Raw genomic sequence first — 57671 nt, 5'->3', positions numbered from 1 at the left:
ACCGGGCCGCAGAAGACCTGCGCGGACAGCGGGACGGCCAGGCCGGCCGCCGCCCATCGCGGCACGGAGGCCGGCAGCCACTCCATGATGCGACGCCCGGCCACGACGATCCCCAGCGTGGCCAGCACGGAGAGGAGGAATCCGAAGCTCAGAGACAGGGCCGGATCCACGAGCACCAGTCCGATCACCGCAAGGCAGAGGAAGCTCAGGCCGCGCCCTGCCCGGCCGAAGGCCAGGGCTGATACGCCGATCGCGCCCATGACGGCGGCCCGCAGCACGCTGGCGTCCGGACCGACCATGAGCACGAACATCCCCAGCCCGGCCAGGGAAACCGCCGCGGCCGCCGGCCGCGGAAACCGCAGGCTGCGGGCGGCCAGCAGCAGCGTCCCGAGGATGAGGCTGCAGTTGGCTCCGCTCACGGCTGTCAGGTGGGTCATCCCGACGGTCTTCATGGCGGCCTCCAGCCCGGCGTCCAGCGCGCCCGTGTCCCCGGTGACCATCCCGGGCAGCAGGCCGCGGGCGTCGCCGCCGAGCCCGGCCGCGGCGGCAGTGAAACTCCTGCGGAGCATGCCCGGGCCCTGCTGCCAGCCGTCGGGGGCGCGGAGCGTTTCCGGCGCGGACGAAGCGGACAGGATCCCGGCGCCGCCCTGCCCCGGCTCGGGAGGCTTCAGCTTCCCCGTCGTGCGCAGCCGTTGGCCGGGGACAAGGTGTTCCCAGTCCGCGCCTCCCATGACCAGCAGGCCGGCCTCGGCCTGGACCCGGCGGCCCTCCGCATACATGACCAGCAGTGTGGCGGGAACGGCCCAGCGGTCAGCGAGACCGGACCTCCCGGGCACCCTGAGCTGCCGCGGGGCGCCCGCGATCTCCAGTTCCATGACGACGGCGGCGTGCGCGGTGACGGCCTCCGCCAGGGCACCCTCATGGCGGAGGGACGCGGCGACGGCGGCGTGCGCGCCCGCCGCCGTGGAGAGCAGCATCGCCATGGCCAGGGTCGTCAGGAAACTCCGCCTCGGCGGCGGCCGGCCGCCACTGGACCGGGCGGTCCCCGGCCGGTAGTTCCCCTGCCTGGCCTTCCTCCCGCCGCGGCGTCGTACTCGTCGGCGGAGGCCCGATCCGTGCAGCAGGAGCCCCGCGGACGCCCCAAGGATCACGCACAGGGCCACCAGTGCAGCCGGGGCGAGCCAGCTGCCGGCCACGGCCGTACCCCAGACCAGCAGCGCCGGGGGCACCAGACGCAGATCCGTCCGGCGCCGGTCCCCGGACCCGGCCGGAACCGCGGGATCCGGACCCGGCTGTGCCCGGAGCCGGTCCCGGAGCTGGTCCCGCAGCTGGCCACGGAGCCGCCAGCGGATTTCCGGCCCAGGGCCAGGTGGACCCGCCTGTCCCGGCGCAGGCTGCCGGGATCCCGGCGCGGGTTGCCGGGACACTGGTTGCCGGGGCACGGCGCCGCGGCCGGCGGCCTCCGGGGAACCGGCCCGGGATCCGCCTCCGGTCGGGGGTTCGTTGACGGCGGCGTCCACGTAGCGCTGCCAGCGGCTGGGTTCTGCCATGTCAGGCCCGGGGCCCGCTCAGACCCGGACCAGGGGACGCAACGCTTCGAGCAGCTTCGGGCCAACACCGTCCACGGCGTCCAGCTCCTCCACCGTCTTGAACCGGCCATGCTGCTTGCGCCAGTCCACGATGCGCTGGGCCAGGACCGGCCCGACCCGCGGGAGTGTGCCCAGCTCCTCGACGCCCGCAGTGTTCAGGTCGATCTTTCCGCCCGCGGCGGAGCCGCTTCCACCCGAGCCGCTTCCACTCGCGCCGCTTCCACCCGAGCCGCCTCCGGTTGACCCGCCCGGTTCCCCTGATGCCGGCTCCGCCGGGCCCGGGTCACCGCGTTCCGGAACGAGGACCTTCTGGCCGTCCTCCAGCACGGAGGCCAGGTTGAGCCGGTCCGGGTCTGCCGCGGCCGTGCCGCCGCCTGCCGCGGCGATGGCTTCATGCAGCCGGCTCCCCTGGGGCAGCCGCACCACGCCCGGCAGGGCCACGGCACCGGCAACATGCACGATGATCGTCCCGGTGCCCGCCGCCGGGTCTCCTCCCGATACAGTGGCGTCCCCGGCCGCCGCCGTCGGCTTGTCCACGACCGCGGGGGACACTTCACTGAGCGGGACCACCTCTGGCGCGCCGGTAGCGACGTGCCACCAGAACCAGCAGCCCAGCACGGCGGCCAGGACCCCGATCAGGATCGCGGGCCGCAGCCCGGTACGGCCCCTGAGCCTGCTGGACAAGGGCGGCATCGGCTCCCTCCGGTGCCCGGGGAGGCCGCCGGCCGGGAACCCGGAACCATCCGTGCGTCCGGGCCCGCCGGCCTCGCGGGGATCCCCGGGCGGGCAAGCACGCGGCGGCTCCGGCAAATCCAGCAGCCCCGCGGCGCGGCCGTCCCGGCGCCCTGGATTCCCCGCCCCGGGCAAGGTCGCCGACAAGCGGTCCCGGGCAGCCCTGACGCCCATGGCGGATTCGGCTCCCGGGTTCCGGCGTGACATAGGACCCAGCGTAGGAAGGGCGGGAGCACGCGTACATCCCCGGTCCGGGCTATGTGGAAACAAGTAGTAGGCACGCCCCCATGCGTAATCCCTACGCTTTCGTCCACTGCCGCCCGGTGGTAGCGTCGGGATCCTAGATCGAGGAAAGACCTTGCCGGCTGGGGGCAAACCTATTCGCCTGGAAGTCCCTGCCAGGCGTCGAGAGCCGGTGCGCCATGAAAAAGATACTTCTGCCAGCCGCATCGATTGCGCTCGCCAGCGCCGCGGTGCTGGCCCCGCCCGCGGCCGCATCCTCGACTCAAACCCTTCGCGTCTCCGTCGACGGCCGCTACTGCCCTGAATTCGGCGTGTACGGAATATCGCACATAAATGTCAACGGTACCGGCGATCTGAGGGCCGACCAGAACTTTATCTGGAACACCCAGACCGCTGAAACCCCGATCGGCTCGGTCCCTCCGGAAGGTGCCCTGGCCAACATTACCGTCACCTACCACTGCAACGTCCAGGTGCTGTGGTGGCACGAAGCGGGCAGCGCCCAGCAGGCGACCGGCACCCGCTGGGTTAACGGCTCGGGCTGGCAGCCCAGCTACACGCTGGTTCCAGCCGCTGCCGCCGGTAACGGGGCTACTGCTGGTAGGTGATGTAGGCCTCGTATTGCACCCGCCATTTGTCCGGGGTCTGGGGATCAGGCACGGTAGTGGTGAGGAACTGGACGCTGGTCACCTGGCCCTTGAGGTATTTCAGCCATTTGGTCACCTCTTCCGCAACGTCCCTGTCGAGCTGGACGACGTGGTGGACTTGCATTGCCATGGGATCCTCCTAAGGCCGGTGGGGAGACCTTACTACCACCGCCCCGTTACAGCCAGCACCCCGGCGGACTACTCCCCCGCGCCGGAACTCTCGCCAGCCCCACCGGGACTCCCGGCAGCGCCGCCGGCGGTACCGGCGGCAAGCGAGCCGCCGTCGGGCGGAGTACTGCTCACCCCGACAATCACTGCCAGCACGCCGAGGCCGGCGTGGGCCGCCAGCACGGCAGGGAGGGCGCTGATCTGGGCCGGCGGGGACTCGGGCAACAGCACCGCAAGCCGTGCCGCGAGCTGTTCGGCTTCTGCCGGGTTTCCGAAATGGTGGACGGCGAGCCGCGCCTGGCCCGGCGGACGGGACGCGGCGTCGGCGGCGACAATCTCCTCCAGCCGCGCAATGGCCTTCGCCGCGGACCGGATGCGCTCCAGCGGCACGATCCTGCCGCCCTCAACGGCCAGGAGGGGTTTGATGGAGAACATCGTGCCCCAGAGCGAAGCTGCCGCGCCGATCCGGCCGCCACGGCGCAGCTGCTCAAGGCTGGGGACATAGAAGTACACCTTGGTGCGGGCGAGCCGTTCCTCGGCGAACGTCCTGACTTCCTGCGCGTTCCGGCCGTCAGCCGCCGCGACGACGGCGCTCTGCACCCCCATGCCCTGGGCCATTCCCACGGTGCGGGAGTCGAGCACCTCGACCGGGATGCCGACGCGGCCGGCGGCGAGGCGGGCGGAGTCGGCGGTGCCGGAGAGTTCCCCGGAAATATGGATCGACACGACGGAGTCGAAGCCCCGTTTCAGGGCCGCGAGGTAAGCCTGTTCGAACTGCCCCGGCGAGGGCCGGGAGGTCTTGACGGGCGTGCCGCTGGCGAGGGCGACCGCGATCGCGGCCGTGAGGTCATCCTCGCCTTCACCGTAGATCTCCGCGCCCACCATGACAGGCATGGCGACAACCGTCAGCCTCCCGTCGGCGGTGAAGGCCCGCACCCAGTCGGCGGGCAGGGCGGCGGCGGAGTCCGTGACCACGGCAGTGCGCACGACGGCGGCAGGCGCCGCCTCGGGGACGGCGCCCGGGCGCGTGGCCTGGCGGAGCCGGACGAGGCGCTCCCGCAGCCATGGCCAGCCGGGCGGCTCGCGGTCTGGCACCAAGGGCCTCCTGCCGGCTGGTTTTTCAGATGGACCTGCCCGGCTAGGCCGGGACGATGTTGACCAGTTTAGGGGCACGGACGATCACTGTGCGGATGCCGCGGCCGTCGAGGGCCCGCTGGACGTTCGCCGAGGCCAGCGCCAGTTCGCGCAGCTCGTCCTCGCCGATGTCCGGGGAAACCTCCAGCCGGTCGCGTACCTTGCCCTGGACCTGGACGACGGCGGTGACGGTGTCCTGCACGAGCAGGGCCGGATCGTGCGTGGGCCAGCCGGCGTCGGCTACCGACGCGGGGTGTCCCAGCACGTTCCACAGGTCCTCGGCCGTGTAGGGCGCGAAGAGGCTCAGGATGACCGCGGCCGCCTCGACGGCCTCGCGCACTGCCGGGTCCGCCCCTCCCGCCCCGGTGCCTGAGTCAATAGTTTTGCGGGTGGCGTTGACGAGCTCCATCAGTTTGGCCACGACCACGTTGAACTTATTGTGGTCCAGCAGCGCTTCGGCATCGGCTATGGTGCGGTGCGTGACGGTGCGCAGGGCGCGGTCGCCGGCGGCGAAGTCGACGCCGGGGGCGCTCGTGACGTCCTGCCCGAGCCGCCAGGCCCGCGCGAGGAACTTCGCGGAGCCGGACGGCGAGACGTCCGCCCAGTCGACGTCGTCCTCCGGCGGGGAGGCGAAGATCATGGTCAGGCGCACGGCGTCGACGCCGAACTTGTCCAGCTGCTCGCCCAGGTCAACGCCGTTGCCGAGGGACTTGCTCATGGCCTTCCCGCCGTTCAGGACCTGGCCCTGGTTCAGCAGCGCGCTGAAGGGTTCGTCGGCGTCGATCATGCCCATGTCATGGATGACCTTGGTGAAGAACCGGGCGTAGAGCAGGTGCAGGATGGCGTGCTCGACTCCGCCGACGTACTGGCCGACCGGCATCCAGTCGTTGATCTTCGCGGGATCGAACGGGCCTTCGGTGTACTGCGGGGAGACGAAGCGCAGGAAGTACCAGGAGGAATCCACGAAGGTGTCCATCGTGTCCGTGTCCCGCTTGGCAGGTCCGTGGCAGGCGGGGCACTGGACGTTGACCCAGCTTTCGACGGCGGCCAGCGGCGAGGTGCCCTTCGGTGACAGGTCTTCGCCGCGCAGGTCGGCCGGCAGCGTGACCGGCAACTGCTCGTCCGGAACGGGCACTTCGCCGCAGGCCGGGCAGTGGATGATCGGGATCGGGGTGCCCCAGAAGCGCTGCCGGCTGAGCAGCCAGTCGCGCAGCCGGAAGTTCACGAACTTCTCCCCCGTGCCCTGCTGCTGCAGGATCCCGATGGCGGCCGGAATGGCTTCCGCCTTGGGCAGCCCGTCCAGGGCGCCGGAGTTGATCAGGGTGCCCTCGCCCGTGGTCGCCGTGCCGGTGACCGCGGGATCTTCCTCGCCGGTGTCCAGGACCGCCCGGACCGGCAGGTTGAAGGTGCGGGCGAAGTCGAGGTCGCGCTGGTCATGCGCGGGGACGGCCATGATCGCGCCGGTGCCGTAGTCGGCCAGGACGTAGTCGGCGGCCCAGACCTGCAGCTTCTCACCGTTCAGCGGGTTGACCGCGTAGCGGCCGGTGAAGACGCCGGTCTTTTCGCGCTCGGTGGACTGGCGTTCGATTTCGGACAGCGCCTTGACCTGCTCGCGGTACGCGTCCAGGGCGGCCGAGTGCTCGTCGCTGACCAGTTCGACGGCCAGCGCCGCGTCGGCGGCGACCACGAAGAAGGTCGCGCCGTACAGGGTGTCGGGGCGGGTCGTGAAGACCGTGACGTCCTTGGCGGGCTTGCCGCCGTCGGCCTCGATCACGAAGTTGACGTGCGCACCCTCGGAACGGCCGATCCAGTTCTTCTGCATCGCCAGGACGCGCTCGGGCCAGTGCCCGCGCAGCTCGTCCATGTCATCCAGGAGCCGGTCGGCGTAGTCGGTGATCTTGAAGTACCACTGGTTCAGGGACTTCTTCGTGACGGGGGTGCCGCACCGCTCACAGGCGCCGTTGACGACCTGTTCGTTGGCCAGCACGGTCTGGTCTTTCGGGCACCAGTTGACCGGTGAATCCTTGCGGTAGGCCAGGCCCCGCTCATAGAAGCGCTTGAACAGCCACTGGGTCCAGCGGTAATACTCCGGATCAGAGGTCTGGATGCGGCGGGACCAGTCGGCGGAGATGGCGTAGCGCTTGAAGGACTCGGCCTGGGTCTCGATGTTGGCGTAGGTCCACTCGCTGGGGTGCGCGTTCCGCTTGATGGCGGCGTTTTCGGCAGGCAGTCCGAAGGAATCCCAGCCGATCGGGTGCAGCACGTCGAAGCCCTGCTGGCGCAGGTAGCGCGCCACGACATCGCCCATCGCGAACGCCTCGGCGTGGCCCATGTGCAGGTCCCCTGACGGATACGGGAACATGTCCAGCACGTAGCGGCGTTCCCTGGAGCCGTCATCGAGCGGCGTGAAGACCTTCAGGTCCTCCCAGACCTGCGGCCACTTGGCCTCCATCGCCGCGAAGCTGTAGGCGCCCTCCTCGGGCGCTTCCGTCGCGGCTGGTGCTGCTGTTCCGGTCTCTGTCTCCGGCTGAACGCTCACTGCTGGCCTCTTCTGTTCTGTCAAGCCTGGGTACCGTCACGTCTGTACCGTCACGTCTTTATTGTCACGTCTCTACTGTCAAGGCTACTTGTTCTGCCCTGGCCCTCTGCTTTTGCGCTGTTCTCCGCCGGCGGACCGGATGGACCCCGGACACACAAAAGCCCCTCGCCAGGGAGGGGCCGCCGCTCGGCAATCCGAGTTCGCTTCGGGATGCCGGGCGGCTAGCTAAGCAGGAGGATCGCACGCATGGAACCACTTTAGCGTCTCCGGCCGGCCCCCGGCGAAACACCGGGCAGATGGACGACGCCGGGCCGCGGCACCGCCGGCGGCGGCGCCGACCGCCGATGACGGTGCTGGCGCCTCCCCAGGGAGCATCCCATAAACGAAAACCACGGTCCCGAAATCAAATCGTTATAATCAGGGCCGGCCTGAAGGATGAGTAATTGATCCTGATTCAAGCCCTTGCGCGCACGTAGCCAGGATCCGGAACCACGTAATTACCGGGTAAATGCAGGTATTCGGCAGAAATGCATCGGGTGTCCGCGCGGGCGCTTCCGGGTAGTCCGTCCGGAAGCCGCTATGCCCGCGATTCTCCCGGCCCTGCCTAGGAGGAGGCTGGGAATGGGCTGACCGCCTGCTGGGCAACTGAATCCTTGCCAAACGGATCGAAGAGGAACACTATTCTCTCAAGATCGCCGTTCTCTAACGATCTTATGGGGGGCCGTAAAAGGTCTCGGGTTGAGGAGCCTGGTATGTGTACTTTGCGTTATTCTCCCCTGCAAAAAAACTATCGCTTGACCGACCGCTGCCGCGCCGGCCAGCCGGAAATGGGCTAGCCATGTTTGGCTGGGTTACCCGTTTCAGTCTGCAGTTCCGAATCCTCGTGCTTGCCCTCGCTGCCGGAGTCATTTCCTTCGGTGTTGTGAACGTCCCGAACATTGCCGTGGACAGCATGCCCGAATTTGCCCCCGCGCACATCGAGATCCAGACTGAAGCCCTGGGTCTATCCGCTGTCGAGGTCGAGCAGCTCATTACCTCCCCGATGGAAGCCGACCTCCTCAACGGGGTCGCCTGGCTCGACGAGATCCGCTCAAAATCAGTTCCGGGCCTGTCGTCAATCGACCTCGTGTTCGAGCCGGGCACGGACCTGCTGCGTGCCCGCCAGCTGGTGGCCGAGCGGATGACCCAGGCGGTGGCGCTGCCCAACGTTTCGGCACCGCCCCTGATCATGCAGCCGACGTCATCGACCAGCCGCGTGCTGATGGTCCGGATGAACTCCAAACAGCTCTCCGGCATCGAAATGTCGGTGCTGGCCCGGTGGAAGATCAAGCCCCGCCTGATCGGCATTCCAGGCGTGGCCAACGTGTCCATCTGGGGCCAGCGTGAGCAGCAGCTGCAGGTCGAGGTCAAGCCGACCCAGCTGCAGGAAATGGGCATCACCCTGGAGCAGGTCATCAAGACGACCGGCAACGCCGTATGGGTGTCCCCCCTGAGCTTCCTCGAGGCATCGACGCCGGGCACCGGCGGCTTCGTGGAGTCGCCCAGCCAGCGCCTCGGCATCCAGCATGTCCTTCCGATCCGCACGCCGGCGGACCTGGCCAAGGTCAGCGTCGAAGACACAAATCCGCAGCTGCTCCTGGGTGATATCGCCCAAGTCAAGGAAGACCACCAGCCCCTGATCGGCGACGCCGTTGTGGGACAGGACGCCGGTCTCCTGCTGGTCGTTGAAAAGTTCCCGGGAACCAGCGCCCTGCAGGTGACGAAGGACATCGAGGCCGCCCTCAAGGACCTGGAACCCGGTCTCACGGGCATCCAGATGGACACCTCCGTCTTCCGGCCCGCCTCCTTCCTCCAGAACGCGGTGGACGGGCTCGGGCTCGGGCTGCTGATCAGCCTGCTGGCCGCCGTCGCGCTCTTCTGGCTGCTGTTCCGCTCCTGGCGTGTGGCGGTCGTTGCCCTCGTGGCAATCGTGACCACCGTCGCGGCCGCGGCGGTGGTCCTTTACCTCCGGGACGCCACCCTCAATATCACGGTGCTGGCAGGGATCATGCTGGCGATCTCCGTGATCGTGGGCGACATCGTGGAAGACGTCCAGGCACAACGGCGGCGTCCCACGGCGCCGGCGGACCCGGAGACCAGGTCCCGCGCTGCTGTCACACCCTGGCGGAGCGTCAGGACACCGCTGTTCCATGCGTCCCTGATCATGGTGATAGCCCTCGTTCCGACCCTCTTCGTCACCGGGATCGGCGGATCGTTCTTCCAGCCGTTGTTCTGGTCGCTCATGCTGGCCCTGCTGGCCGCGTTGCTCGTCGGCCTGTCTGTCACGCCGGTACTGGCACGGCTCCTCCTGCCGCGCGGGACCGTCACCAGGAATGAGCTTCCCGGGGCCGGCCGCGTGAAGGCCTACTACGAACGGGCCCTCGCCGGTGCCCGCTCCCGGACGGCGCTCGGCGTTGCGGCCATCGCGGTCGTCGGCGTTCTGGGCGTTGCCGCCGGATCACAGCTGGTCACCAACCTGCCGGTCGTGCCAACCATGCCGGAGCGGACCCTGCTGGTCCAGTGGGACTCCATGGCCGGGACCTCCAACGACGAGGTCCGCAGGATCGCCTCCAAGGCCTCCGAGGAACTGCGTGCCCTGCCGGGCGTGTCGGGGGTCGGCGGACACATCGGCCGGGCCATTTCCTCCGACCAGGTCGTCGGAAACAGCTCCGCCGAGCTGTGGGTTTCAATCGCAGCCGACGCCGACTTCAGCAACACTGAGCAGGCCGTCCGGGACGTGGTCCAGGGCTACCCGGGGATCGCAAACAACGTGCTGAACTATTCGCAGCAGAAGATCGGCGAACTCCGCAGCAGCCTGGAGCCGGGTTTCGCAGTCCGGGTCTACGGCACGGAACTGCCGGTGCTGCGCGAAAAGGCGGAAGAGGTCCGCAAGGCCCTCGCGAACATCAACGGCGTATCGAATCCAAGGATCAACGCCACGACCAAGACACCCATCGTGGAAGTTGAAGTCAACCTCGAGGCCGCCCAGAAGGTCGGCATCAAGCCCGGCGACGCCAGGCGCGCCGCCGCGACCCTGATGCAGGGAATCGTCGTCGGCAACCTCTTTGAACAGCAGAAGGTTTTCGAGGTCGTCGTACGCGGCGCGCTCGATGTCAGGGACGACCTGACCAGCATCCGTGAGCTGCTCCTCGATACGCCCGGCGGGGGCCACGTCCAGCTGGGCCAGATCGCCGCCGTCCGCCTCGTGCCCAACGAGGTCGTCATCCTGCACGATGACACCTCGCGGCGGATCGACGTCGTAGCCGACATCGGGTCCCGGCCGCTGGCCGATATCCAGCGCGATATTAACGCTGCCGTGAAGCAGATCCAGTTCCCGCTGGAATATCACGCCGAAATACCGACCAAATACAGTGAGCTGCAGGCCGCCGACACCCTGGTCCTCTGGCTGGGCGCGGCCGCACTCCTGGCGGTGCTGATCCTGCTGCAGACAGCCCTCCGCAGCTGGAATCTGGCGCTCGCCGTCTTCCTGGCCCTTCCGGCCGCGCTGGCCGGCGGTGCGGTCGCCGCATGGATCAGCGGCGCCGCCATGTCATGGATGGCGCTGGCGGCATTTGCTGCCGTCCTCGCCATTGCCGCCCGCAACGCAGCCCTGCTGTCGGCCCGTGCCGACGAGCTGTGGCGGGAAGCCCCGCAGGAGTCCTACGCCGGCGTCGTCCTGATGGCGGCCCGTGACCGGGTGTCGCCGATTCTCAAGACGGCCATCGTCACCGTGCTCATCCTGATCCCCCCGGCAGTATTTGGCGGCACCATCGGCGAGTCCGTCCTCGGCCCGATGGCGCTCATCGTAGGCGGCGGACTCGTCACCACGACTCTCGTCGGACTGTTCGCTCTCCCTCTGCTCATGCTTGGGTTCGGTCCCCGCACGGCTCCCGAAGAGTGGTCATCCGTCTACGAATCCGAAGTTCCCGTCATGCCCGTTACGCAGGAAAAGGTGGAAGTATCATGACCAGCCAAAAGCCCGTGCGGCGCCTGCCCCTGGCGGCCGCTGTCTGTGCAGCAGTTCTGTTCTCCCTCCCGGCCTGCGCGCAGTCGCCGGGGGCGGCCCCGGCGGTAGTAGCCGCCAACGAGCCCGCCAGCGTTGAAAAGAACACCACCACCGGAATTGCCAGGATCACTCTGACCGAACGGGGACTGGAGCGGCTCGAGCTGAAAACCGACACCGTCAAACCGGGTGCCGGCGGAACGGATGTCCTCCTGCCGTACTCCGCGCTGTTGTACGACTCGAGCGGAAAGACGTGGGTCTACATCAACCCGGCCCCGCGGGTGTACGAGCGGCAGGCAGTCACGGTCGCGAAGGTGGAAGCCGGCGTGGTGACCGCCAACGCCGGCCCCCCGGCCGGCACGGCTGTCGTGACGGTCGGCGCGGCTGAGTTGTTCGGCGCCGAGTTCGACACGGCGCGCTGACATGCGCCGGATTATCGCAGCAAGCCTGAGGTTCCGCTCCGTCATCATAGCGATGGCGGCGGCCCTCATGATCGTCGGCGGTACGCAACTGAGCAATGCTTCGGTGGATGTCTTTCCGGAGTTTGCACCGCCGCGGGTTGAGGTCCAGACGGCTTGTCTGGGCCTCACGGCCTCTGAAGTCGAGGAACTTGTCACAGTTCCGATGGAAGAGGCCTTCAACGGCATCGACGGCCTGGACCAGATGCGGTCCAAGTCGGTGTCCCAACTTTCATCGATTGTGATGGAGTTCAAGGCCGGCACCGATCTGCTCGCGGCCAGGCAACTGGTGTCCGAGCGGATGGCAACAGTCATCCCGACGCTGCCGACCTGGGCGGCGCCCCCGCTGATGCTTCAGCCGTTGTCCTCCACGAGCCGCGTCATGAAGATCGGTCTCTCCTCCGACACCCGCTCCCTCATCGAGATGTCCATGCTTTCCTACTGGAACATCAGGGCGCACCTGCTCAGGGTCCCGGGGGTCGCGAACGTCGCGATCTGGGGGGAGCGGCTCCAGATGCTGCAGGTGCAGGTGGACCCGGCCAAGCTGGCCGCCCACAACGTCACGCTGGAGAACGTGATGAGCTCCACCTCCGATGCCCTGGACGCGGGCCTGCTCAAGTACTCCCCCGGGGCCTTGATCGGTACCGGAGGTGCGCTCGAAACACCCAGCCAGACCATGAGCATCAGGCACGTACAGCCCATCACCTCGCCGGCGGAACTCGCCCAGGTTGCTGTGGAGCGCGAACAGGGCGAGCCTCCGCTGCGGCTCGCCGACGTCGCGAACGTGGTGGAGGACCATCAGCAGCTGATCGGTGACGCGGTCATCAACGGCGGGCCCGGGCTGATGCTCATAGTGGAGAAGCTGCCGTGGGGCAACACCCTCGAGGTGACCCGTGGAGTCGAAGAGGCCCTGAAGGAGCTCCAGCCCGGACTAACCGGGATCAATGTGGACACCACGTTGTTCCGGCCGGCGTCGTTCATTGAGGAATCCCTCGGCAACCTCAGCGTCGCCCTCCTGCTGGGCTGCCTCCTGGTGGTCCTGGTGCTGAGCCTCTTCCTCTTCCAGTGGCGGACCGCGCTGGTCAGCGTCGTGGCCATCCCGTTGTCGCTGGTTGCCGCCGCCCTGGTGCTCTACTGGACAGGGGGCACGGTCAACACGATGGTGCTTGCGGGCCTGGTGATCGCCGTCGGGGTGGTGGTGGACGATGCCATCATCGACGTCGAAAACATCGTCCGAAGGCTGCGCCAGCACCGGGCAAGCGGCGGAACGGAAAGCACCGCCCGGGTGGTCGTGAACGCCTCGCTGGAGGTCCGCGGCCCGATTGTGTACGCCACCCTGATTATCGTGGCCGCCACGGTGCCGATCTTCTTCCTGGACGGCCTCACCGGGGCCTTCTTCCGTCCGCTCGCCACGTCCTACACCCTTGCGGTGATGGCGTCCATGCTCGTGGCCCTCACGGTGACCCCGGCCATGGCCTACATCTTCCTTCGGAACGCGAAGCTGGAGGACCGGGACCCGCCGCTGGTCAGGGTCCTCAAACGCTGGTACCGGGCTGTGCTGAGGCCCAGTGTCCGCCGGCCTGTCCCCGGCTACCTCGCGGTAGCGGCCCTCGGCGTCGTGGGCATTGTGGCGGCACCGCTGCTGGGACAGTCACTGCTGCCTTCCTTCAAGGAACGGGATTTCCTGATGCACTGGGTCACCCAGCCCGGCACATCCAATTCCGAAGAAGTGCGCGTCAGCCAGCTTGCCTGCAAGGAACTGATGACGGTACCCGGCGTGAACAACTGCGGCTCCCACATCGGGCAGGCTTTCGCGGCCGACGAGGTGGTGGGCGTCAACTTCGGTGAAAACTGGATCAGCATCGACCCCTCGGTGGACTACGACGAAACGCTCGCGTCCGTCCAGGAAATCGTGGACGGATACCCCGGAATCCACCGGGACGTCCAGACCTACCTCAAGGAACGTGTCCGCGAAGTGCTGACGGGCACCGGCTACTCCATCGTCGTCCGGGTGTACGGGGACGATCTTCCCGTGCTGCGCCAGCAGGCGGACAAGGTCAAGAAGGTCCTCGGCGGAATCGAGGGCGCGATCGGCGCCAAGGTTGCCCTGCAGGTCAACGTGCCGCAGATCGATGTTGAGGTGGACCTGCCCGCGGCCAACCGCTACGGCCTGAAACCGGGCGACGTCCGGCGCGCCGCGGCCACACTCGTTGCCGGCGAAGAAGTGGGCGATGTCTACCGGGGCGGCAAGGCCTACGACGTCCAGGTGTGGAGCCCGCCGGAAATCCGGACCAGTGTATCGAGCATCGAGAACCTCCCCCTGGATACCCCGAGCGGAGAGAGAATCAGGATGGCCGATGTCGCCAAGATTTCGGTGAAGCCGACACCGAACGTGATCGAACGCTCGGAGGGGTCCCGGCGTCTCGATGTCAGTGCCAACGTCAAGGAAGGCGACCTGGCCAAGGTCGTGGAAAAGCTGGAGACCGATCTCCAGTCGGTGGAATTCCCCGTCGGTTACAGCGTGGACATCCTTGGCGAATATGCGGAGCGGCAGGCGGCGGCACAGCGCCTGCTCGTCTACAGCATCGGCGCGGTCCTCGTCGTCTTCCTCCTGCTCCAGGCAGCATTCCGGAGCTGGCGGCTGGCCACACTGGCCATCCTGACGTTGCCCGTTGCCCTGGTGGGTGGAGTCCTGGCCGCCCATCTCAGCGGCGGGATCCTCTCCCTGGGCTCGCTCGTGGGCTTCCTGACGGTCATGGGTATCGCGGCCCGTAACGGCATCCTGCTCATCAACCACTGCCAGCACCTGGAAAAGTACGAGGGCATGGCCTTCGGCCCGGCACTGGTGCTGCGTGGTGCTGCCGAGCGGTTGTCTCCGATCCTGATGACCACCCTGGCCACCGCCCTCGCCCTGGTTCCACTCGTGGTCATGGGCAATATTCCCGGTCACGAGATCGAACACCCCATGGCGGTGGTGATCCTGGGCGGCCTTGTCACCTCGACCCTGGTCAACCTGTTCATCGTCCCGTCGCTCTACCTGCGGTTCGCCAAACGGCGTCCTGCCCGTGAGCGCCGGCCCCGGCAGCCGCAAGCTTCCCCGGCCGTCTAGCTGTTGCAGACAATCCACTACGAGAGGCCCGAAACATGTATCAACGGCGAAATCGATTGACGGCATACGGCTCCGCGCTCCTGCTGGTTCTGGGATCGCTGACGGCCACGGCCACGGCGACGGCGGCATCGGCAGCTGCCCCCGCCGCGCCGGCCACGGTGCCGAATTCCCGGGAACTCTGCGGGCCGGGCTCGGCGATCAAATTCGTCCGCTCGGACTTCCCGTCGACACCGCGGATTGATAACAAGTGGAACCCGCTGACGCCCGGAATGCAGTACACGACGACGGGAGAGGTGGTCTCGGCCGACGGCACGAAGAGCGTACACACCGTCGTCCATACGGTCACCGGCCTGACCAAGGTGATCAACGGCGTCAAGACCCTGGTTCTGTGGGACCGCGACTACTCCGACGGCGAACTGGTGGAATCCGAACTTGCCTTCTTCTCCCAGTCGAAGAAAGGCAGCGTATGGCTCTTCGGCGAATACCCTGAGGAGTACGAGAACGGCCATCGCGTGGGTGCGCCCAGCACCTTCATCAGCGGAATCGACAAGGCGCAGGCCGGAATTGCTATGCAGGGCGATCCCCACCGGAATACTCCGGCCTACGTCCAGGCCTACGCACCCAGCGTGGACTTCCTGGACTGCGGGGACGTCCGGTACAAGCATCAGCGCATCTGCGTCCCGACGGGTTGCTACAACGATGTGATGGTGATCGACGAATTCAACCCGCTGGATCCGCCGAGCGCGGGCCACCAGCGCAAGTACTATTCAGCCGGAACCGGACTCGTGAAGGTCACCGCCGTCAGCGGCGCCGACCAGGAGTTCATGGATCTCGTCAAGATCAAGAAGCTCTCCCGCTCCGAGCTGGAAAGCGTCAATGCGCAGGCGTTGAAGCAGGACAGGCGGGGCTACACGGTCAGCAAGGACGTCTACGCCAAGACGCCGCGTGCGGTTGTTTCAACCCCCGCCGGTGGCGCATCCTGACCGGACGCCGGACAGGCACCATGAATACACCATAAACAACAGGGCAGAAAAGAGCTCCGGCCAGGTTTACCTGGCCGGAGCTCCCGTTGTACCCGGGTGTACGCGGGCTTCTTACCTGACGTCGTCGTCGACCCAGTCCATGGACTTGGTGACGGCCTTCTTCCAAAGGCGCATCTGGCGGTCCCGCTCGCCCGGCTCCATCGACGGTTCCCAGCGCTTGTCCTCGGACCAGTTGGCCGAGCACTCGCCCAGGTCCTTCCAGAAGCCGACGGCGAGGCCGGCCGCGTAGGCGGCGCCCAGCGCCGTGGTTTCCACGACCTTCGGCCGGATCACCGGAACGCCGAGGATGTCCGCCTGGAACTGCATCAGGGCGTCGTTGGCGACCATGCCGCCGTCGACCTTCAGCTCGGTCAGCGGCACGCCGGAGTCCGCGTTGACGGCGTCGAGCACCTCGCGGGTCTGGAAGGCGGTGGCCTCCAGCGCGGCCCGCGCGATGTGGCTCTTGTTCACGAACCGGGTCAGGCCGACGATCGCGCCGCGGGCGTCGGAGCGCCAGTACGGGGCGAACAGGCCGGAGAACGCCGGAACAATGTACACGCCGCCGTTGTCCTTCACCGAGGCCGCGAGGGTCTCCACTTCCGGGGCGCTGCTGATCATGCCGAGGTTGTCCCGCAGCCACTGCACCAGGGCGCCCGTGATCGCGATCGAGCCCTCCAGCGCGTAGTGCGGCGCAGCGTCGCCGAGCTTGTAGCCCACCGTGGTCAGCAGCCCGTTCTTGGAGTGGACGATTTCCTCACCCGTGTTGAAGATGAGGAAGCAGCCCGTGCCGTAGGTGTTCTTGGCTTCCCCGGCCTCGAACGCCGCCTGGCCGAACGTCGCCGCCTGCTGGTCGCCCAGGATGCCCGAAACGGGCACCTCGCGCAGCAGCTGGGAGGTGTGCACCGTGCCGTAGACCTCCGAGGAGGACTTGATGGCCGGCATCATGGAGGCCGGAACGCCGAAGGCAGCCAGGATTTCCTCGTCCCAGGACAGCGTCTCGAGATCCATGAACATGGTCCGTGACGCGTTGGTCACGTCGGTGACGTGCACGCCGCCGTCGGTCCCGCCCGTCAGGTTCCAGAGCACCCAGCAGTCCGTGTTTCCGAACACCAGGTCGCCGGCTTCCGCCTTGGCCCGCGCGCCCTCGACGTTGTCCAGGATCCACTTGATCTTGGTGCCGGAGAAGTAGGTCGCGAGCGGCAGGCCCACCTTCTGCTTGAAGCGTTCCACTCCCCCGTCCTTCGCCAGTTCATCCACGATCGGCTGCGTGCGGGTGTCCTGCCACACGATCGCGTTGTACACGGGCTCGCCGGTGGTCTTGTCCCACACGACGGCGGTTTCGCGCTGGTTGGTGATGCCGACGGCGGCGATGTCGTGCCGGGTCAGGTTCGCCTTGGACAGGGCGGAGCCGATGACCTCGCGGGTGTTGTTCCAGATCTCGGTGGGGTTGTGCTCCACCCAGCCGGCCTGCGGGAAGATCTGCTCGTGTTCCATCTGCCCTGAGGAGACGATGTTGCCGCTGTGGTCGAACACGATGGCGCGGCTTGACGTGGTGCCCTGGTCAATGGCAATTACATACTGGGACATCGTTGTTTCTTTCTGTAGGAGCGGATGCAGGAAATCTTGACGCGGGGACTACTTGACGACGATCGGGACCCACTGGGACATCAGGCCGCCCAGCACGCCGCCGATGATCGGTCCGACAATCGGCACCCAGGAGTAGGCCCAGTCGCTGGAGCCCTTGTCCTTGATGGGAAGCAGGGCGTGGGCGATGCGGGGGCCCAGGTCACGGGCGGGGTTGATGGCGTAGCCGGTGGGCCCACCGAGGGAGGCGCCGATACCGACAACCAACAGTGCAACCGGCAGCGGGCCAAGGCCAGCGGCGTTCTTGCCGAACATCAGGATCACGAAGACCAGCACGAAGGTGCCGATGATTTCCGTGACAACGTTCCAGCCATAGCTGCGCAGGGCCGGGCCGGTGGAGAACACCGCCAGCTTGCTGGCGGCCAGCGGCTCCTCGTCGAAGTGCTGCTTGTAGGCCAGCCAGCAGACCACGGCACCGATGAAGGCGCCCACCAGTTCCCCGCCGAAGTAGGTAAAGATCGATGCGGCATCAACGGGAATGCCGGGGACAAACTCCTTGGCGCCGCTGGACACGATGCCCAGGGTCACGGCGGGGTTCAGATGGGACCCGGACTTGGCAGCAACAAACACACCAGCCATGACCGCGAGGCCCCAGCCCCAGTTCACCAGGTGGAAACCACCAGCGTTGCCCTTCGTGCCCTTCAGCGCAACGTTGGCCACCACGCCGCAACCCAGCAGGGTGAGCATCATGGTTCCGAATACTTCAGACAGGAAAACTAATCCAAGAGACATCTTTGACTCTCCTCTATTTTCTGTTGTCGGCCCTTCGCGGGTTTGAAGGGCCGTGGTGCCGGCCTTGCGTTGGCGCCGCCGGCCAGCCACTGCGCCGGCCGCCGGGGCGGACCGTGCAGTCCTTGCTCCCGGGCTTCCCCACCCGGTCACGCAATTCGTGTCAGGCGACCAGGCTGTGGACCCGGACGCCGTGGAACCGCTGGAGCACCTCCTGGGCGTGGCTGATTTCCCAGGCCCGCGTTGCCGCGTCCCAGCCGAGCGGGCCGGACAGGATGCCGGCAACTTCGTTGAGCAGTTCGCCGGTCACCAGGCCGCGGAAGGCCAGCGGGGTGCGGCGGATCAGGACGTCGATCAGGTGCCCGATCTGCTCGTGCTGCGCCATGAACTCCAGTTCGCGGACGCTGAGTTCGCGGGTGGAGTGCAGGAGCCGGTCCGGCGCACTGTTCCCGTCGCTGTCCAGCGCGCCGTCGAGGAAGGCGATGACGTCCGCGGCACGGGTCCCGTACCGGGCCAGCAGCCCGGCGGTGCGGTCGGCACCGCGGCCTGCTGCCAGGTGCGCCTTGATCCAGCGCTGGATGCCGTCCTCAGTGTCCGGGAAGCCCGCGCCGCCGCCGATGGGGAGCTTCGCCGTCGAGACCTTCCGTTCCATGCCGAGTTCGGCGAGGATGTCATTGCTCAGGTGTTCGGCCAGAGCCCGGAAGGTGGTCCATTTGCCGCCCACGAGGCTGAGGACGACGGCGCCGCCGCCGGCTCCCGCCGCACCCTTTGCGCCGCGTGCGGACCCGGCGCGGCGCTCGATCCGGTAGTCCCGGCTGACGAAGCCGGGCTGGGTGGCGTCGTGCTTCGGCAGGGGGCGCACGCCCGCGAAGGAATAGACGATCTGCCCGCGGCCCACCGCGACCCCCGGGAACACATGGCCGATCAGGTCAAAGAAGTAGTCGATCTCGGCTTCGCTGCAGACGGCGTCCTCGGCCATGTCCGCCTCCACGTCGGTGGTGCCCACGAGGACCCGGTCCCCCATCGGGTAGATCAGCACGATCCGGCCGTCGGTGTGTTCGAAGAAGATCTCCCGTCCGTTGCACGCCGCCAGCAGCTCCGGGTGGTCCAGCACAATGTGCGAGCCCTTGGTGCCGCCCATGAACGTCGAGGCCGCGCCCATGGCCTGGTTGGTCAGGTCGACCCAGGCACCGGTGGTGTTCACGATGACGTCCGCAGTGAAGTCGAAGTCCTCCCCGGTGAGCTCATCGCGGAGCCTGACGGTGCTCCCGGTTCCGGGTCCGGCTCCGGTTCCCGTTCCGGCTCCGCCGGCCGGCCCGGAAACGAGCGAGACGTAGTTGCTGGCGCGGGCCGTGCCGCCTGCCGCGCCGGCCTTTTCACCGTCCTGCAGCACGTCGAGGGTCAGCCGCTCCGGGTTGTGCACCGAGGCGTCGAAGTACGTTGCGGTGTACTTCACGCCCGGGTGCAGCCGTGGCAGCTCGGCGAGGGCCTGCCGGCGGCCGCGGAACTGGTGCCGCGGCACGGCGCCCTGCCCGATCGAAAGGAAGCCGCGGGAGAAGAAGTCGTACAGGCTCAGGCCGAGTTTGATCAGGAAGGCTCCGCGCTCCCGGGGCGTGCCCTGTCTCTTGTGGGTCAGGAAGCGAAGCGGTGCGGCGAGGACGCCGGAGAAGGTGCTGAAAATGGGAATGGTGGTCTGCAGCGGTTTTACATAGTGGGGAGCGATGCGCAGGAGGCGGTTGCGCTCGGCCACGGACTCCCGCACGAGGCGGAATTCGCCGTTTTCGAGGTACCGGATGCCGCCATGGATCATGTGCGAGGAGGCGCCGCTGGCGCCCTGGCAATAGTCGCCGCGCTCGACGAGGGCGACGTCCACACCCTGCAGTGCCAGGTCCCGGAAGGTGCCCACCCCGTTGATGCCGCCGCCGATGATGAGCACCTGCGCGTGCCGCCGCGTCCGCAGCTTCTGCACCGCTGCGCGGCCGCCGGCGGGGGCCGGGATGCGGGATGAATCCTTGTGTCCCAATACTGCTCCTTGGGTTTGGCCAGATGCGCCGAGCCCTAGGGCGCGGCGCCGTTCAACACTATTGTTTGGAGTAATGGAAAATGGAGTCAAGCTCTATGCACAAACGTGCAGGACGGAAAAGTGATGACACCCTCGCGACACTCCGACGCCCTCCGCGCGGCCCAGCTGTATTACCTTCAGGACCTGACCATGGACGCGATCGCCCGCGAACTCCGGACGTCCCGGTCCACGGTTTCGCGGCTCCTGTCGGCGGCCCGCGAATCCGGTCTCGTGCAGATCCAGATCCGCAGCCCGCTGGACACCGGGCCCGAACTGGAGCGCATGATCCGGGCCGACTACAAGGTGGATGTGCACGTTGTTCCCGTCGTGGACACGCTCAATGAGGCGGAAACACTGGACCGCGTGGCCATGCAGGCAGCCCGGACGATCGGCCCGCTGGTGGACTCCAACGCCATCATCGGGGTGGCGTGGGGCTCCACCCTGAGCGCCGTGAGCCGGCACCTGACCCGGAAGATCACCCACGACAGCGTGATCGTCCAGCTCAACGGCGCCGGGAACATGCAGACCACGGGCATCACGTACGCCTCGGACATCATGCGGCGCTTCGGCCGCGCGTACGATGCACGGGTGGAGCAGTTCCCGGTCCCGGCGTTCTTCGACCACGCCGCGACCAAAACGGCCATGTGGAATGAGCGCAGTGTTCAACGGATCCTGAAGCTGCAGTCACGAATGAGCATCGCGATTTTCGGTGTCGGATCGGTCGACGCCGACTACCCGAGCCATGTCTATGCCGGCGGCTACCTGGACGAGGATGACCTGTCCGTGCTGGCCCGTTCCGATGTTGTGGGGGACGTCGCCACCGTCTTCTTCCGGGCGGACGGCTCCACGGACGGGATCACCCTCAACGAACGCTCCACGGGCCCGGACCTCGCCCAGCTCCGCCAGGTGCGGCGTCGTATCTGTGTGGTGTCCGGTGCCTCCAAGATCAACGGGCTGCGCGGCGCGCTGGCCGCGGGCCTCGCCACCGACCTGATCCTGGATGAGGCCAGCGCCCGGCGCCTGGTCACGTTCGACGGGCTGTCCTGATCGTGCCGGGACGGCCTGTCCCTTGGGGCGGCAGGCCGCGGAGTCGGTAAAGTCAATGCTATGAAACCCTCGCCCCGGCTCGGCCTCAACAATGGCGTCCTCATCGACCAGTTGGGAATCGGCCTCTACAAGGTTCCCCCGGCGGAGGCCGCCGGAATCGTCACGATGGCCCTGGAAGCCGGCTACCGGCACTTCGACACCGCCGCCATGTACGGCAACGAAACCGGCGTCGGCAGGGGCATCGGGGCGCTCTCCGGATTCTCCACCAGCGATGACGCCCGGGGAGGTTCAGGCGAAGCCTTCCCGGCGCTCTCGCGCGAGGACCTGTTCGTCACGACCAAGGTGTGGAACGACGACCAGGGCTACGACGCCACCCTCCGCGCCTTCGACACCACGATCTCCAACCTCGGCCTGGAATACGTGGACCTGTACCTGATCCACTGGCCGTGCGCCGCGCGCGGGCTCTACACGGAGAGCTACCGGGCCATGGAGACGCTGTACCGCGAAGGCAAGGTGCGGGCGATCGGCGTCTCCAATTTCCAGCCCGCCCACCTGGACCATCTGCTGGAATCCGCGGAGGTGGTCCCCGCCGTGAACCAGGTCGAGCTCCATCCCTGGCTCCAGCAGGAGGAGCTGCGGTCCCTGCACCGCAAGCTCGGCATCACCACCGAGGCATGGAGCCCGCTCGGCCGCGGCCAGGTCCTGCAGGACCCGGTGGTGCTGGAGCTCGCTGCAGCGCACGGCCGGACCGCGGCGCAGATCGTCCTCCGGTGGCACATCCAGCTGGGCAATGCTGTCATCCCGAAGGCGAGCTCCTACGCGCGGCTCCGGGAGAACCTGGACGTCTTCGGCTTCGCCCTCGATGCGGCGGACATGGAAGCCCTTGCCGCCCTGGAGCGTGGCGTCCGCACCGGCTCCCACCCCGACACCGTCAGCTAGGATCCGAACGAATGGAACACGTGGACACTGTGCCCACCCCCGCGCCCCTTTTCAGTGATGAGCTCGCCGCCCGCACCCGGGCAGCGGCGGTGGACCTCGACGGCGGCAGGGTCGCCTACTGGAGCTACGAGCCCGTCGTCGTAACCCCGGAGACCAGGACCATCCTGGTCATCCACGGTTTCCGCGGCGACCACCACGGCCTGCTCCGGGTGGCCGACCAGCTGCCGGACATGCGCCTCATCATGCCTGACCTCCCCGGGTTCGGCAGCTCCGCCGCGTTCGAGGGCGGCGGACACAGTGTCGACCGCTACGGCCGGTTCATCGGCGGTTTCATGGCTGCCCTGGGCCTGGGCCCGGAGACGGTGCTGCTGGGACATTCCTTCGGCTCGATCGTCGCGGCCCACTTCGTGGCGGCCAACCCCGGCGCCGTCTCGGAGCTGATCCTGATCAACCCGATTGCGGCCCCCGCCCTCGAGGGGCCCAAAGGCGTTATGACCAAGCTTGCCGTGCTGTACTACGAGGCCGCCGCACGCCTCCCTGCGCAGCTCGGACTCGCCCTGCTCCGCAGCCAGCTGATCGTCCGGGCGATGAGCGAGGCCATGGCCAAGACCAGGGACAAGGACCTCCGCCGGTTTGTCCACGCCCAGCACAGCGCCTACTTCGCCGCCTTCGCCGACCGGGACAGCCTGCTGGAGGCCTTCAAGGCCTCCGTCGGCAGCAATGTGTCCGAGGTGGGCGGCGCCCTGACGCTTCCCGTGCTGCTGATCGCCGGGGAAAAGGACGAGATCGCCATGCTCCCCGACCAGCACAAGCTCGTGGCGCTGCTCCCGGACGGGACGCTGGAAGTCATTCCGGGCGTCGGGCATCTGATCCACTACGAAACCCCGGAACCTGCCGCGGGCTTCATCCGGCGCTTCCTGAAGGACCACAGCGCGTGAAAATTCTGATCGATGCCCGCTTCACCAGGCTGGACCAGCACGACGGCATCAGCCGCTACGGCGCCAGCCTCATCGCGGCGACGGCAAGGATCGCGGATGTCTCGATGCTCATCAGCGACGTCCGCCAGCTGGCGCTCCTGCCCGATGTGCCGTATACCCTGATCAACAGCCCGCTCTCCCCCGCCGAGCTGTTCGTGGCCGCCAGGGTCAACAGGCTCGGCGCCGACGTCGTGGTCTGCCCCATGCAGACGATGGGGAGCTGGGGCCGGAACTACGCCCTGGTGCTGACGCTGCACGATCTGATCTACTACGAGCACCCGGCGCCGCCCGGGTTCCTGCCGGCCCCGGTCCGGGTTCTCTGGCGCCTCTACCACAAGGCCTTCTGGCCGCAGCGCCTCCTGCTGAACCGGGCCGACGTCGTCGCAACGATCAGCTCCACCACCGCGGCCCTGATCGCGAAGTACCGGCTCACCAAGCGGCCCGTCCGGATCGTGGGCAACGCCCCGCAGCACGGCCATACGCCCCGGGACCCCGGGGCGGGCGCGGACAAGACGCTGCTCTACATGGGTTCCTTCATGCCCTACAAGAACGTCGAGACCATGATCCGGGGCATGGCGGAACTGCCGGACATGACCCTGCACCTGCTGAGCCGGATCAGCCCGGAGCGCCGCGCCGAGCTGGAGCAGCTGGCCCCGGACGGCGCGAGGATCGTCTTCCACAACGGCGTGACCGACGCCGAGTACGAGGCCATGCTGGCCCGCACCACCGCCCTGATCAGCCTGTCCAGGGCGGAGGGCTACGGGCTCCCGCTCGTGGAGGCCATGTCCCACGGCACCCCCGTCATCGCCAGCGACATCCCGATCTTCCGTGAAGTGGGCGCAGACGCCGCCAGCTACGTGCACCCGGACTCACCCCCGGAGTTCGCCCAGGCCGTGCGGACGCTGGAGCAGCCGGAGCTGTGGAAGGCCCGCTCGCGGCTTTCGGTGGAGCGTGCCGCCGGCTTCAGCTGGGACGAATCAGCCCGCCGGCTAGTGGACGCAGCCGCGGAAGCCGTGGCGCTGCGGGACCGCAAGCGTGCTCCGGGAACACTTCCCTAGGTGCCGCTAGAGGACGTCGACGCCGTCGAGCCGCAGCTGCACCGGATCGTCGCTGCGTTTGGCGGCAGCGGCGGCCTTGACCGCACGCATCACCCTGGTGGCCTCCGTGGCCTGGGCGTACGGGATGAACATCAGCGTCCGGACGTCCTCGCCGGTCTCCCGCGGTGGCTGCCGTGCCCCCGCCGCCGGGCTGCCGGCCCCGGCCCCTGCCAGCACCAGCGGAGCGGGCCCTGCCGTCCGCAGCACGATCCCCTGCGCGCCCAGCCGCTGTTCGATGGCCTGGGTGAAATGCCCGACGGCGGTCCGGCCGCCGGTGACGGACGCGATCCGCACGGCCGGTGGAAGCTGGAGCTCCTGCCGCAGGTCCAGCTCCCGGCGGGCATAGCCGGCGGGATCCCAGCGCAGCAGGGCGCCGACGCCGGCGGCGTCGTCGGCGGTGATGACAACGAGGCCGCCGTCCGGCGCCGGGCGGACGAGGGCGGCGGCGTTGAACCAGCGGCGGACGGCGTCTTCCCCGGCGCGGAGGTTTTCCCGTCGCAGCAGCGAGTCACCGTCCAGCAGCAGGGCCGCGGCGTAGCCTCCGGCGGCGACCGGCTCTGCCCCTACCGTCGCCACGACAAGCGCCGTGGTGTCAGGAACGCCGGCCAGGACGCGGTCCCCGGAGGAGGTGATGACCGGCTGTCCGGGAAAGGCCCGGCCCAGTTCCTCGGCGGTGCGGAGCGCCCCCGTGGCGCCCCGCCGGAGCCTGGCGCCGTTGCAGGTGCCACAGCGCCAGGCGGGGGCCGGGGTGGAGCACCAGCGGCATTGCGGCACCGCGGAGCTGCCGCTGGACCCGGCGATGGCCAGCGGGCCGCTGCAGGCGGTGCAGCGTGCCGGTTCACGGCAGTTTTCGCAGGCAAGCGAGGGGGCGTAGCCGGACCGGGCCACCTGGACGAGCACGGGACCCCGTTCCAGGCCCTCCTTGGCGGCACGCCAGGCGGCGCCCGGCAGCCGGGCGACCCGGGCCAGCGGATCATGCTCCAGCTCGAAGCTGTCGGCCGTGTTGAGCACCCGCGGGACGGTGCGCCGCACGACGGGGCGTTCCGCTTCGACGGGCCAGGCCCAGCCGGACTCGACGAGCCGCTGCGTCTCGGTGCTCCGCGCGTGGCCGGCCAGCAGGCACGCGGCACCCTCCTGGCCGGCACGGAGCAGCAGCACCTCGCGGGTGTGGGCGTACGGGGAGCGTTGCTCGATGTGGAGGTCGTCGCCGTCGTCCCAGCAGATGACGAGCCCGAGCCGGTGGACGGGCGCATACGCGGCGGAGCGGGTGCCGATGGCGACGCCGGCGGCGCCGCTGAGCAGCCGCAGGAAGCTCCGGTAGCGGGGCGTCTGGCCGTCATCCGCGGCCAGGCGGGCGATGTCGCCGGCGGGAAGGAGTTCGAGGAGCGCGGCCTCCACCCGCTCCAGGTCGCGGTAGTCGGGTACCACGACGACGGCTCCGCGGCCGGACAGGCGGACGGCGGCGATGGCCTGCGCCACCAGGTGCGGCCAGCCTGCCGGGCCGAAGCCCTGCAGCGCGCTCAACACGGCGCGCGGGGACTCCCCCGCGCTCAGGTGCTGGAGGAAGGCCGGGCCGTTGCGGTAGGCGGACCAGGCCGCGGCCGGCGCTGCGGCCGGGACCGCTGCCGCAGTTTCAGGAGCGGTCCCGGCCGCGAACAGCGCCGGGTCCAGGCGCCCGCCGGGGGCGAACTCCTTTTCCAGTCTGGCCATCCGGGGCGGCACGGCGACGCGCAGAACGTCACTGACGGTTCCGGCGTACCGCGCGGCGACCCGGCCGGCGAGTTCCAGGACGGCCGGCGTGAGCACCGGTACGGGCGAGACGACGTTGTGCAGCGGCACCAGAGTGTGTCCGGCGTCGGATTCCGCGGTCCTGTCCACGAGGTAGCCGGGAAGTTCCTGGCCGTTGAACTTCACCTTGACCCGGGTGCCGGGCTGCGCCGCGGCATCAAGGCTGGCGGGGACGCTGTAGTCGAACGGCCGGTCCAGGTGCGGGAGGGAGGATTCGAGCAGCACCCGCGCCACCGGCAATTGGGCCGCGAGGACGGGGCCGGCGGCGGATGTGCGGGCCGTGGGGAAACCGTGGAGCAGGGACAGCTGGAGGGGTTCATCCGGCGCGGTCGCGCCGCCATGGACCGGCGTCATGGCACCTCCCTCCCTTCAGCGGCGGTTCAGCAGCGGTTCAGCAACGGCGCAATAAAGAGTAGCCAGGCCCCCGGATCGGGGCCTGGCTACAGCACATCACACAGCAGTGACATTTAAGGCAGTGACATCTACCGCAGTGACATCAAAAGCGCCGGCAGTAACGCCTCAGGCGTTGAAGAATGCCTTGAGGTCATCCACCCGGTCCAGACGTTCCCAGGTGAAATCGGGATCCTCGCGGCCGAAGTGGCCGTGGGCGGCCGTCTTGGCATAGATCGGGCGCTTGAGGTCGAGGGCGTCGATGATGGCCCGGGGGCGCAGGTCGAAGATCTCGGCGATCGCGGCGCTGATCCGGGCCGGGTCCACGGTCTCCGTGCCGAAGGTCTCGACGTAGGTTCCCACGGGGCGGGCCTGGCCGATCGCATAGGCGATCTGGATTTCGGCGCGCTTGGCGAGTCCTGCGGCCACGACGTTCTTCGCCACCCAGCGCATGGCGTAGGCCGCCGAGCGGTCCACCTTGGACGGATCCTTGCCGGAGAAGGCGCCGCCGCCGTGGCGGGCCATGCCGCCGTAGGTGTCGACGATGATCTTGCGGCCGGTGAGGCCGGCATCGCCGACGGGTCCGCCGATGACGAACGCCCCGGCGGGGTTGAGGATGTTTTTGGTCCGCGAGATGTCCAGGTTGGACAGCGCCATGACGGGATCGACCACGTACTCGGCCAGGTCGGCGCGGAGCTGCTCGAGGCTGGCGCCTTCGGCGTGCTGGCTGGAGATGACGACGGTCTCGACGGAGACCGGCCGGTCGCCGTCGTAACCCACGGTGACCTGGGTCTTGCCGTCCGGGCGGAGGTAACCGAGGAGGCCGTTCTTGCGGACCTCGGTGAGCCGCTCGGAGAGCCGGTGCGCGAGCCAGATCGGGACGGGCATGTAGGAGGGGGTCTCGTCGCTGGCGTAGCCGAACATGAGGCCCTGGTCGCCCGCGCCCTGGAGGTCGTAGTCGTCCTCCTGGCGTCCTTCGCGTGCTTCGAGGGAGTTGAACACGCCGCCGGCGATGTCGTTGGACTGCTGGCCGATGGAGACGGACACACCGCAGCGGGCGCCGTCGAAGCCGTTCGCCGAGGAGTCGTAGCCGATGCCGAGGATGGTCTCCCGGACGATCTGCGGGATCTCGACGTAGGCATCCGTGGTGACCTCGCCGGCGACGTGGACCAGGCCGGTGGTGGCCAGGGTCTCCACGGCGACGCGGGATTCGGGGTCCTTGGCCAGCAGCGCGTCGAGGATCGCATCGCTGATCTGGTCACAGATCTTGTCGGGATGCCCCTCGGTCACCGACTCTGACGTGAACAGCCGGAGCGAGGCGGGCGTGGACCCGTGGAAATCAGGGATGTGCAGCGGTAAAGTCACTCAACTACCTTACTGGTTGGAAAACGGACGTCCGGCGGCGTGTGTCCCTGTGCTACGGAGACGTTGCTTACGCCGGCCTCAGGCCGGCGGGACAACCCGGCTCAGTTCGGCGCTGATGCGGTCCAGCACGGCCGCCGCAACGTCGGCCTTGGAACCGGCCGCCTCCTGGGGTTCGGCGCCGGACCGGGAAAGGATGACCACGGAGTTGCTGTCCTGCCCGAAGACCTTGCCTTGGCCCACGTGGTTGACCACCAGGAGGTCGCAGGCCTTGCGCCGCAGCTTGGCCTCGGCGTACTCGAGGACGTCGCCCTCGGCGTCCCCGGTTTCGGCGGCGAAACCGACGATCAGCTGGTGGCGGGAGGCGGCGTCGCGGACTTCCACGAGTTCCTGCAGGATGTCCGGGTTCCGCACCAGTGCGATGACCGGATCGGCGACGTCGTCGCGCTTCTTGATCTTGGTCCCGGAGACATCCGCCGGACGGAAGTCCGCCACGGCGGCGGCCATGATGACGACGTCGGAGTCCGCGGCGGCGTGCAGCGCGGCCTTGCGCAGTTCCAGGGCAGTCTCCACTTCCACCAGTTCGACGCCGTCCGGTGCGGGGACTTCCATATGGGCGGCCAGCAGCCGGACGCGGGCGCCGGCGTCGCGGGCGGCAATGGCCAGGGCCACGCCCTGCTTGCCGGAGGACCGGTTGCCGAGGAACCGCACGGGATCGAGCGGCTCACGGGTGCCGCCGGCGCTGACGGTCACGGTGAGGCCCGCGAGGGGCTGGCTGGCGGACGGCACGGGAAAGGAAGCCGCCGGGAGCGTGCCGGGCACGGCCGGGGCGCCGGCCAGGGCCAGGGCGGCCTCGAAGATGGCCTCGGGTTCGGGCAGGCGGCCGGGGCCGGAGTCCGCGCCGGTCAGCCGGCCGCTGGCGGGCTCGAGGACCGTGATGCCGCGGCTGCGCAGGGTTTCGACGTTGGCCTGGGTTGCCGGGTGGCGCCACATTTCGGTGTGCATGGCCGGTGCCATCAGCACCGGGCCGCGGGCCATCAGCAGGGTGTTGGTGAGGAGGTCGTTGGCCTGGCCGGTGGCGGCACGTGCCAGCAGGTCCGCGGTGGCCGGGGCCACCACGATCAGCTCGGCCTCGTGGCCCAGCCGGACGTGGTTGACCGTGGGGACCTCGTCAAAGACGCTGCTGGTGACCGGGTGCCCGGACAGGGCCTCCCAGGTGGCGACGCCGACGAACCGGGAGGCCGCCTCCGTGGGGATCACCGTGACGTCATGCCCGGCTTCAGTAAAAAGGCGGAGGAGCGACGCGGCCTTGTAGGCCGCTATCCCTCCCCCGACTCCGAGGACTATGCGCACGTGATCTCCGTCAGCGTCTGCGGATTTACTCTGCCGCTTCGACCGGCGTGGAAACGAGCTTGCCTTCGTTGATCTCGCGCAGGGCGATGGACAGCGACTTCTCGTTCAGCTTGGTGTCGACCAGCGGGCCGACGTACTCGAACAGGCCCTCGTGCAGCTGGGCGTAGTAGGCGTTGATCTGCCGTGCGCGCTTGGCACCGAAAATCACCAGTCCGTACTTCGAGTCGGCGGCCTTCAGCAGCTCGTCGATCGGCGGGTTGATGATGCCTTCAAGGTTCGTGGACACGAATTCTCCAAATTCTAACGGGCCGATACGTCCCGGCGCCTAGCGCGGGTTCGGGGTCAACCCCATGAGTGAAACAAGCTCGTCCGCTGCCCGTCGAACGTCATCATTGATGACGCTGTGGTCAAACTCCGGTTCAGCGGCAAGTTCTAGTTTAGCGGTTTCCAGCCTGCGCTGCTGTTCCTCCACTGATTCCGTGCCGCGGCCCACCAGACGGCGGACCATTTCGTCCCAGCTCGGCGGCTTCAGGAACACGAATTGGGCGTCGGGGACTGCCTCCTTGACCTGCCGGGCGCCCTGCAGGTCGATCTCCAGCAGCACGGCCCGGCCCTCGGCGATCGCGGCGTCCACTGTACTGCGGAGCGTGCCGTAGCGGTTCCGGCCGTGGACCACGGCCCACTCGAGGAGGGCGCCGTCTGCGACGAGGGAATCGAATTCCTCGGCCGACTTGAAGAAGTAGTGGACGCCGTCCTGCTCCCCCGGCCGGGGCGGACGCGTCGTCGCCGAAACGGAGAGCCAGACGCCGGGGTAGTTGTCCCGGATGTAGGTGGACACGGTGCCTTTGCCAACAGCCGTCGGGCCGGCGAGGACTGTCAGTCCCGGTTTCTTGCTCACATATTCCTTTGGGGCGGTGTCTGACCCTGATTGGTCTGAATCTGGCGGGGAACGTCTACTTGTTATCTATGAAATCTACCAGCGCCCGGCGCTGGTGGATTCCCAGCCCACGGACCCGGCGGGACGCCGCGATGCCGAGCTGCTTCATGATGGCCGCGGCGCGGACCTGTCCGATTCCCGGCAGCGCCTCCAGCAGCTCCACGATCCGCATCCTGGCGATGGCCTCGTCAGACTCTCCGGAGCTGATGACCTCGGCGATGGTCAGCTCCCCCGCTTTGAGCCGATCCTTGGCGGTGGCACGGGTGGTCCTGGCGGCGGCGGCCTTGTGCAAAGCGTCGGCACGCTCCTGCGGGGTGAGGGGTCGCAAGCTCACTGAAGTCCTCCTGCGGGCACGGACGGCCGTCACACAGACCACGGGCCGTGTCCTGAACCTACCGCCTCGACGCGGCAGAAATCAATGGACAACCGGCCCGGGCCTAGGCCGCGCGCAGCTGGTCGAGCGTGCGCCGTGCCGCGTCCTGCAGCTCCCGGACCCCGGGGCCGGCACCGAGGATGTCCCGGCTGGAGGTGCCCAGGACCTGGCTGTACGCGCCGCCGAAGGTCCGGCGCAGGTCTGCCGCCGTTGCCCCCTGCGCGCCCAGGCCGGGGGCCAGGATCGGGCCTCGGACTGCGGCCAGGTCCAGGTCCAGGTCGGTCAATGCGGATCCGACTGTGGCGCCCACAACGAGCCCCACGGACCCTAACGCCCCCGCATACCGCCGGTTCTCCCCGGCGGCCGCCTGCACGATGCGGCGGGCCACGGAGTCCGCGCCGCCGACGTGCTGCACGGAGGCGCCCTCGGGGTTGGAGGTCAGCGCGAGTACGAACACGCCGCGGCCGGACTCCGCCGCGAGGTCCAGGGCGGGCCGCAGCGACTCGAAGCCCAGGTACGGGCTCAGCGTCACCGAATCCGCGGCCAGCGGGGAGCCGTCCCGCAGCCAGGCGTCGGCGTAGGCGGCCATCGTGGAGCCGACGTCGCCGCGCTTGGCGTCGGCGATGGTCAGCACGCCGGCGTCGGACGACGCGGCCAGGACACGTTCCAGGACGGCCATCCCGGCGGACCCGTGGCGCTCATAGAGCGCCACCTGCGGTTTCACCGCGGCAGCGAGGGAACCGACTGCCTCCAGGACGGTGAGGGAAAAGCGTTCCAGCCCGGCGACGTCGTCCGCCAGTCCCCAGCGCTGCAGCAGCGCCGGGTGCGGATCGATGCCGACGCAGAGCGGGCCGCGGTCCGCCATGGCCCGGCCCAGCCGGGAGCCGAAAGGCTCCCGGCCGGCCGTTTCGGCGGTGGTAGCCTCAGGCATCCTGCGAGGCTCTTTTCTGCGATGCCGCGAGTGCGGCGGCGTGCTCCTGCAGGCTCGTGACGGACCATTCATAGGTGCGCAGCGCCTCGATGGCCTGGACGGCGGCATTGAATTCGGCCACCGTGGTGATGCACGGGATGCCGATCGACGTCGCCGCGGCGCGCAGTTCGTAGCCGTCGCTGCGGGCCGCGCCACCCGAAGGGGTGTTGAAGACCATGTCGATCTCGCCGGCGATGATCAGGTCCGCAATGGTCCCTTCGCCTTCGGCGCTGGACCCATCGGCGACCTTCCGGACCGGGGTGGCCTGGATGCCGTTGCGGCGCAGCACGTCGGCCGTCCCTCCCGTGGAGACGATCTCGAAGCCGAGGTCCGAGAGGCGCTTGACGCCCATGATCACCGAGCGCTTGTCCCGGTTGGCCACGGAGACGAAGATCTTGCCTTCGGTGGGCAGCGCGTTGTTGGCGGCCGCCTGGCTCTTGGCGAAGGCGGTGTCGAAGTGCTTGTCGATGCCCATGACCTCGCCGGTGGACCGCATTTCCGGGCCGAGCAGGGAGTCGACGACCTTACCCTCGGGGGTGCGGAAGCGGCTGAACGGCAGCACGGCTTCCTTGACAGAGACGGGCGCATCCAGCGGCAGGGTGGAGCCGTCGCCGGTTTCCGGCAGCATCTTGTAGGCGCTGCGGAGCTGGCTGATGGTCACGCCGGTGCCGATCAGGGCCGCCGCCTTGGCCATCTGGACGCCGGTCGCCTTGGAGACGAACGGGACGGTGCGGGAGGCCCGCGGGTTGGCTTCCAGCACGTAGAGCACGTCGGAGGCCAGGGCGAACTGGATGTTGATCAGCCCGCGGACGCCGACGCCCTCGGCGATGGCCAGGGTGGCGGTCCGGACGCGTTCCAGCACGTTGTTGCCCAGAGTGATGGGCGGCAGCACGCAGGCCGAGTCGCCGGAGTGGATGCCGGCCTCCTCGATGTGCTCCATAATGCCGCCGAGGTACATGTCGGTGCCGTCGTAGAGGGCGTCGACGTCGATCTCGACGGCGTCCTCGAGGAACCGGTCGATCAGCACCGGGTGCTCCGGGGTGATCTCGGTGGCGTTGGCGATGTAGCGCGAGAGGTTGGGCTCGTCGTAGACGATCTCCATGCCGCGGCCGCCCAGGACGTAGGACGGGCGGACCAGCACGGGGTAGCCGATCTCGTCGGCGATCTTCTTGGCGTCCTCGAAGCACACCGCGGTGCCGTTCTTCGGCGAGATGAGGCCGGCCTGGTCCAGCACGCGGGAGAAGGCGCCGCGGTGCTCGGCGAGGTCGATCGCCTCGGGCGAGGTGCCCAGGATCGGGACGCCGGCGTCGGCGAGCTGCTGCGCGAGCTTGAGCGGCGTCTGGCCGCCGAGCTGGACGAAGACGCCCATCACGCCGCCGGTGCGCTCCTCGGCCGCGATGACCTCCAGGACGTCCTCGAGGGTGAGCGGCTCGAAGTACAGCCGGGTGGAGACGTCGTAGTCCGTGGAGACGGTTTCCGGGTTGCAGTTGACCATGACGGTCTCGTAGCCGGCCTTGCGCAGGGCCATGGAGGCGTGGACGCAGGAGTAGTCGAACTCGATGCCCTGGCCGATCCGGTTGGGCCCGGAGCCGAGGATGATGATGGACGGCTTGGCGTGCAGCGCGACCTCGTCCTCCTCGTCATAGGAGGAGTAGTGGTACGGGGTGTAGGCGGCGAACTCTGCGGCGCAGGTGTCCACGGTCTTGTAGACCGGGCGGATGCCGAGGGCCTGCCGGACGCCGCGGACGACGTCCTCGGAGTTGTGCGTCAGGGCACCGATCTGCTCGTCGGAGAAGCCGTGGCGCTTGGCGCGCTTCAGCATCTCCGGGGTCAGGGCGGCGGCCTTGCGGATTTCCAGCGAGATCTCGTTCAGCAGCTGGAGCTGGTCCAGGTACCAGGGGTCGATCTTGGTGGCGTCGAAGAGCTGCTCCACGGTGGCGCCGCCGAGCAGGGCGCGCTGGACCTGGTGCAGCCGGTCGGTGGTGGGCCGCTTGGACTTTTCGATCAGCTCCGGGACTTCCCATTCGGGGACGGAGCTGAAGTCCAGCTGCGAGCCCTTCTGTTCCAGGGAGCGCAGCGCTTTCTGCAGCGCCTCGGTGAAGTTCCGGCCCATGGCCATGGCCTCGCCCACCGATTTCATGGTGGTGGTCAGGGTGGGGTCCGCCGCCGGGAACTTCTCGAACGCGAAGCGCGGGACCTTCACGACGACGTAGTCCAGCGTCGGCTCGAAGGACGCCGGGGTCTTCTGGGTGATGTCGTTGGGGATCTCGTCCAGGGTGTAGCCCAGGGACAGCTTGGTGGCGATCTTGGCGATCGCGAAGCCGGTGGCCTTGGAGGCGAGGGCCGAGGAGCGGGAGACGCGCGGGTTCATCTCGATCACGACGACGCGGCCGGTGTCCGGCTCGACGGCGAACTGGATGTTGCAGCCGCCGGTGTCGACGCCGACCTCGCGGATGACGGCGATGGAGATGTCCCGCAGACGCTGGTACTCGCGGTCCGTCAGGGTCAGGGCCGGGGCCACGGTGATGGAGTCGCCGGTGTGCACGCCGACGGGATCGAAGTTCTCGATGGAGCAGACGACCACGACGTTGTCGTTCTTGTCCCGCATCATCTCAAGCTCGTATTCCTTCCAGCCCAGGATGCTCTCTTCGAGCAGCACCTCGCTGGTGGGGCTGTACTGCAGGCCCTGCCCGACGATCCGGCGGAGGTCCTTCTCGTCGTAGGCCAGGCCGGAGCCGAGCCCGCCCATCGTGAAGGAGGGCCGGACCACCATCGGGTAACCGAGGTCTTCGGCCGCGGTGAGGGCCTCGTCGATGGTGTGGATGATGTGGCTGCGGGCGGACTCGGCACCGCAGCGCTCCACGACACCCTTGAACTTCTCGCGGTCCTCGCCGAGCTCGATCGCGGCGATGTTCGCGCCGATCAGCTCCACGTTGTACTTCTCCAGGACGCCGTTCTTGTCCAGGGCGATCGCGGTGTTCAGGGCGGTCTGGCCGCCCAGGGTCGGCAGGATCGCGTCGGGGCGTTCCTTGGCGATGATCTTCTCGACCACCTCGGGGGTGATCGGCTCGATGTAGGTGGCGTCGGCGAACTCGGGGTCGGTCATGATGGTGGCCGGGTTGGAGTTGACGAGGATGACCCGCAGGCCTTCCTCCTTGAGGACGCGCAGTGCCTGGGTGCCGGAGTAGTCGAATTCGGCCGCCTGGCCGATCACGATCGGGCCGGAACCGATGACCAGGACGCTCTTAAGGTCAGTTCTCTTGGGCATTACTTCTTGTCCTCAGTCTTGGAATCGGTGGCAGTCTTTGGGTCGGAAGCGGCGCCGGCCGGGGCACCGGCAGACACGGTTTCCCTGGCATCGGCCATCAGCGTGATGAAGCGGTCGAAGAGGTAGGCGGCGTCGTGCGGGCCGGCCGCGGCTTCGGGGTGGTACTGCACCGAGAAGGCCGGGATGTCCAGGCAGGCGAGGCCTTCGACGACGTCGTCGTTGAGGCTCACGTGGCTGACCTCGACGCGGCCGTACCGCTCCTCGGGGGCCTGGGTGGCGCCCTTGAGGGGGGCGTCGACGGCGAAGCCGTGGTTCTGCGAGGTGATTTCGACCTTGCCGGTGCGCCGGTCCATCACGGGCTGGTTGATGCCTCGGTGGCCGTAGCGCAGCTTGTAGGTGCCGAAGCCGAGGGCGCGGCCCAGGATCTGGTTGCCGAAGCAGATGCCGAAGTACGGGATCTTCGCATCGAGCACCGAGCGCAGCAGTTTGACCTGGGTGTCGGCCGTGGCAGGGTCGCCCGGGCCGTTGGACATGAAGACGCCGTCCGGGTTGACCGCGTTGATCTCCTCGATGGTCGCCGTGGCGGGCAGCACGTGCACGCGGACGCCGCGCTCGGCGAAGCGGATGGGGGTCATCCGCTTGATGCCGAGGTCGATCGCGGCGATGCTGAACCGCGGCTCGCCCTTCCAGCCGAAGTCCTTGGGCTCGACCGTGTAGGCCGTCTCGACGCTGACTTCCTCGGCCAGCCGGGAGCCTTCCATCGGCGCGCTGGCCAGGACAGTGTCCACGAGCTCCCGGTCCGTGGCGCGGGCCGCGTCGCCGGAGAAGATGCCGGCGCGCATGGTCTTGTGTTCGCGCAGGTGGCGGGTGATGGCGCGGGTGTCCACGCCCTGGATGCCGACGATGCCCTGCTCGACGAGTTCATCGTCCAGGCTGCGTTCGGAGCGCCAGTTGGAGGGGCGCCGGGCGGCGTCGCGGACGACGTAGCCGGCCACCCAGATGCGCCGGGACTCGGCGTCGTCCTTGTTCACGCCGGTGTTGCCGATGTGCGGCGCCGTCTGGACGACGAGCTGGCGGGCGTAGGAGGGATCGGTGATGGTCTCCTGGTAGCCGGTCATGCCGGTGGCGAACACCGCCTCGCCCAGGGCGGTTCCGGTGGCGCCGTAGCTGGTGCCGCGGAACATCCGTCCGTCCTCGAGCACGAGGACTGCCGGGGCGGGCGCTGTTGATGTCACTGCTGTTGCTTGCTTGGGGTCCGTCACGTCGTTACTTTCCACTATCGGCTTCTGCCTGAGGGGCTGCGGAGATCAAATCTTGAAGGGTGTCGAGGAGGAGGGTCTTGTCTTCGGCGTGCCGGGTGCGGAACCCGGTGTCCAGTTCACGGGCGCCGAGCCTCCAGCTGAGCACCAGCAGTCCGTCCTTTTCGACGAACTTTCCGGCCATGCCGCTTTCCAGCCGGACCCCGGTGAGCCGTCCGGCCGGGATGAACACCGGTCCGGCGCCGGCGCGCTCGAACAGCGCCCCTTCGGGGTGCACGCTGAGCCCGGCGTTGGTGCGGAGGCCCAGGTGGTGGACGGCGATGCGGTCCAGCCAGTCACCGGCCGTGGTGGAGGCGACGTACTGGCCGTCGGCGGCGGCCAGCGGGGCGCCGAGTTCCGCGGGGACTTCGGGCAGCGGGTCGACGTCGGACTGGCGGCGCAGGCGGTTCCGCCAGCCGATGGTCAACAGGACGAAAGCGACGGCAACGAGCGCCAGCGTGGCCAGGCCGAGGACGAGGAGTTTGTCCATCAGTTGCGGCCCCCCGGTGCGGCGCCGGGCATCTCCGTGTTCTCCGGGAGCCACCGGTACGGGGTGTTGAGCTTGCCGGCCAGGACGGTGGGGTGGCCCTTGAAGAACGTCGCCACCACCTTGCCGGGAAGTTCGCGGCCGGCAAACGGAGAGTTACGGCCCATGGTTGCCATTTTAGAAGGGTCCACGGTCCAGCGCGCGGCCGGGTCCACGAGTATGACGTTGGCCGGTTCGCCCGTTTCGAGGGGCCGGCCCTGGTCTTCCAGCCTGCCGATGGCGGCCGGCGCGGTGGAGGTGACGCGGGCGAAATCCGCCCAGCCCATCAGCCCGGTCTCGATCATGGTGTGCTGCACCACGGAGAGCGCGGTTTCCAGGCCGGTCATGCCCATGGCCGCCTGTGCCCATTCGCATTCCTTGTGTTCGCTCGGGTGCGGCGCGTGGTCGGTGCCGACGACGTCGATCGTGCCGTCGGCCAGCGCGGCGCGCAGGGCCTGGACATCGGCGTCGGTGCGCAGCGGCGGGTTGACCTTGTAGACGGGGTCGTAGCTGCGGACCAGCTCGTCTGTGAGCCAGAGGTGGTGGGGCGTGACCTCGGCCGTGACGTTGACGCCGCGGGACTTCGCCCAGCGCACGATCTCCACGGAACCGGCGGTGGAGACGTGGCAGACGTGCAGCCGGGAGCCGACATGCTGGGCCAGGAGCACGTCGCGGGCGATGATGCTTTCCTCGGCGACGGCGGGCCAGCCGGTGAGGCCGAGGACGGCGGAGACCTCGCCCTCGTTCATCTGGGCGCCAGCGGTGAGGCGGGGTTCCTGCGCGTGCTGGGCCACGACGCCGTCGAACGCCTTGACGTACTCGAGCGCGCGGCGCATCAGGACGGGATCGTGGACGCAGATGCCGTCGTCGGAGAAGACGCGGACCCGGGCCCGGGAGTCGGCCATCGCGCCGAGCTCGGCGAGCTGCTCCCCCGCGAGCCCGACCGTGACGGCGCCGACCGGGCGGACGTCCACCCAGCCGGCGGCCCGGCCGAGGGTCAGGACCTGTTCCACCACCCCGGCGGTGTCCGCCACCGGCGTGGAGTTGGCCATCGCGTGCACGGCGGTGTAGCCGCCCAGGGCGGCGGCACGGGTGCCGGTTTCCACGGTTTCCGCGTCCTCGCGGCCGGGTTCGCGCAGGTGGGTGTGGATGTCCACCATGCCGGGCAGCGCCACGAGGCCGGCGGCCTCGATGACGGTGGCGCCGTCGGCGGCGAGGTCCCGCCCGCGCCCGGCGATCACGCCGTCGCGGATCAGCAGGTCTTCGGGGGCTCCGCCGAGGATCGCGGCGCCCCGGATGAGGTAGGCGCCGCTGTTGTCCTGGTGCAGTTCGGCCATCAGTGGCTCTCCTTTGAATGGGCGGCGGTGGGGTGGGCCGTGTTGGTGGCGGCAGCGGTGGGGGCGGCTGCCGGTTCGCGGGTGTCCCCGGACAGCAGCAGGTACAGGGCCGCCATGCGGATGGACACGCCGTTGCGCACCTGCGCCAGCACGGTGGAGCGGGGCGAGTCGGCGGCGGCGGCGGAAATTTCCAGGCCGCGGTTCATCGGGCCCGGATGCATGATGATGGTGTCCTTCAGGCCCAGGCCGTCGAGGGCGCGGAGCCGGTTGTCGTCGAAGCCCCAGCGCCGTGAGTACTCCCGCGTGGTCGGGAAGAAGGACGCGTTCATCCGTTCGCCCTGCACGCGGAGCATCATGATGGCGTCCACGCCCTTTTCGAGGGTTTCGTCGAGGTCGTAGCTGACGGCGCAGGGCCACTTGTCGACGCCGATGGGCAGCAGCGTGGGCGGCGCCACGAGGGTGACTTCGGCGCCCAGGGTGCGGAGCAGCCAGACGTTGGACCGCGCCACCCGGGAGTGCAGGACGTCGCCGGCGATGGCGACCCGCATGCCTTTGAGGTCCGCCCCTGTGGAGGGCGTGCCGGCGAGCCTCGACCAGTGCCGGCGCATGGTGAAGGCGTCCAGGAGGGCCTGGGTGGGGTGTTCGTGGGTGCCGTCGCCGGCGTTGATGACGGCGGCGTCGATCCAGTCCGTGGCTGCCAGCCGGTGCGGGGCGCCGGAGGCCCAGTGCCGGATCACGACGGCGTCGGCGCCCATCGCGGCCAGCGTCTGCGCCGTGTCCTTGAGGGACTCGCCCTTGGAGACGGAGGAGCCTTTCGCGGCGAAGTTGATGACATCGGCCGAAAGCCGCTTGGCGGCGGCTTCAAAGGAGATGCGGGTCCGGGTGGAGTCCTCGAAAAACAGGTTGACCACGGTGCGGCCGCGCAGGGCGGGCAGCTTCTTGACCTCCCGCTCCCCCACGGCCGCCATTTCTTCGGCGGTGTCCAGGATGCGGGTGGCGTCGGCCAGGCTGAGGTCTTCGGTGGAGAGCAGGTGCTTCATGCGACCGCCTCGATGACGACCTCGTTGACGGGGGCGCCGTCAGTTGAGTCTGTTTCCTCGAGCCGGACCCGGACTTTCTCGGCGGAGGACGTCGGAAGGTTCTTGCCGACGTGGTCCGCGCGGATGGGCAGTTCCCGGTGGCCGCGGTCGATCAGCACGGCCAGGCGGACGATGCGCGGGCGGCCCAGGTCGACGAGGGCGTCCAGGGCGGCGCGGATAGTCCGTCCCGAATACAGGACGTCGTCGATCAGCACAACGACCTTGTTGTCGATCCCGGTGCGCGGCAGCTGCGTCGGGTACGGGGGCCGGGTGGGCTGGTGCGAAAGGTCATCGCGGAACATCGTCACATCCAGCTGGCCGACGATCGCGGCGGCGTCCACGGCGGGATCGGCGGCGGCTATCTTGGCGGCAAGCCGGACGGCGAGCGGATAGCCCCGGCGCGGAATGCCAAGCAGGACGAGATCCTGGGAGCCCTTGTTGGCCTCGAGGATTTCGTGGGCGATCCGAGTGAGTGCGCGGTCAATGTCGGCCTGGTTGAGGACAACCCTGGTGAGGACGACCCCGGCCGGAACCGGTGATTCTGGAACAGCAGTCACAGCTCGTCTCCCCTTTCCCCGCCTCACGGGACGGAATTAAAAAAGGATTATTTGCACTTTCAAATTACCACAGCGGCCGCAGCGGACCCGCCCCGGAAGAAGGCGTTCTGCGTCACAGCGGCATCGCCCCGGGCGGTAGGCGGTACATCGACGTCGGCGCAACCCGCCCCGGGCCGCGGCGGCCGCTTCGTCGGCGGGCATCTATCCGGCGGTCGCGGCGCTGAATCGTGTCGTCGCACCGTGTTCGAAGCCGGCCTTCGGCAAATAATGGGCCGCAACCGTGGCTGACCGGTGGGCGAATCCGGAGGCGTCACCTGGTTTGTGTATGAAATTCCTGGATTGAGATGAGGGATGAACATGACCGTCACTGGAGGACAGGATCAGTGAGAGAACTCGCGGCGACTCTGGCCCGCGGCAAGACCCGCCTCGTGCGCGAACTTCTCACCTCCCGGGGAGCGGGAACCCCTTGCTGACCAGGACAAACGTCACTTCCAGCCCGAATCGACACCGACGACCAGGTGCCGCCGTCGCCCCCTTAAAATTGTCAGTGCCACCTGCCATGCTGTGGGTGTGGACAGCGGAACAGTGTGGAGTGTGGAGAGCAGGGAGGCGGTGGCGGCCGTCGCCGCGTCCGCTGCCGTGCTTGCTGCCTCCATGGGCGCCGGCGGCCACCGCCCTGATCTGCCCGGCGCCGGCGCGTTGCGGGACGCCGGCGCGTTGCGGGACGCTGATCCGTTGCGGGATCTGGCGGATGGTTGCCTGGACGGCCTCGCCGAGGTGGCCCGGCTCGAAGCCCGGACCGCCGCGCTGAAGGTGCGGCTCGCCGCGGAATACGTGCAGGCAACCAGGTCCCTGGCGCCACCGGCCGCGTCCGCGCAGGAACGCACCTCCCGGGAGATGGCAGTGGTTGCCGAGCTCGCCTGCGTCCTGACGGTCAGCGAACGGACCGCCGGCGCCCTCCTGTCCGGGTGCCAGGCACTGGTGACGGCGCTGCCGCTGACCCTGGCGGCGCTGCAGGCCGGCACGATCTCCTGGCAGCACGCCCGGATCATGGTGGATGAGACTACCGGCCTGGACGCGGCCGGCGCGGCCGGGCTGGAAGCGCACTTCCTGGACCCCGGCGCGGCGGACCCGGCCCGCGGGTGCCCGGCCGGGGACCTGGTGGCGTCCCGGTTCCGGGCCAAGGCACGCGCCTGGCGCGAACGCCACCACCTGCTCAGCATCGAAACCCGCCACACCCAACGCGCCGGGGACCGGCGCGTCGAGTACACCCCGGACCGGGACGGCATGGCCTGGCTCTCCGCCTACCTCCCGGCCGACACCGCCGCCGGGATCTGGGACCGGACCACCGCCGCGGCCCGCGCCCTGCAGGGCCCGGCGGAGGCGCGGACCCTCACCCAGCTCCGCGCCGACATCACCGCCACCTGGCTCCTCACCAGCCACACCACCGGAGGAGCGGGCAGCGAAGGGGGTGTGGCGGGGGACGGTACCGGGGGTGTGCCGTCGCCGCGGGCGCAGGTCCTGATCACCGTCCCGGTCCTGTCCCTGCTCGGCGCCACCGGCGAACCGGCGACCCTGGACGGGTACGGCCCGATCCCGCCGTCCATGGCCCGCCGGCTCGTCGCGGACGGCGCCGACTCCTTCCACCGCGTCCTGACCGACCCCCGCGACGGGGCGCCCCTGGAAATCGGACGGACCAGCTACCGCCTCACAACGGCCCAGCGCCAATGGCTCCGGCTCCGCGACGGCAAATGCCCCTTCCCCGGCTGCAGCAACCACTCCCTGGACAACGAAGCGGACCACCTCCTGGCCTGGGCCGGCGGCGGCACCACCGGGATCGCCAACCTCGGCCAGCCCTGCCCCAAACACCACCGCCTCAAACACGCCACCGCCTGGACACCCGCCGGCGCCAGCAAAGGCCACCCGCCAGGATGGACCTCACCGACCGGCCGGCACTACCCCAGCGAACACCAGGACTGGGAACCACCCCACTGGCCCCCCGGCATCCCGGACCCCCCGGACCCCGGACCGGAACTGCCCCCGGACCCCTTCCCGGACTGGTACTCGTTCACGGCCGGGCACCACCTCCCCGCCGCGGAGACGGGCGATCCGGGCCGGCCGCCCTTCGACGACCCCTACCCGGAATGCCTCCTGTTCCTTGCGGCCTTGGACAACGCCTGACATGAAAATGGGACTGACCAGGGATGGGTGCGCCGGGGCAATGTGTTGACGGCGCTGGGCGTGGACCTTATCCGGTCGGCAGCAGCGGTTCGAGGATGACCTGGTAGCGCAGGAATTCGAGCCGGTGAACGGCTCCTTCTTTGCTTCGCGGCTGGCTGACATCGGTTTTGCGGGCCGAAAAGCTCCGGGCGTCACGGGCGTTGACCAGGGCCACGCCCGGCCCCTCGTCATCGAGTCAGGCCATACGCCCAAACCCCACAAAGGCGAGCCCTGACCAGCATGTTTAGAAGTCTCACCTCCGATACCAGGAACGTCCCGTTAGGCTCTTGTGCATGACGAGCCACGATCCGCGGCCCGACGGCCACCCGCCGCTGCCGGAGCAAGCCAACCCGAGCTGGATGGGGCACGTCCCGGAACAGAATTACCGGCCGGCACCGGCGAACTACGCGGGCCGGCCCCAGGCCACCCTGCCTCCCGCCATTCCGGCCCCGAGCAGCCGCCGCCGCCGCGGGCGCCGTTCGGCCGGGGGCGGGCTCGGGCTTTTCGTGGCCGGCGCGGTGCTCGTGTTCGCCGACCTGTTCCTGGTACTGACCTTCGTCCTGGCGAACACTGGCGTCGCCGGCTTCGCCATCGGCTTCGTGGCGTCGCTGCTGCCGCTGGGCTCGGTGCTGCTCGCCGTGTACGTCATCGACCGCTGGGAGCCCGAGCCCAAGCGTCTGCTGCTGTTTGCCTTCGTCTGGGGCGCCGTGGTTTCCGTTGCGCTGACGCTGCTCCTCCAGCCGCCCTTCTCGCTGGCCGCGGGACCGGCATCCGGCCTGGACGAACAGACATTCTCTGAGACCCTCGCGGCCCCCGTCGTGGAGGAGTTCGCCAAGTCCCTGGGGCTGCTGCTGCTCCTGCTCTTCGCCCGGAAGCATTTTGACGGCCCGGTCGCCGGCGTCGTTTTTGCGTTTACGGTTGCGGGCGGTTTCGCCTTCACCGAGAACGTCCTCTACTTCGGCCGTGCGTTTTCCGGCTCCGGCAACCCAGCCACGAACGTCGCCGTGGTGTTCCTCGGGCGGGGCGTCATGTCACCGTTTGCCCACGCCATCTTCACCGCCAGCACGGGAGTGGTCCTGGGGTTTGCGGCGCGGCGCGGCAGCACCGGGCTTTGCCTGCTCGCATTCATCGCCGGCCTGGTCCCGGCGGTGCTCCTGCACAGCTCATTCAACACCGTGAGCCAGGACTTCCCTGCCCGGTATATATTCGTCCAGGTGCCCATCTTCGTCGCAGCAGTCCTCGTGATTGTGCTGCTGCGGCGGGCTCAGAACCGGCTGACCAGGCAGCGGCTCCAGGAGTACGCTGCGGCGGGCTGGTTCACGTCGGCCGAGGTCCAGATGCTGGGCACCGGGCGTGGCCGCAGTTGGGCCCTGCTCTGGGCCAGGTCCATCGGCCGGGGTCCGCAGATGAAGGCGTTCCTGCGCGCCGCGACCCGGCTCGCCTTCACCCGGCAGCGGATCCTCAGCGGCAGGGACGTGCCGGCACAGCAGCTCGACGAAAAACACCAGCTCGCCAAGGTGGCCGCGCTGCGGGACGCCGTGCTTCGCCGTTAGGGCCAGAACGGCGTGCGACGCACAAATTCCCTGACGCTACCGGAATACCGGCCGCGTCAGGAAATGGCCGCATCGAGGAACACTTTGCGTGTCATGGAGCCCGGACAATGGAAGAGCCCCGTTCAGGCTGACCTGAACGGGGCTCTTCCTAAACTGCGCGGACCTACGCGAGCAGCGAAGGCTTCAGCTGCTGCAGGCGGCCCAGCAGGCCGTTGATGAACGACGGCGACTCGTCCGTGGAGAGCGTCTTGGCCAGGGCCACGGCCTCGCTGACGGCGACACCGTCCGGGACGTCGTCGTTGTAGAGCAGTTCCCAGGTGCCGATCCGGAGGATGATCCGGTCCACCGACGGCATGCGCTCGAGGGTCCAGCCCTGCGAGTACGTTTCGAGGAACTCGTCGATGGCCACCTGGTGGGACACTACGCCCTCGACGATTTCGAGGGTGTAGGGGTTGACGATCTGGTCCGTCTGCTCGCGACGGGACCGCAACACGTCGAACGCCGAGACGGAACGCTGCTCCGCCTCGAAGAGAACATCCAGGGCCCGGTTACGGGCCTTACCGCGTGCACTCACTAGTCGTTGACCCTGCCAAGGTAGCTGCCGTCGCGGGTGTCGACCTTGACCTTGGTGTTGTTCTCGACGAACAGGGGCACCTGGATCTCGTAGCCGGTCTCGAGCGTGGCGGGCTTGGTGCCGGCCGAGGAGCGGTCGCCCTGCAGGCCCGGCTCCGTGTAGGTGATCTCGAGCACGACGCTCGGCGGCAGCTCGATGTAGAGCGGGTTGCCCTCGTGGATGGCGATGTTGACCATCTGGTTTTCGAGCATGAAGTTGGTGGCGTCACCGACGGTGGGACCGGGAACGGTGAGCTGGTCGAAGTCCTGTGTGTCCATGAACACGAAGTCCGCGCCGTCCTGGTACAGGTACTGGTAGTCGCGGCGGTCAACCGTGGCGGTCTCGATCTTGAGTCCGGCGTTGAAGGTCTTGTCGACGACCTTGCCGGACATCACGTTGCGCATCTTGGTGCGCACAAACGCGCCGCCCTTGCCGGGCTTGACGTGCTGGAACTCAATGATGTTCCAGAGCTGGCCCTCAAGCTTGAGGACGGTTCCGTTCTTGATGTCGTTAGTGGTTGCCACTGTATCCTCTGGTTTCTTTTCTGACGGGTTCTAGCTGCCAGCCGTTTATGCCAGGCAGGCATGCCATGCGGCCCGCCAGCGCCTATTTATCAAAAATCCAAGACCTATTCTACCGGTTCCGGCGGACCGCTGCCTGACGGGGCCCAGGCTTCCGCTTAGGAGGCCCGGTCCAGGACGTCCCTGGCGCGCTGCAGCGCCACCGTGGAGGCGTAGATCAGCGCCGCGTCGGCGGAGCCCTCCACCCGGAGATCGAGGGCCTTGGCGAAGGATTCGACGGCGGCCGCGATGTTGCCGCCGGCAAAGTAGGACCGGCCCAGCTGCTGGCGGATTGACGCCTCGTCCGGGGTGCCGCGCGTCTCGGCCAGCAGTTGCCGGAACAGCTCCACGGCGCGGTCGAACCGGTTGGAGACCCGCAGCACGTCCGCCTCGAAGATCCGCAGCCGGAGCGAACCGGGGTTGGTGTACCGGGCCTCGGCCAGCAGTTCCGCGGCTTCCGCCGCGTGGCCCTGGACGAGGCGCACGAAGATCAGGTCCGCCGGATCCGTCGAGGCTTCCAGCGCCGCGGCGCAGGCCTCCTCGTTGACGATCTGTGGCATCAGGCTGTCCGGGTTGACCTTGATCCCGGGGAACCCGGCATCAGGCCAATCGCTGGTCCCGCCTGTGATGGGTGTCATCAGGAGGCTATCTCCTGGTATGCGGCGAACAGCAGGGAGGTGTCCGGGACGTCGAGGATGCCGGGGCGCCCGACGCCGTCGAGCACCACGAAGCGCAGCAGGTCACCGCGTGACTTCTTGTCCCGGCGCATGCCGTCCAGCAGGGCCTGCCAGCGGTCCCGCCGGTAGGTGACGGGAAGCCCCAGGCTCTCCAGGATGCTGCGGTGCCGGTCGGCGTCGGCGTCGCTGAGGCGCCCGACGCTGCGGGACAGTTCCGCGGCGAACATCATGCCGACCGAGACGGCGGCGCCGTGGCGCCAGGAGTAGCGCTCGGCGAGCTCGATCGCGTGCCCCAGCGTGTGGCCGTAGTTGAGGATCTCGCGCTGGCCGGCTTCCTTGAGGTCCGCGGAGACGACCTTGGCCTTGACGGAGATGGCGCGCTCGATCAGTTCCCGCAGCACGGCGGAACGGGGATCGGACACGGCCGCCGGATCCTTTTCGACCAGTTCGAGGATGGCCGGATCGGCGATGAAGCCGCACTTGATGACCTCGGCCATGCCGGAGATGATCTCGTTCTTCGGCAGCGTGTCCAGCGTGTCCAGGTCCACCAGGACGCCGGCGGGCGGGTGGAAGGCCCCGACGAGATTCTTGCCTTCGGCGGTGTTGATGCCGGTCTTGCCGCCGACGGCCGCGTCCACCATGCCAAGCAGGCTCGTGGGCAGGTGGATGACCTTGACGCCGCGCAGCCAGGTCGCCGCGACGAAGCCGGCGAGGTCGGTCACGGCTCCGCCGCCCACCGCGACGACGGCGTCCGAGCGGGTGAAGTCGTTTTGTCCCAGCACCTGCCAGCAGAAGGACGCCACCTCGATGTGCTTGCCTTCTTCGGCGTCCGGAATCTCGGCGGTGAGCGCGGTGAAGCCGGCCGCGGCCAGCTCCTCACGGACGGTGTCGCCGGTGAGCCGGAGCGCACGCGGGTGGACGACGAGGACGCGCTTGACGCGCTCGCCCAGCAGCGCGGGCAGGCCTGCCAGCAGCCCGCGGCCCACGACGACGTCGTAGTTCTCACCGGGGGTCTGCCCGGTGACCTTGATGACGGTTGATTCGGTACTCACTTTTCAACTTCCTTTGTCGCCGCTGGTGTGCGCCCCGCCGCGGTCTTCGCGGCGGCATACTCCTCCAGCGCATCTTCCAGCCGGTGAGCCAGGTCCGGCACGGATCCGTGCCGGACATCGAGAACCAGGTCGGCGAGCCGTTCGTACACGGGCTGCCGGGTGGCGAAGAGCGTCCGCCAGCGCCCCATGGCGTCGCCGGCCAACAGCGGACGGCCGGAGTTCTTGGCGATGCGTTCGGAGACGGTGTCCGCGTCGCATTCCAGATAGACCACGGTACAGCGGCCGAGCAGCTGCTGCGTGCCGGAGTCCAGCACGGCCCCGCCGCCGAGCGAGATCACGGTATTGCTGCCCTCCGCCGCTTCGATGGCCTCGGCCACCGTCCGCGCTTCGATCTCGCGGAAGGCGTGCTCGCCCCGGCCCGCGAAGATGTCCGCAATGGTGCCATGGGCGGCGACAATCACGACGTCGGTGTCCACGAAGGGTGCCGCCAGGTGCTGGGCGAGCTGCTGCCCTATCGCGGACTTGCCCACGGCCATCGGCCCGATCAGGACGATCGGCCGGGCGGCGCGCAGGCTGGTCCCTGCGGGGCGAAGGCCGGTCCCTGGCTTCATCCTTGCGGGGCGATGGCCGGTCCCGGGCTTGTTCCTGCCCGGCACTAGTGGCCGATCGAGTCCAGGGACGCCGGAATATTGTCCAGGTAACCCTTGATGTTGCGGGCGGTTTCCTGCACGGAATCGCCGCCGAACTTTTCCGTGACCGCTTCGGCGAGGACCAGGGCCACCATGGCTTCGGCCACGACGCCGGCGGCGGGGACGGCACAGACGTCCGAGCGCTGGTGGTGGGCCTTGGCGGCCTCCCCCGTGCTGACGTCGATGGTCTTCAGGGCGCGGGGCACGGTGGCGATCGGCTTCATGGCCGCACGGACGCGCAGCACGTCGCCGATGCTCATGCCGCCCTCGATGCCGCCGGCGCGGTTGGACGTGCGGATGATCCTGCCGTTTTCGTCCTTGACGATCTCGTCATGCGCGGCGGAGCCGCGGCGGGCCGCGGTGAGGAAGCCGTCGCCGACCTCCACGCCCTTGATCGCCTGGATGCCCATCAGGGCAGCGGCCAGGCGCGAATCGAGGCGCCGGTCCCAGTGGACGTAGCTGCCCAGTCCCGGCGGCAGGCCGTAGGCGAGGACCTCGACGACGCCGCCGAGGGTTTCGCCTTCCTTGTGCGCGACGTCGACCTCGGCCACCATGGCGTCGGAGGTCTCGCGGTCGAAGCAGCGCAGCGGGTCGGAGTCGAGGGCCAGGACGTTGTCAGGGACCGGCAGCGGCCGGCCTTCCGGAACGGCGACGCTGGCGATGGAAACGGTGTGGGAAACGAGCTCGATGCCGAGCTGCTTCAGGAATGCCGCGGCGACGGTGCCGAGCGCCACCCGGGTGGCGGTCTCGCGTGCGCTGGCGCGCTCCAGGACGGGCCGGGCCTCGTCGAAGCCGTACTTCTGCATGCCGGTGAAATCGGCGTGCCCGGGCCGGGGCCGGGTCAGCGGGGCGTTCCGCGCCTGGTCGGCCAGGATCTCGGGGGCCACGGGATCGGCAGACATGATCTGCTCCCACTTGGGCCATTCGGTGTTGCCGATCTGGATGGCAACGGGGCCCCCCTGGGTCAGTCCGTGGCGGACGCCGCCGAGGATCGTGACCACGTCCTGTTCAAATTTCATCCGCGCACCGCGGCCGTAGCCGAGGCGCCGGCGGGCCAGCGCCTCCGCGACCAGGGCGCCGGTGAGCTCGACACCGGCGGGCACGCCTTCAATTATTCCGACCAGTGCCGGACCATGGGATTCTCCGGCAGTCAACCAACGCAACATAAATTCCATCCTGCCATGTCCGGCACTTACACCACGCGTCGAGGGGCCCCGACTGCGTCACACATCACATCTGTGACTTCGGCCGGAACCGCCCCGCCCAGCCCGGTGAAGTGGCGGACCTGTTCCACCGCCTGGTAGATCAGCATTTCCAGGCCGGGAACAACTTTGCCGCCGGCGTCCTGCCAGACGGAGGCGATCCGGCTGGGCCACGGATCGTACGCCACATCCAGCAGCACGCCCGGTTTTCCGGGGGCCGGTCCGGAGGCGGTTCCGCGGGCGGATTCCCGCTGCAGTTCCCGCCGCACCTCGGCGGCAAGCCGGTCGGCGGCGCGGGGCGGCAGGGTGGAGATGACGACGTCGGCCGCGGCGATGGCGGCGGCCGCGCCGGCGATCGGGAGCACCTGCACAGGGAGCCCGAGGGCAGCAGCGGCGGCGCGGGCTTCGGCGGCGCGGCTGACATCGCGCACGAACACGTCAGCGCCCGGAGCGCCCAACTCCTTCAGGGCAGCGAGGGCGGCGGCCGCCGTCCCGCCGCCGCCCAGCACGACGGCGGTGGGCGCGGCTGCGGCCCCCGCGTGCCGGAGGGCGTTGACGATGCCGGCGACGTCGGTGTTGTACCCGATGAGGCGGGTGGAGGCGCTGTTTTCTCCGGACGGGCCGGATCCGGAATCGCCGCGCTCAAAAGCGACAGTGTTGACGACGCCCAGGGTGCGTGCCACACCGCGGATCTCGTCCATTTCCCGGACCATGGCGGACTTCAGCGGCATGGTCACCGACAATCCGCGCCAGCCGCCATCCTTCCGTACCTCGTCCCGCACGGCGGCCATAAAATCCGGCAGCTGCTCCTCGGTCACGTCAATGGCCGAGTAGGCAAGCTCCACGCCGAGGTAGGCGTACGCGGCCCGGTGCAGGGCCGGGGACTTCGAATGGCCGATGGGGTGTCCGAGTACGGCAGCCCGCAGCGTCATACGCAGCGTCCCGGGTTTGACGCGCACCAGTCGTTGTACATGGCCACGTAGGTGTTGTGCTCCGCCAGCGTCCTGGAGAACTTCGTCTCCTTGGTGTCGAGGTTGATGGTCACCCAGTACAGGTAGTCGTTGGCCTTGGGCTTCGCGGCGGCGTCGATGGCCGTCTTCCCGGGCGATCCGATCGGCCCGGCCGGCAGGCCGGTGTTGGCGTAGGTGTTGTACGGGTTGGACTTGTCGGCCTTCTGGACCTCGTCGATGTGGAAGCTCCTGATGCCGAGCCCGTAGGTGACCGTGGCGTCGGACTGGATCAGCCCGTTCGTCTCTGTGTTGCCCGGCTTGAGCCGGTTGTAGATCGCCCCCGCGACGTCACCGTATTCCGCCTGGCCGCCTTCGGCCTGGACGATGCTGGCAACGGTGACGACGTCGTATTGCCTGCCCGGATCCGTGACGCCCTGGGCCTTGAGCTCGTCCACGGTAGTGGTCACGAGCTTCTGCAGGATGGCCTTGCCGGAGGTGCCCAGCGGGAAGCGGAATTCGCCCGGGGCGAGGAAGCCCTCGAGGTTCTTAGCCTTGTCCTGGACGCCGAACTGCGCCGGCGCATCGCTGAGGGCCTTGAGCTGGGCCGCGGGGATCCCGGTGCCCTCGGAAATTGCCTGCAGGGATTCGCTGATCCTCAACCCGGCACTCAGGGCGAAGTACATGACCTTGCCCTTGTCCTTGTTCAGCAGCACATCCACGGCGTCGGAGTTCTTCATCTCCAGGCGCATGGTGAAGTCACCGGGGCTCAGCGCCCCGCCGGAGGCCGTGAAGGCCTTGAGGAAGGTATCGGCGTTCGCGACGACCTTCTTGGCCTGGAGTTCCGTGGCGACGGACTTGGGGCCGGCGCCTTCCGGCACGGTGATCGTCACCTGGCCTGTGCCCGGTCCGGGGAAGTCGGCGGCGGTGTCGCTTCCGAGGAGCGGTTTGAGGAACTGCGCGCCGACGACGACCGCGACCACGAACACCGTCAGCGTCAGCACCAGGGCCAGGAAACGACGGCGGCGCCGGACCTTCTTGGACGGGCCCTTGACGGTGCGGATGCTCGCGGCTCCTGTCAGTTCATGGCCGGGCCCGGCCGGATAGTCGTTTTCGTCTGTGTCGTGCAGGTCTGTGTCGTGCAGGTCTGCGGCGTGCACCGCTGCGGCGTCGTAGGCCTGGCCGGCCTCATCATCCGGGCGGGCAGCGTAGCCGTCGTGGAATTCAGCCTCATGATGGGCTTCATAGCCGTGCTCCGGTACCGGCTGATGATGCTGCCCGTCCGCGTGCGGGATCCCGCCCGCGAACTCCTGCACAGCGGCTTCCTGCACAGCGAACTCCTGCACAGCGGCTTCCTGCACAGCGAACTCCTGCACAGCGGCTTCCTGGACGGGCTCTTCATGGACGGTGGGGGCTGCCTCCGGCAGCTCCGGGGTGTCGGCTGGCGGGAGCGGCGCGGAGGCCTCCGGCGCTTCCGGCTCGACGGCTTCCGGCGTTTCCGCCGTCTGAGTTTCCGCCGTCTGAGTTTGCCCCGTCTGAGTTTCCGCCGGCTGAGTTTGCCCCGGCTGAATTTCTGTTGGCCGGACTGCGGCTGGTGCCGGCGGCACTGCCGCCGTCGGCGTGCGTTCGCCGGTCTCGAAAGCCTGCGGCGGGATCAGGTTGTGACCCTGGGTCGCAAGGAACTTCTCCCGGGCCCTGAGCTCCTTGCGCGTCAGCGGCCGGTCGGCACCGCCGGAAGCGACACCTGCGGTGTCGTCACTGTTGACGGGGCTCACTGTAGCCTTCCATGTTGTGCTGATCGCGGTTGTGCTGATCGCGGTTGTGCTGCTGGCGTTCTGCTGCTTCGTCGGCGCCGTTACCGGCCGGCCCCGGAGCGGACTCCGCGTAAACGCGGCTTCCGATCTCCGTTCCCCTGGCCTTTTGCATATCGATCGCGTGCTGCAGGATACCAGCGGCCGCAACCTGATCAACCACTTTACGGTGGTCCCGGCTGCTCATGCCAGCTTCGCGGAGATTGCGGTGGGCCGTCACGGTGCTCAGCCGCTCATCCACGAGGCGCACCGGCACCCCGGACCCGCTGTCCCTGAGCGCACCGGCCAGTAACGTGGCGTAGTCCGTCGCCATCCGGGCCGAAGCATGCTCCTCGCCCTTCATCGTCCGCGGCAGGCCCACGAAGATCTCCACGGCGCCCAGCTCCACGGCCAGGGCCGCCAGGATGCGCACGTCGGTGTTCTTCTTCGCGTTCCGGTCCAGGGTCCGCAGCGGGGTCGCCAGGATGGAGTCGCGGTCACAGACCGCCACGCCGACCCGGACGGTGCCGACGTCCACCCCCAGTTTCACACCCCGGGGGTAGACGCCGGGCTCAGCAGCTTCAGTCACGTCGTTTCCCGTTATCGCCGGGTGATGGCATCCACGACGGCGGCCAGGGCAGCGCCGACCTTGGCGGCGTCCGTGCCGCCGCCCTGGGCGACGTCGTCCTTGCCGCCGCCGCCGCCGCCGAGGATTCCGGCGGCGAGCCGCACGAGGGCGCCCGCCTTCACACCGGCCGTCCGGGCGGCTTCGTTGGTGGCGATGAGGATCACCGGGCGGTCGTTGCTGACACCGGCGACGGCGACGGCGGCGGGCCCGGAGCCGAGGCGGGTCCGCAGGTCCAGGGCGAGGCCGCGGAGGTCATCCGCGCCGCTGACCTGGCCGGCGTCGTGCGCGATGACCTTGATCCCGGCGGCGTCCCGGGCGGTCCCGACGAGCTGCGCGGCGGCGGCCGTGAGCTGGGCCTTGCGCAGCCGCTCGAGTTCCTTCTCGGCCGTCTTGAGCTTGGTCAGCGTGGTGGCGATCCGGTCCGCGAGGAGCCCGGACGGGACCTTGAGCATTTCGGTCAGCTCGGTCACGAGGGCGCGCTCGGCGGCCAGGTGCCGGAAGGCGTCCATTCCGACGAAGGCCTCCACGCGGCGGTTTCCGGACCCGACGGACTGGTCCCCGAGCAGGGACAGGCTGCCGATCAGGGCGGTGTTCCCTACGTGGGTGCCGCCGCAGAGCTCCCGGGACCAGGCGCCGTCGATCTCCACGACGCGGACCTCGTTGCCGTAGTTCTCGCCGAAGAGCGCCATGGCGCCGAGGGCCTTGGCCTGGGCGAGGCCCATGACCTTCGTTTCCACCCGGAAGTTGTTGCGGATGGCGATGTTGGAGACTTCCTCGATCTCGGACCGGGTGGCGGCGCTGAGGCCCTCGCCCCAGGCGAAGTCGAAGCGGAGGTAGCCGGCCTTGTTGAACGAGCCGCGCTGCAGGGCTTCCGGGCCGAGGATCTGGTGCAGGGCCGCGTGCACGATGTGCGTGCCGGTGTGGGCCTGCTCGGCGGCGTGGCGGCGTTCGGCGTCCACGGCGGCCAGGACCTGCGAGTCGGCGCCGATCTCGCCTTCGCGGACGATCGCCTTGTGCACGCTCAGGCCCTTGATGGGGAGCTGGACGTCCAGGACCTCGACGACGAAGCCGTCGCCGGTGATCAGCCCGGTGTCCGCCGACTGGCCGCCGGCCTCGGCGTAGAACGGGGTCTCGGCAAGCACGAGTTCGATTTCCTCGCCGGTGGATGCGTGCGCGACCTTCCGGCCGCCGGACAGGATGCCGCGGACCTTGGACTCGCCGGAGAGGTCGGTATAGCCGGTGAAGACGGTCTCACCGGCGGTGAGCAGTTCCTGGAAGGCGCTGAGATCGGCGTGCGCGCCCTTCTTGCCCTTGGCGTCCGCCTGGGCGCGGTGGCGCTGTTCGAGCATGAGCTTGCGGAATTCGGGCTCGTCGACCTTGAGCCCGGCTTCCTCCGCCATTTCCAGGGTGAGGTCGATCGGGAAGCCGTAGGTGTCGTGCAGGGCGAAGGCGTCGGCGCCGGAGAGCGGATTGCCGGCGGCCTTGGACTCCTTCACGGCGTCTTCGAGCCGCGCCGTGCCCGAGGCGATGGTGCGCAGGAAGGCCTTTTCTTCGGCGTAGGCGATCCGGCTGATGCGGTCGAAGTCCGTCTCCACGATGGGGTAGACGCCCTTCATGGCGTCCCGGGACGCGGGCAGGAGATCGGGGAGGCAGGCCTTTTCGACGCCGAGCAGGCGCATGGAGCGCACGGCGCGGCGGATCAGGCGGCGCAGCACGTAGCCGCGGCCCTCGTTCGTGGGGGTGACGCCGTCGGCGATCAGCATGAGGGCGGAGCGGATGTGGTCGGCGACGACGCGCATCCTGACGTCGTCGGTGTGGTGCGGGTCCTCGGGGGTCTCGGCGGAGGTGTATTCGCGGCCGGAGAGGGCCGCGGCCCTGTCGATCACGGGGCGGACCTGGTCCGTCTCGTACATGTTCTCGACGCCCTGCAGGATCATCGCGAGGCGCTCCATGCCGAGGCCTGTGTCGATGTTCTTCATCGGCAGTTCGCCGGTGATGTCGAAGTCCACCTTGGAGCGGACGTTGTCGATCTGGTACTGCATGAACACGAGGTTCCAGATTTCGATGTACCGGGTCTCATCGGCGATGGGGCCGCCCTCGACGCCATACGACGGCCCGCGGTCGTAGTAGATCTCGGAGCAGGGGCCGGCGGGGCCGGGCTGGCCGGTGGACCAGTAGTTGTCCGCCTTGCCCATCCGCTGGATCCGCCCGGCCGGGACGCCGGTGTTCTTCAGCCACAGCTCTTTGGCCTCGTCGTCCTCTTCGTAGACGGTGACCCAGAGGCGCTCGGGGTCCAGGCCGTAGCCGCCGTCGTCCACGCTCGTGGTGAGCAGTTCCCAGGCGAACCTGATGGCGTCTTCCTTGAAGTAGTCGCCGAAGGAGAAGTTGCCGCACATCTGGAAGAAGGTGCCGTGGCGGGCTGTCTTGCCGACTTCCTCGATGTCGCCGGTCCGGATGCACTTCTGCACGCTCGTGGCCCGCTTGTAGGGGGCCTCCTCGCGCGCGGTCAGGTACGGGATGAACGGGACCATGCCGGCCACCGTGAACAGCAGGGAAGGGTCGCTGGAGACCAGGGAGGCGGAAGGAACCGCGGTGTGGCCCTTGCTGACAAAAAAGTCGATCCAGCGCTTGGTGATCTCCTGCGACTTCATGAGCTGATTACATACCCTTCAATATTCACTGCGTATTTTGTCCACGCGCGTAGTCCGCGGAACAAGCTTGATTCCGGGGTGTGGGTCCCGGTATTGGTTTTTTGTGGTGGCTGCGGCGGCCGTGCGAGTGGCGCTGTTAGCTGCCCTGCCCACCGCCTGCGAGCGGCCCTGTTAGCTGCCTCCGGCGGAGTCCGCTCTTTCCAATTCTCTCCCGGCTAGCGCCGGAGTGCATCCTGGCTGTTGACGACTGTGTCTATGCCAGCGTGTATGCCCAGGGCCGTGCGGAGTTCGGTTTCCCGCTCGGCCATCCCTTCCCGGACGGCATCCGCGAAGTCATACAGGCCGTCGGCGAGCCGTCCTACCGCCCGGTTCAGGCCCTCAGGGCCGAGGTTCGACTGTGCCTGGGTGATCTTGCGGAAGGCGATGACGCCGATTGCGACGCCGATTCCCATCCAGATGATTCTGTTCATGTCAGGTTCTCCAGCTGGATTCAGCGGCTGCGGCGGCCGGTGGTGGGCTTCTTGCGGGCGGTGAAGGCAGAGCGCACGCCGTAGCTGAAGGCGGCCACCTTGATCAGCGGGGACCCCACGGTGGCGGCCATAAGCGAGGACAGCGCCGAAATGTTGGCGGAAGCGTCCGAGACGTTGGAGGCGATCCCGTCGACCTTCTTCAGCTGCTGGTTGGTGGTGGAGACGGTGGCGGTGACTTCGTCCATGAGCGGAGTGGCGCCGTCGCTGATCGAGCGGATGGAGGTCCGCACCTCGTCAAGTACTCCGCCGAGCTTCAAAATCGGCACGGCGAGCAGCAGGACCAGCAGTGCAAACACCCCGGCCGCGATCAGGCCGGCAATATCGCCACCAGACATAGACATTCATCTCCTTGTTGCGTCTTGTTCCTGCAGGTCAATGTGTTCCTGCAGATCACTCCGGGTGGCGCGGACGGCATCCGGAGAACTCCCCCAAGTACCTTACATACAAAGAAGCCCGCGGCGCTTGCCGCGGGCTTCGTTGTATGTACTGCGTTTGATCCGGGTTGGATCTAGCGTGCGTAGAATTCCACGACGAGCTGCTCTTCGCAGGTCACGGGGATCTCGGTGCGCTTGGGGCGGCGGACCAGGCGGGCCTGGAGGGCGTCAAGCTTGACGTCCAGGTAAGCCGGGACCATCGGCAGGACGTCGCGGTGTGCGCCGGCTGCTGCAACCTGGAACGGGGGCATGACTTCGCTGCGGCTGTGGACGTGGACCAGCTGGCCCTCGCCGACGCGGAAGGACGGGCGGTCGACGCGGATGCCGTCAACCAGGATGTGGCGGTGCACCACCAGCTGGCGGGCCTGGGCGATGGTGCGGGCGAAGCCGGCACGCAGCACGAGGGCGTCGAGGCGCATTTCGAGCAGTTCGATCAGGTTTTCACCGGTCAGGCCCTTGGTGCGGCGTGCTTCTTCGAAGGCACGGGTCATCTGGGCTTCGCGGATGCCGTACTGGGCGCGCAGACGCTGCTTTTCGCGCAGACGTACGGCGTAGTCGGAGTCCTGCTTCTTGCGGGCACGGCCATGCTCACCGGGGCCGTACGGGCGGCGCTCCATGTACTTGGCGGCCTTGGGGGTCAGAGCGATGCCGAGTGCACGCGAGAGGCGTGCTGTACGGCGAGCACGAGTGTTGTTAGCCACTTGTGTCCTTCCAATATCTGCGGTGTGTCAGTGTTACTGGCCTCCACGATGGAGAGCATCGGCCAACCGCTGCCTTTTGCTACTGGGCACAGGGCAACCCCAAACAAAACTGAATTGAATCAGGAATTTGGTGGAGTGTGCGTCCGTGCCTTGCCAGACAACGAACAAGCTTATCAGATTTTAGCGTGCACTCCGCCGCTGCCCCGCCTGCCGAGCGACGCCGCGCCCAGGAACTCAACGGCCACGAACGATTCCGGCCCCACTACCCATTCATCGTGGCCGGGAGGAATCGCGTACGTGTCGTTGGCACGGATGGTGGAGCGCAGTCCGTCCGATGATTGAACTTCCATCACGCCGGAGATGCAGAATCCCAGATGGTGGTGCTGGCACAACCCCGTCCCGTCGAAGGATTTGAGGCACTCCGACCACCGCCAGCCCGGGTCCAGAATGAGCCGGGCCACGGAGTAGTCGTTCACGCTGACAAGATCGAATTCGGCCTTCTCCGGGCACCGCTTCTTGTCCGGGGCATCGAAGGACTTAACGGCCAAAGCTGTGACGATATTGACGGACATGGGACACTACCTGGGATCCGGGACGAGGGCACTTGGGTTGGCTCCAGGCTGATGATGTGCCGGCCGCCGGCCTGGGGCTGGAACAGGAATATCCGGCAAGGTGTGCCGTGGTCCCCCAAAGCGCACGCTCATGACGCACTCGTTTAACGCACGCACGTCCAGCAGGTCGATGCTGAACTTGTTTCTACGTTAGACCTCGCGTGCGGGAAGTCAAGGGAGGGGAAGTCAAGGGAGGGGAAGTCAGGAGAGGGGTGTCAGGAGGCGGATTCACTGGCGGCCCCGTCAGGTGCCGCGGATGATCTTCCGCAGGCGCTCCAGCCGGGTGGCGATGTCCCGCTCCGCGCCGTTGGCCGTGGGTTCGTAGTAGTCGCGGCCCACCAGGTCGTCGGGCGGGTATTGCTGGGCGGCCACCGAGTGCGGGGCGTCGTGGGCGTATTTGTAGCCCTGCCCGTGGCCCAGCTGCTTGGAGCCCGGGTAGTGGGCGTCGCGCAGGTGGGCGGGAACGCCGTTGCCCAGGCCTGCGCGGACGTCGGCGACCGCCTTGTTGATGCCCAGGTAGGCGGCATTGGATTTGGGGGCCGTGGCCAGGTGGACCACTGCCTCCGCCAGCACGATCCGGCCCTCCGGCATGCCGATCAGCTGCACGGCCTGCGCCGCCGCGACCGCGGTCTGCAGGGCCGTGGGATCGGCCATGCCGATATCCTCGGCGGCCGAGATGACGATGCGCCGTGCCACGAACCGCGGGTCCTCCCCCGCCTCGAGCATCCGGGCGAGGTAGTGCAGCGCGGCGTCGACGTCGGAGCCGCGGATCGACTTGATGAACGCGCTGGCGACGTCGTAGTGCTGGTCCCCGGCGCGGTCGTAGCGGACGGCGGCGACATCGAGCGCGCGTTCGGTGTGCTTCAGGCCGATCTTTACCGGATCCGAGGCGGCGCCTCCGACGTCGGTTTCTTCGTCTGCGCCTCCGCCGCCGGCAACGTCGTCCGCGTCCCCGAAGGCCACGCCCGCGGCCGCTTCCAGCGCGGTCAGCGCCCGGCGGGCGTCCCCGCCGGAGAGCCGGACGAGGTGGGCCATGGCCTCGGCGCTGAGTTCGACCCTGCCGTCCAGCCCCCGGACGTCCGTGACGGCCCGCAGCAGCAGGCCCTCGATGTCGGCGTCGGTGAGCGGTTTGAGGGTCAGCAGCAGGGACCGGGAGAGCAGCGGGGAGACCACCGAGAAGGACGGGTTCTCGGTGGTCGCCGCCACGAGCACCACCCAGCGGTTCTCGACGCCGGGCAGGAGGGCGTCCTGCTGGGCCTTGTTGAAGCGGTGGATCTCGTCCAGGAAGAGCACTGTGGTGGTCTTGAACAGATCCCGGGCGGTCAGGGCCTCCTCCATGACGCGCCGGACGTCCTTGACGCCGGCGGTGATGGCCGAGAGCTCGACGAACTTCCGGCCAG

The 57671-nt window shown here is 68.4% G+C and carries 48 protein-coding genes (2 of these 48 only partly in view); 11 read left to right on the top strand and 37 right to left on the bottom strand.

Annotation, left to right across the window (positions count from 1 at the left end):
- Both ACQCSZ_RS08025 and ACQCSZ_RS08020 read right to left on the bottom strand, forming a co-directional pair.
- On the bottom strand, nt 1-1550 hold the 5' portion of the coding sequence (locus ACQCSZ_RS08025; protein ID WP_427007495.1) for a ComEC/Rec2 family competence protein. It extends 553 nt beyond the left edge of the window; only the first 1550 of its 2103 coding nucleotides appear in the window; its start codon is at nt 1548-1550; its stop codon lies off the left edge, out of view.
- Nucleotides 1551-1568: 18 nt separating this feature from the next.
- Complete coding sequence (locus ACQCSZ_RS08020) at nt 1569-2528, bottom strand: ComEA family DNA-binding protein (RefSeq protein ID WP_427007494.1); 960 nt, start codon at nt 2526-2528, stop codon at nt 1569-1571.
- A 215-nt stretch (nt 2529-2743) separates the two neighbouring features.
- Between ACQCSZ_RS08020 and ACQCSZ_RS08015 the strand changes: the two genes are divergently transcribed.
- Complete coding sequence (locus ACQCSZ_RS08015; protein WP_427007493.1) at nt 2744-3169, top strand: hypothetical protein; 426 nt, start codon at nt 2744-2746, stop codon at nt 3167-3169.
- Here ACQCSZ_RS08015 and ACQCSZ_RS08010 read toward each other — a convergent pair.
- The 3 genes from ACQCSZ_RS08010 to leuS all read right to left on the bottom strand — a co-directional run bounded on the left by ACQCSZ_RS08010 (nt 3153) and on the right by leuS (nt 7049).
- Nucleotides 3153-3338, bottom strand: a complete 186-nt coding sequence (locus ACQCSZ_RS08010; protein WP_427007492.1) for a hypothetical protein — start codon at nt 3336-3338, stop codon at nt 3153-3155. The two genes, ACQCSZ_RS08015 and ACQCSZ_RS08010, sit on opposite strands and share 17 nt — an antisense overlap.
- A 68-nt stretch (nt 3339-3406) precedes the next feature.
- The gene (locus ACQCSZ_RS08005) at nt 3407-4471 is read right to left on the bottom strand and encodes a DegV family protein (protein ID WP_427007491.1); all 1065 of its coding nucleotides are present in this window, start codon (nt 4469-4471) and stop codon (nt 3407-3409) included.
- Nucleotides 4472-4514: 43 nt separating this feature from the next.
- Nucleotides 4515-7049, bottom strand: coding sequence for a leucine--tRNA ligase (gene leuS, locus ACQCSZ_RS08000; RefSeq protein WP_427007490.1), 2535 nt, complete (start codon nt 7047-7049; stop codon nt 4515-4517).
- An 838-nt stretch (nt 7050-7887) separates the two neighbouring features.
- Here leuS and ACQCSZ_RS07995 point away from each other — a divergent pair.
- Genes ACQCSZ_RS07995 through ACQCSZ_RS07980 form a run of 4 tightly spaced genes read left to right on the top strand, consistent with a single transcriptional unit; the run spans nt 7888 to nt 15641 of the window.
- Nucleotides 7888-11055, top strand: coding sequence for an efflux RND transporter permease subunit (locus ACQCSZ_RS07995; RefSeq protein ID WP_427007489.1), 3168 nt, complete (start codon nt 7888-7890; stop codon nt 11053-11055).
- Nucleotides 11052-11513 carry a hypothetical protein gene (locus tag ACQCSZ_RS07990; RefSeq protein WP_427007488.1) on the top strand — a complete coding sequence of 154 codons (462 nt, stop codon included), beginning with the start codon at nt 11052-11054 and terminating at the stop codon, nt 11511-11513. The genes ACQCSZ_RS07995 and ACQCSZ_RS07990 overlap by 4 nt, the downstream gene beginning before the upstream one ends.
- Before the next feature lies 1 nt (nt 11514).
- On the top strand, nt 11515-14658 hold the full coding sequence (locus tag ACQCSZ_RS07985) for an efflux RND transporter permease subunit (protein WP_427007487.1): 3144 nt from the start codon (nt 11515-11517) through the stop codon (nt 14656-14658).
- 56 nt (nt 14659-14714) lie between these two features.
- Complete coding sequence (locus tag ACQCSZ_RS07980; RefSeq protein ID WP_427007486.1) at nt 14715-15641, top strand: hypothetical protein; 927 nt, start codon at nt 14715-14717, stop codon at nt 15639-15641.
- Nucleotides 15642-15752: 111 nt separating this feature from the next.
- Here ACQCSZ_RS07980 and glpK read toward each other — a convergent pair whose 3' ends face one another.
- The 3 genes from glpK to ACQCSZ_RS07965 all read right to left on the bottom strand — a co-directional run bounded on the left by glpK (nt 15753) and on the right by ACQCSZ_RS07965 (nt 20076).
- Nucleotides 15753-17267 carry a glycerol kinase GlpK gene (glpK, locus tag ACQCSZ_RS07975; protein WP_427007485.1) on the bottom strand — a complete coding sequence of 505 codons (1515 nt, stop codon included), beginning with the start codon at nt 17265-17267 and terminating at the stop codon, nt 15753-15755.
- Between the two features lie 48 nt (nt 17268-17315).
- Nucleotides 17316-18056: an MIP/aquaporin family protein gene (locus ACQCSZ_RS07970; RefSeq protein ID WP_427007484.1), complete on the bottom strand. Its 741-nt coding sequence runs from the start codon at nt 18054-18056 to the stop codon at nt 17316-17318.
- 160 nt (nt 18057-18216) lie between these two features.
- The gene (locus ACQCSZ_RS07965; RefSeq protein ID WP_427007483.1) at nt 18217-20076 is read right to left on the bottom strand and encodes a glycerol-3-phosphate dehydrogenase/oxidase; all 1860 of its coding nucleotides are present in this window, start codon (nt 20074-20076) and stop codon (nt 18217-18219) included.
- 123 nt (nt 20077-20199) lie between these two features.
- Here ACQCSZ_RS07965 and ACQCSZ_RS07960 point away from each other — a divergent pair, with 123 nt between their 5' ends.
- The 4 genes from ACQCSZ_RS07960 to ACQCSZ_RS07945 are packed head-to-tail and all read left to right on the top strand — an operon-like array spanning nt 20200 to nt 24136.
- Entirely contained in the window at nt 20200-21162 is a 963-nt protein-coding gene (locus ACQCSZ_RS07960; RefSeq protein WP_427007482.1) for a sugar-binding transcriptional regulator, read from the top strand.
- 60 nt (nt 21163-21222) lie between these two features.
- Complete coding sequence (locus ACQCSZ_RS07955) at nt 21223-22101, top strand: aldo/keto reductase (RefSeq protein WP_427007481.1); 879 nt, start codon at nt 21223-21225, stop codon at nt 22099-22101.
- 11 nt (nt 22102-22112) lie between these two features.
- On the top strand, nt 22113-23039 hold the full coding sequence (locus tag ACQCSZ_RS07950) for an alpha/beta fold hydrolase (RefSeq protein WP_427007480.1): 927 nt from the start codon (nt 22113-22115) through the stop codon (nt 23037-23039).
- The gene (locus ACQCSZ_RS07945; RefSeq protein WP_427007479.1) at nt 23036-24136 is read left to right on the top strand and encodes a glycosyltransferase family 4 protein; all 1101 of its coding nucleotides are present in this window, start codon (nt 23036-23038) and stop codon (nt 24134-24136) included. The genes ACQCSZ_RS07950 and ACQCSZ_RS07945 overlap by 4 nt, the downstream gene beginning before the upstream one ends.
- Before the next feature lie 6 nt (nt 24137-24142).
- Here the strand turns inward: ACQCSZ_RS07945 and ACQCSZ_RS07940 are convergent, their stop codons facing one another.
- The 13 genes from ACQCSZ_RS07940 to pyrR form a co-directional block, all read right to left on the bottom strand.
- Entirely contained in the window at nt 24143-26317 is a 2175-nt protein-coding gene (locus tag ACQCSZ_RS07940; RefSeq protein WP_427007478.1) for a primosomal protein N', read from the bottom strand.
- A 165-nt stretch (nt 26318-26482) separates the two neighbouring features.
- Entirely contained in the window at nt 26483-27718 is a 1236-nt protein-coding gene (gene metK / locus ACQCSZ_RS07935; protein ID WP_211881010.1) for a methionine adenosyltransferase, read from the bottom strand.
- Between the two features lie 78 nt (nt 27719-27796).
- Complete coding sequence (gene coaBC / locus ACQCSZ_RS07930) at nt 27797-29068, bottom strand: bifunctional phosphopantothenoylcysteine decarboxylase/phosphopantothenate--cysteine ligase CoaBC (protein WP_427007477.1); 1272 nt, start codon at nt 29066-29068, stop codon at nt 27797-27799.
- A gap of 25 nt (nt 29069-29093) precedes the next feature.
- A complete protein-coding gene (rpoZ, locus tag ACQCSZ_RS07925) occupies nt 29094-29354 on the bottom strand; it encodes a DNA-directed RNA polymerase subunit omega (RefSeq protein WP_211881006.1) in 261 nt (86 codons plus the stop codon).
- Nucleotides 29355-29393: 39 nt separating this feature from the next.
- Nucleotides 29394-29966, bottom strand: a complete 573-nt coding sequence (gene gmk, locus ACQCSZ_RS07920; RefSeq protein WP_427007476.1) for a guanylate kinase — start codon at nt 29964-29966, stop codon at nt 29394-29396.
- Nucleotides 29967-30021: 55 nt separating this feature from the next.
- Nucleotides 30022-30339 carry an integration host factor, actinobacterial type gene (mihF, locus tag ACQCSZ_RS07915; protein WP_427007475.1) on the bottom strand — a complete coding sequence of 106 codons (318 nt, stop codon included), beginning with the start codon at nt 30337-30339 and terminating at the stop codon, nt 30022-30024.
- A 103-nt stretch (nt 30340-30442) separates the two neighbouring features.
- On the bottom strand, nt 30443-31309 hold the full coding sequence (gene pyrF / locus ACQCSZ_RS07910; RefSeq protein ID WP_427007474.1) for an orotidine-5'-phosphate decarboxylase: 867 nt from the start codon (nt 31307-31309) through the stop codon (nt 30443-30445).
- A complete protein-coding gene (gene carB, locus ACQCSZ_RS07905) occupies nt 31302-34616 on the bottom strand; it encodes a carbamoyl-phosphate synthase large subunit (RefSeq protein WP_427007473.1) in 3315 nt (1104 codons plus the stop codon). Before carB ends, pyrF begins: the two co-directional genes overlap by 8 nt.
- On the bottom strand, nt 34616-35800 hold the full coding sequence (carA, locus tag ACQCSZ_RS07900) for a glutamine-hydrolyzing carbamoyl-phosphate synthase small subunit (protein WP_427008282.1): 1185 nt from the start codon (nt 35798-35800) through the stop codon (nt 34616-34618). The genes carB and carA overlap by 1 nt, the downstream gene beginning before the upstream one ends.
- An 82-nt stretch (nt 35801-35882) precedes the next feature.
- Nucleotides 35883-36404, bottom strand: a complete 522-nt coding sequence (locus ACQCSZ_RS07895) for a hypothetical protein (RefSeq protein WP_427007472.1) — start codon at nt 36402-36404, stop codon at nt 35883-35885.
- A complete protein-coding gene (locus ACQCSZ_RS07890; RefSeq protein WP_427007471.1) occupies nt 36404-37777 on the bottom strand; it encodes a dihydroorotase in 1374 nt (457 codons plus the stop codon). The genes ACQCSZ_RS07895 and ACQCSZ_RS07890 overlap by 1 nt, the downstream gene beginning before the upstream one ends.
- Nucleotides 37777-38817: an aspartate carbamoyltransferase catalytic subunit gene (locus ACQCSZ_RS07885; protein WP_427007470.1), complete on the bottom strand. Its 1041-nt coding sequence runs from the start codon at nt 38815-38817 to the stop codon at nt 37777-37779. Before ACQCSZ_RS07885 ends, ACQCSZ_RS07890 begins: the two co-directional genes overlap by 1 nt.
- The gene (gene pyrR / locus ACQCSZ_RS07880; RefSeq protein ID WP_427007469.1) at nt 38814-39413 is read right to left on the bottom strand and encodes a bifunctional pyr operon transcriptional regulator/uracil phosphoribosyltransferase PyrR; all 600 of its coding nucleotides are present in this window, start codon (nt 39411-39413) and stop codon (nt 38814-38816) included. Before pyrR ends, ACQCSZ_RS07885 begins: the two co-directional genes overlap by 4 nt.
- Before the next feature lie 654 nt (nt 39414-40067).
- Between pyrR and ACQCSZ_RS07875 the strand changes: the two genes are divergently transcribed.
- Nucleotides 40068-41594, top strand: coding sequence for a DUF222 domain-containing protein (locus tag ACQCSZ_RS07875; protein ID WP_427008281.1), 1527 nt, complete (start codon nt 40068-40070; stop codon nt 41592-41594).
- A 67-nt stretch (nt 41595-41661) separates the two neighbouring features.
- Here ACQCSZ_RS07875 and ACQCSZ_RS07870 read toward each other — a convergent pair whose 3' ends face one another.
- Complete coding sequence (locus ACQCSZ_RS07870) at nt 41662-41808, bottom strand: hypothetical protein (protein WP_427007468.1); 147 nt, start codon at nt 41806-41808, stop codon at nt 41662-41664.
- A gap of 118 nt (nt 41809-41926) precedes the next feature.
- On the opposite strand from ACQCSZ_RS07870, the gene ACQCSZ_RS07865 reads away from it, so the two are divergent.
- Entirely contained in the window at nt 41927-43186 is a 1260-nt protein-coding gene (locus ACQCSZ_RS07865; protein ID WP_427007467.1) for a PrsW family intramembrane metalloprotease, read from the top strand.
- A 163-nt stretch (nt 43187-43349) separates the two neighbouring features.
- Here ACQCSZ_RS07865 and nusB read toward each other — a convergent pair whose 3' ends face one another.
- From nusB to ACQCSZ_RS07790, 15 genes are all read right to left on the bottom strand, one after another.
- Nucleotides 43350-43760 carry a transcription antitermination factor NusB gene (nusB, locus tag ACQCSZ_RS07860; RefSeq protein WP_427007466.1) on the bottom strand — a complete coding sequence of 137 codons (411 nt, stop codon included), beginning with the start codon at nt 43758-43760 and terminating at the stop codon, nt 43350-43352.
- Nucleotides 43760-44323 carry an elongation factor P gene (gene efp, locus ACQCSZ_RS07855; RefSeq protein ID WP_136322650.1) on the bottom strand — a complete coding sequence of 188 codons (564 nt, stop codon included), beginning with the start codon at nt 44321-44323 and terminating at the stop codon, nt 43760-43762. The genes nusB and efp overlap by 1 nt, the downstream gene beginning before the upstream one ends.
- A 155-nt stretch (nt 44324-44478) precedes the next feature.
- On the bottom strand, nt 44479-44997 hold the full coding sequence (locus ACQCSZ_RS07850; protein ID WP_427007465.1) for a tetratricopeptide repeat protein: 519 nt from the start codon (nt 44995-44997) through the stop codon (nt 44479-44481).
- Entirely contained in the window at nt 44997-46088 is a 1092-nt protein-coding gene (gene aroB / locus ACQCSZ_RS07845; RefSeq protein ID WP_427007464.1) for a 3-dehydroquinate synthase, read from the bottom strand. The genes ACQCSZ_RS07850 and aroB overlap by 1 nt, the downstream gene beginning before the upstream one ends.
- On the bottom strand, nt 46085-46699 hold the full coding sequence (locus ACQCSZ_RS07840) for a shikimate kinase (RefSeq protein WP_427007463.1): 615 nt from the start codon (nt 46697-46699) through the stop codon (nt 46085-46087). The genes aroB and ACQCSZ_RS07840 overlap by 4 nt, the downstream gene beginning before the upstream one ends.
- 44 nt (nt 46700-46743) lie before the next feature.
- Nucleotides 46744-47943: a chorismate synthase gene (aroC, locus tag ACQCSZ_RS07835; RefSeq protein WP_427007462.1), complete on the bottom strand. Its 1200-nt coding sequence runs from the start codon at nt 47941-47943 to the stop codon at nt 46744-46746.
- Between the two features lie 26 nt (nt 47944-47969).
- Nucleotides 47970-48911, bottom strand: a complete 942-nt coding sequence (locus ACQCSZ_RS07830; RefSeq protein WP_427007461.1) for a shikimate dehydrogenase — start codon at nt 48909-48911, stop codon at nt 47970-47972.
- Nucleotides 48908-50701, bottom strand: coding sequence for an endolytic transglycosylase MltG (gene mltG / locus ACQCSZ_RS07825; protein ID WP_427007460.1), 1794 nt, complete (start codon nt 50699-50701; stop codon nt 48908-48910). Before mltG ends, ACQCSZ_RS07830 begins: the two co-directional genes overlap by 4 nt.
- Nucleotides 50682-51305 (bottom strand): Holliday junction resolvase RuvX, encoded by a 624-nt coding sequence (gene ruvX, locus ACQCSZ_RS07820; RefSeq protein ID WP_427007459.1) that lies wholly within the window; start codon nt 51303-51305, stop codon nt 50682-50684. The genes mltG and ruvX overlap by 20 nt, the downstream gene beginning before the upstream one ends.
- Before the next feature lie 11 nt (nt 51306-51316).
- Nucleotides 51317-53995: an alanine--tRNA ligase gene (alaS, locus tag ACQCSZ_RS07815; protein ID WP_427007458.1), complete on the bottom strand. Its 2679-nt coding sequence runs from the start codon at nt 53993-53995 to the stop codon at nt 51317-51319.
- A gap of 215 nt (nt 53996-54210) precedes the next feature.
- Nucleotides 54211-54465, bottom strand: a complete 255-nt coding sequence (locus tag ACQCSZ_RS07810; protein WP_427007457.1) for a DUF6167 family protein — start codon at nt 54463-54465, stop codon at nt 54211-54213.
- A 20-nt stretch (nt 54466-54485) separates the two neighbouring features.
- Nucleotides 54486-54860, bottom strand: coding sequence for a DUF948 domain-containing protein (locus tag ACQCSZ_RS07805; RefSeq protein WP_427008280.1), 375 nt, complete (start codon nt 54858-54860; stop codon nt 54486-54488).
- Between the two features lie 173 nt (nt 54861-55033).
- Complete coding sequence (gene rpsD, locus ACQCSZ_RS07800) at nt 55034-55660, bottom strand: 30S ribosomal protein S4 (protein WP_211880215.1); 627 nt, start codon at nt 55658-55660, stop codon at nt 55034-55036.
- Nucleotides 55661-55833: 173 nt separating this feature from the next.
- The gene (locus tag ACQCSZ_RS07795; RefSeq protein WP_427007456.1) at nt 55834-56232 is read right to left on the bottom strand and encodes a cupin domain-containing protein; all 399 of its coding nucleotides are present in this window, start codon (nt 56230-56232) and stop codon (nt 55834-55836) included.
- Between the two features lie 282 nt (nt 56233-56514).
- On the bottom strand, nt 56515-57671 hold the 3' portion of the coding sequence (locus ACQCSZ_RS07790; RefSeq protein ID WP_427007455.1) for a replication-associated recombination protein A. 310 nt of this gene lie beyond the right edge of the window; 1157 of the gene's 1467 nt are visible here — the last part of the coding sequence; its start codon lies off the right edge, out of view; the stop codon is at nt 56515-56517.

Origin of the sequence: Pseudarthrobacter sp. H2 (genome assembly GCF_050157045.1) — a bacterium.
Lineage (GTDB): Bacteria > Actinomycetota > Actinomycetes > Actinomycetales > Micrococcaceae > Arthrobacter.
Note: the sequence above shows the minus strand (reverse complement) of the source record. Positions and strands in the feature narration are given on the sequence as shown.

Coding starts and splice junctions, on each gene's coding strand:
- ACQCSZ_RS07795 (WP_427007456.1), bottom strand. CDS start 56,232: ATGTCCGTCAATATCGTCACAGCTTTGGCCGTTAAGTCCTTCGATGCC.
- ACQCSZ_RS07985 (WP_427007487.1), top strand. CDS start 11,515: ATGCGCCGGATTATCGCAGCAAGCCTGAGGTTCCGCTCCGTCATCATA.
- ACQCSZ_RS07885 (WP_427007470.1), bottom strand. CDS start 38,817: ATGAAGCACCTGCTCTCCACCGAAGACCTCAGCCTGGCCGACGCCACC.
- ACQCSZ_RS08010 (WP_427007492.1), bottom strand. CDS start 3,338: ATGGCAATGCAAGTCCACCACGTCGTCCAGCTCGACAGGGACGTTGCG.
- ACQCSZ_RS08020 (WP_427007494.1), bottom strand. CDS start 2,528: ATGTCACGCCGGAACCCGGGAGCCGAATCCGCCATGGGCGTCAGGGCT.
- pyrF (WP_427007474.1), bottom strand. CDS start 31,309: ATGCCTGAGGCTACCACCGCCGAAACGGCCGGCCGGGAGCCTTTCGGC.
- glpK (WP_427007485.1), bottom strand. CDS start 17,267: ATGTCCCAGTATGTAATTGCCATTGACCAGGGCACCACGTCAAGCCGC.
- ACQCSZ_RS07990 (WP_427007488.1), top strand. CDS start 11,052: ATGACCAGCCAAAAGCCCGTGCGGCGCCTGCCCCTGGCGGCCGCTGTC.
- ACQCSZ_RS07955 (WP_427007481.1), top strand. CDS start 21,223: ATGAAACCCTCGCCCCGGCTCGGCCTCAACAATGGCGTCCTCATCGAC.
- ACQCSZ_RS07995 (WP_427007489.1), top strand. CDS start 7,888: ATGTTTGGCTGGGTTACCCGTTTCAGTCTGCAGTTCCGAATCCTCGTG.
- ACQCSZ_RS08015 (WP_427007493.1), top strand. CDS start 2,744: ATGAAAAAGATACTTCTGCCAGCCGCATCGATTGCGCTCGCCAGCGCC.
- ACQCSZ_RS07805 (WP_427008280.1), bottom strand. CDS start 54,860: ATGTCTGGTGGCGATATTGCCGGCCTGATCGCGGCCGGGGTGTTTGCA.
- alaS (WP_427007458.1), bottom strand. CDS start 53,995: ATGAAGTCGCAGGAGATCACCAAGCGCTGGATCGACTTTTTTGTCAGC.
- ACQCSZ_RS07865 (WP_427007467.1), top strand. CDS start 41,927: ATGACGAGCCACGATCCGCGGCCCGACGGCCACCCGCCGCTGCCGGAG.
- ACQCSZ_RS07950 (WP_427007480.1), top strand. CDS start 22,113: ATGGAACACGTGGACACTGTGCCCACCCCCGCGCCCCTTTTCAGTGAT.
- ACQCSZ_RS07810 (WP_427007457.1), bottom strand. CDS start 54,465: ATGAACAGAATCATCTGGATGGGAATCGGCGTCGCAATCGGCGTCATC.
- carB (WP_427007473.1), bottom strand. CDS start 34,616: ATGCCCAAGAGAACTGACCTTAAGAGCGTCCTGGTCATCGGTTCCGGC.
- ACQCSZ_RS07960 (WP_427007482.1), top strand. CDS start 20,200: ATGACACCCTCGCGACACTCCGACGCCCTCCGCGCGGCCCAGCTGTAT.
- ACQCSZ_RS07850 (WP_427007465.1), bottom strand. CDS start 44,997: ATGACACCCATCACAGGCGGGACCAGCGATTGGCCTGATGCCGGGTTC.
- ACQCSZ_RS07830 (WP_427007461.1), bottom strand. CDS start 48,911: ATGACGCTGCGGGCTGCCGTACTCGGACACCCCATCGGCCATTCGAAG.
- ACQCSZ_RS07890 (WP_427007471.1), bottom strand. CDS start 37,777: ATGGCCGAACTGCACCAGGACAACAGCGGCGCCTACCTCATCCGGGGC.
- ACQCSZ_RS07940 (WP_427007478.1), bottom strand. CDS start 26,317: ATGACGCCGGTCCATGGCGGCGCGACCGCGCCGGATGAACCCCTCCAG.
- carA (WP_427008282.1), bottom strand. CDS start 35,800: ATGTTCCGCGGCACCAGCTACGGCGCCACCGGAACCGCCCTGGGCGAG.
- ACQCSZ_RS07875 (WP_427008281.1), top strand. CDS start 40,068: ATGGGCGCCGGCGGCCACCGCCCTGATCTGCCCGGCGCCGGCGCGTTG.
- aroC (WP_427007462.1), bottom strand. CDS start 47,943: ATGTTGCGTTGGTTGACTGCCGGAGAATCCCATGGTCCGGCACTGGTC.
- ACQCSZ_RS07895 (WP_427007472.1), bottom strand. CDS start 36,404: ATGGACAAACTCCTCGTCCTCGGCCTGGCCACGCTGGCGCTCGTTGCC.
- ACQCSZ_RS07970 (WP_427007484.1), bottom strand. CDS start 18,056: ATGTCTCTTGGATTAGTTTTCCTGTCTGAAGTATTCGGAACCATGATG.
- ACQCSZ_RS07840 (WP_427007463.1), bottom strand. CDS start 46,699: ATGAAGCCAGGGACCGGCCTTCGCCCCGCAGGGACCAGCCTGCGCGCC.